We start from the raw sequence: 57671 nt of genomic DNA, 5'->3' as shown, positions 1-57671 counted from the left end.
AAATGCAGATTTTGAAAACTCGCCAGGGTTTCGCGGGTCTTCATAATACTGATTGGATCATCGTCTAAAATGATGAATGAATGCTTCATTAATTGCTTTTCCTAAATACTATTTAGCAAAGCACAAAGAGGTAAATGATTTAAAAGTAGGTTTGGGGTTTGTGATCATACCATTATTGAAAAAAATCATTAAAACGTACAAATCAGACGGCTAATTTACAGCATTTGTTGGTTATTGTTAATTATTGTTAATAGAATCATGTTGATTGTTAATAATAAAATGCGATCGGCAAAAAAATTCGTTAAACTGCATTTCTAATTAACTAGAATATTGAATTTGTTGGTATCATTAAAGATTTATATATTAAAATACACAATTTTTATTATTTTTGTGTAAATTAAATTAAAACCAACTTTGTAATGATTAATACCGATTTTAAAAGTATTTCAGAAATTATAAAAGCTTTTCCTAACGAGCAAGCGTGTCTCAATCATTTAGAAACATTAAAATGGAATGGAATTGTTGTCAGTCCTTTTGATGCCAATTCTAAAGTTTATGTTTGTAAAAAAAACCGATACCGTTGCAGAACTACAGGCAAATACTTTAATGCAAAAAACGACACTATTTTTTACAATTCTAAAATTGAATTACAGAAATGGTTTATAGCAATTTGGCTCATATCAGTCAAACAAAAATCAATTACTTCTATTGAATTAGGAAAAACCTTAGAAATTACTCAAAAATCAGCTTGGTATATGATTAAAAATATCAAAGCATATCTTGAATTAGATTCTATTAATAAAAAAATGACAAGCGTTGAGCAAAATACTAAAAAAGAGAGGGTACAAAAGCTAAATGCTATTGAAACCGTTGTTGAGGAAAAAAAACTCCCTTTAGCAGAATGGCTTGAACAATTTAAAAAATAATCGGTTATGTTGAAAATACAGTTTGGTTCGCAAGAAAAAATAAAAAAAAACAAGGTAACGAACATACTAAACTTAAAAAACACATCATTGCATTAGAATCGTTATTAACTGCTTCAGATAATCACTGGAGCATTTTTATACAATTATTGAATAAAACTTTTCCAAAACATAAAAACAGACCACTTATTGAATTTGAAAAACAAGAAAATGTAATTAATAAAAGTTTTTCTGATTTTAATGAAAAAATAATTAAAAGCGCCAGAAAAAGATAACTTTAAATTGTTTGAAATATAAAAAAAAGTAAAAAGTTATTCGTTATATTTGATAAAAAAATGAAAAAAATATTCTTAATATATAGTTTGGTTTTCTGGTCTTTAGCTTTTAGTCAAGATGCTTCTAAAGAAAAGAAACTAATAAGTAGAAAACACGAAATAAAAATTGGCGGTATTAAACTTTTAGCGGGTCCAATATTCGAAGGTACATATGAATATATTTATTCTAAAGATTTTACGTTTGGAAGTTCTGTTTTATTGAATTTAAATACTGATAGCGATTATTCAGAAGACTTGTCTTTGACTCCTTTTGCTCGTTTCTATTTTCAAGAATCGAAAGAATATGGCGCATATGGATTTTTTGTTGAGGGATTTGCAAAATATTATTCTGGAAAATATGTTTCAATATATATTTATAATGAAGAAGACGAGAAAAAATTTAGTGCAGCCGCTTTAGGATTATCTTTAGGGAAGAAATGGGTAAATAATTCAGGTTTTGTTTTAGAATTACTTGTGGGTGTAGGGAGAACTATTGGAAACTCAAATAATGCTCCAGAAGCAGTTTTTAGAGGAGATTTGAATATTGGCTATCGATTTTAAACCAAAAATGCCTCTCTATAAGAAGCATTTTTGATGTATATTGTTTCAAATTTATGATTTAGTTTTCATCAACCAATTTTTCATAGATACTTCATTTTCAATAATCGATTTCAAATCAGCTATTGCAACTCGATCTTGTTTCATCGTATCTCGATGACGAATTGTTACTGTATTGTCTTCTAAAGTTTGGTGATCTACAGTAATACAAAATGGAGTTCCCAACGCATCCTGTCTTCTATAACGGCGGCCTACAGCATCTTTTTCATCGTAAGTTACATTAAAATCCCATTTCAATTCTTCAATAATGGTTCTAGCTACTTCTGGCAAACCATCTTTTTTAACCAAAGGTAAAACGGCAGCTTTTGTTGGTGCTAAAACACTAGGCAATTTTAAAACCGTTCTAGATGATCCATCTTCAAGCGTTTCTTCTTTTAATGAATTAGAAAAAACGGCTAAAAACATTCTATCTAATCCAACAGAAGTTTCTACTACATAAGGCGTATAATTGGCATTGGTTTCAGTGTCAAAATACTGCATCTTTTTTCCAGAATACTGCTCATGTGCTTTTAGATCAAAGTCAGTTCTAGAGTGAATTCCTTCTAATTCTTTAAATCCAAAAGGAAAATTAAATTCAATATCGGCAGCAGCATTGGCATAATGAGCTAGCTTTTCATGGTTATGAAAACGGTAATTTGTAGCTCCCAAACCAAGCGATAAATGCCAGTTTAATCGAGTGTTTTTCCAGTATTCATACCATTTCATTTCTTCTCCCGGTTTCACGAAAAATTGCATTTCCATTTGTTCAAACTCACGCATACGGAAAATAAATTGTCTTGCAACAATTTCATTTCTAAAGGCTTTACCAGTTTGAGCAATTCCGAAAGGAATTTTCATACGTCCTGATTTTTGAACGTTTAAGAAATTTACAAAAATTCCTTGAGCTGTTTCTGGTCGTAAATATAAATCCATTGCTGAATCGGCAGAAGCTCCTAATTTTGTTCCGAACATCAAATTAAATTGACGCACTTCTGTCCAATTTTTTGAACCCGTTTCAGGATCAGCAATTTCTAATTCTTCAATTAAGGCTTTTACATCATCAAGGTTTTCATCACCAAGTGATTTTGCCATACGGGCTAGAATTCCATTCTTTTTAGATAGATACTCTACAACACGAGTATTAGTAGTAACAAATTCTTCTCTATTGAAAGCTTCTCCAAAACGAGCACTCGCTTTTTCGATTTCCTTTTCGGCTTTTTGATTCAATTTCTCTGCATAATCTTCAATCAAAACATCGGCTCTGTATCGTTTTTTGGAATCTTTGTTATCAATTAAAGGATCGTTAAAGGCGTCAACGTGACCAGAAGCCTTCCAAGTAGTTGGATGCATCAAAATTGCAGCATCTAAACCTACAATGTTTTCATGCATCTGAACCATGGCTTTCCACCAATATTCTCTAATATTTTTTTTTAACTCTACTCCGTTTTGTGCATAATCATAAACCGCACTCAAACCATCGTAAATTTCGCTTGACGGAAATATATATCCGTACTCCTTTGCATGCGAAACTACATTCTTAAATAAATCTTCTTGTTTTGCCATAGTGATGCAAAAATATAAAAAGTGTGATTAAATTAACATTGTAAAGACTGATTTTCTTATTTTTATCCATAAAAAAGTAATGCAGCTAATAGAAAACTTGATAAACGTGCTTTTTCCAAAGGTTTGCGCAGGTTGCAATGCCTTTTTATTATCCAATGAAGATGTGATTTGTACGGTTTGCCGACATGAAATTCCGCTTACGAACCATTATTTAAATCCCGAAAACGAAGCTTTTAAGAAATTTTATGGTAAAGTTCCTATAGAATTTGCTTCGACATTAGTTTATTATCATAAAAAAGGAATCGTTCAGGAAATGATTCACAGTCTTAAATATCGTGGTCATGAAGAAATTGGAACAGTTTTAGGACAATGGCATGCTGATGATTTAAATAAATTACCTATAACTAGCACATTCGACACAATTATTCCTGTTCCACTTCACAAAAAAAGACTAAGGGAAAGAGGTTACAATCAAGTGACTCGCTTTGGTCAGGCTTTATCTGAAAATTTAAAAATAGAATACAATCCATCTATATTAAAGAGAAACGTGTATTCAAAGACACAGGTAAAAAAGAACTTATTAAATCGTACAGAAATAATTGAAAGTCTATTTGAAGCCGATTTTACCGAAAAAGACCATAACAAACATTTTTTGTTGATTGATGATGTTATTACTACTGGATCGACTCTTGAAGCTTGTAGCCGAGCATTATTGAAAATTCCTGGTTCGAAAATTAGTATTGTTTGTATGGCAATGTCACATTCTTAAATTGGTGTAAATAACTACTAATTATATTTTAAACAATTGATTTTCAACAATTAAATATTATAAATGAATAAATTAAAGCTTAATTTATAAAATAACAATACCTTAAATAGATTGCTAAAATATTTCATTTCTATAAAATATAATTGTTATTTTGTGGCGTTTAATCTTTGATTTATTATGTTGAAAAACAAATTAAAATATATTCTGATATTAGTTCTCATTCTTATTGCCAGTTGTGCCAAAAGAGGCTCAATAGATGGTGGTATAAAAGATACTATTGCGCCAGTGTTAAAAATGAGTTTACCGAAAAACTATTCTACTAATTTTAAAGGAAATACTATTAAACTTACTTTTAATGAATATGTAGAAGTTAAAGATGCTAACAAACAATTAATTATTTCTCCTCCGGTAGAAAAAGCCCCACAAATTTCTCCGCAAACAGCAAGTAAAACCATTACGATTACATTTAACGATTCGTTACAAGCAAATACTACCTACAGTCTTAATTTTGGTAAAAGCATTAAAGATTTCAATGAAGGGAATCCGTATCAACAATTCAAATATGTTTTCTCTACTGGTTCCTATATCGATTCTTTATCGCTTAGTGGCATAATAAAAGATTCTTATGAAAAAAAAACAGATGCGTTTGTTTCTGTGATGCTGTATGAAATGAATTCGAAATATACTGATTCTACCGTTTATAAAGAAAACCCAAGATATATAACCAATACGCTTGATAGTGCTACCACTTTTAAACTGGAAAATTTAAAAGCTGGTAAATACCAATTAATAGCTTTAAAAGACGAAAACAACAACAATAAATACAATTCAATAACGGAGAAAATAGCTTTTCACAAAGAAATAATAACCATTCCTAATGATACTCTATTTGAATTGGCTTTATTTAAAGAGCAACCTACATTTAAAGCTAGTAAACCTTCACAAGGTTCCGGAAATAGAGCTATAATGGGTTATGAAGGCGATGTAAAAGATTTAAAATTGACATTGAAAAAACAGGAAGAACTTATTCCTCTAATTATTACAAAATTTCAGGAAAAAGATTCGGTGCAACTATGGTATAAAAACAATACAGTAGATTCGTTAAGGCTAAATGTAACAAAGGGAAAATATGCAAAAGATTTTGTTTTTAACTTAAAAAAACAAAAAAACGATACACTTGTAATTAGTCCGAAGCAGAGTAAAATTCTTTCATTACGGGAAAATTTTATTTTAAAAAGCACTATTCCTCTTGTAAAGTTTGATACTTCTAAAATGCAATTGATCAATAAAGACTCAACTGCAATTGCTTTTAAAATCAAATATAATGAATGGGATCAGGAATTAGCATTCGATTTTAAAAAGGAGCCCTTAGAAAAATATAAAATAAAGCTATTTCCAGGTGCTTTAGAAGATTATTTAGAACACCAAAACGATACTCTTATTGTAGATTTTGAGACTAAAAATGTTTCCGATTATGGCAACCTCCGATTAAAATTAGAAAATATAAAGCAATTTCCGATTATAATAGAACTTACGAATGCAAAAGGCGATGTTTTAGCATCAGAATATTCAGAATCTAGCACAAACATTGAATTTAACTTAATTGAACCTAACTTATTTACTCTTCGTGTTATTTACGATGAAAATAAAAATAAAGTAAGGGATGCAGGTAATTTTTTAGAAAAAAAGCAATCAGAAGAAGTTATTTATTTCCCAAAAGAAATAGATGTAAGAGCCAATTGGGATGTAGAGCAAACCTTTAATCTGAAACCGTAAAGGAATCTCTATCATTTAAAAACCCGAATTTTTCTCTAAAATCCAACAAATCATTTTTGTGTAATATTGTATAATAAATGCCGTCATTTTCTTGAGGTTCAAGGAGATAGTTTCCTGAAAAATCAATTATTTGCGAATGTCCGTTGTATTCTAATTTGTTATTATCAATACCAACTCTATTAACGCCAATTGTATAAGAAATGTTTTCTATAGCACGTGCTTTTAGTAATGCATCCCAGGCATTAATTCTTACTTTTGGCCAATTGGCAACATAAAGTAACACATCATATTCTTCAGTATTTCGAGAAAAAACTGGAAATCGTAAATCGTAACAGATTAATGGACAAATTTTGAATCCTAAATAATCGATGATTAATTTTTTTATTCCGGAAGTATAAACTTTTTCTTCGCCTGCAAGAGTAAACAAGTGTCGCTTATCATAAAATTGAATTTCCCCTGAAGGAAAAACAAATACTAATCTATTGTAGTAATTATTATTTTCCTTAATTATTAAACTTCCGGTAATAGCGCTTTTTTTTGCTTTAGCAATCAATTTAAGCCACAAAACAGTTTCTCCGTCCATAGCTTCACAAACGTCTTTAGGATTCATTGTGAAACCACTGGTAAACATTTCTGGAAGTACGATTAAATCTACTTTTTCAGAAATAGCATTGATTTTTTCTTCGAAATTGTTTCGATTGGCTTTTGGATTTTCCCAAACTAATGAAGATTGAATAAGTGCGATTTTCATTTTATAAAATTACTGAAAAATGGCACACAGATAACAAGGATCAATCAGATTTATTAGGATTTTAAATTTAAATAAAAACAAAAACGCATCCAAATAAATGGATGCGCTTGAGATTCTTCCTTTGTCAGTTCCGAGAGCAAAGCTCGAATAAGCGAAGCAATGACAAAATGGCTTATCCTTTTAAACTTGCTGATAAATATTCTCTATTCATACGAGCAATTGTCTCAAGAGAAATTCCTTTAGGACATTCAACCTCGCATGCACCTGTGTTAGTGCAGTTTCCAAACCCTTCTGCGTCCATTTGAGCCACCATGTTTAATACACGATCAGTTGCTTCTACTCTTCCTTGTGGAAGTAATGCATATTGAGAGACTTTTGCAGCAACAAACAACATAGCTGATGAGTTTTTACAAGTAGCCACACAAGCGCCACAACCAATACAAGTAGCTGCATCAAAAGCTCTATCAGCATCATGTTTAGGAATTGGAATAGTATTGGCATCAACTGGATTTCCTGAAGTGTTTATTGAAACAAAACCTCCAGCTTGTTGAATTCTATCAAAAGAGCTTCTGTCAACCACTAAATCTTTGATTACAGGAAATGCTTTTGCTCTAAACGGCTCAATGATTATTTCATCTCCATCTTTAAACATTCGCATGTGCAACTGACATGTTGGTATTCCTCTATCAGGACCGTGAGCTTCACCATTTATAAATAAAGAACATGAACCACAGATTCCTTCACGGCAATCGTGATCAAAAGAAACTGGCTCATCACCTTTGTTTATAAGTCCTTCATTTAAAACGTCTAACATCTCCAAAAACGACATATCCCCTTCAATGCCATCTAATGGATATTCTACCATTTTACCCTTGTCTTTAGCGTTTCTTTGACGCCATATTTTTAATGTAAGTTTCATATTTTTTAGTTTGAAAGTCGTTTTGTCGAAAGACGAAAGAATTTTGACAAGCGACTTATTGCTATTTATAACTACGTGTGGCTAATTTAAGATTTTCATACACCAATGGTTCTTTATGTAAAACCGCATCGCTAGGTTTTCCTTTGTATTCCCATGCAGCAACATAAGCGAAATTTTCATCATCGCGTTGTGCTTCTCCTTCATCAGTTTGGTATTCTTCGCGAAAGTGACCTCCACAAGATTCGTTACGATGTAAAGCATCTTTAGCAAACAATTCTCCTAATTCAAGGAAGTCGGCTACACGTCCTGCTTTCTCCAATTCTTGATTGAAACTATCTGCAGTACCAGGCACTTTTACATCTTTATAAAATTCTTCACGCAATGCAGCTATTTCTTCGATAGCTTCAGACAATCCTTTTGCATTACGAGCCATACCCACTTTGTTCCACATAATTTTTCCTAGTTTCTTATGGAAATAATCAACAGAATGGGTTCCTTTATTATTTATGAATTTTTCGATTTGATCTTTCACTTTTTTCTCAGCTTCAATAAATTCTGGTAAATCAGTAGATATTGGTCCTGTTTTAATTTCTGGAGCCAAATAATCCCCAATAGTATATGGCAACACAAAGTAACCATCGGCTAAACCTTGCATCAATGCCGAAGCACCTAGTCTGTTAGCACCGTGATCAGAAAAATTTGATTCTCCAATAGAAAAACAACCAGGTATTGTAGTTTGTAAATTATAATCTACCCATGTTCCCCCCATAGTGTAATGCACTGCAGGATAAATCATCATAGGAGTTGTATAAGGATCTTCATCTACAATTTTATCGTACATTTGAAATAAGTTTCCATATTTACTTTCAACTATTGCTTTACCAAGTTTTATAATTAAAGCTTTATCATTTGTATCTAACCCTTTTACAAAAGCTTGTTCTTTTCCGTAACGCTGAATAGCATCTGCAAAATCCAAGTAAACAGCTTCACCTGTTTTGTTTACACCAAAACCAGCATCACAACGTTCTTTTGCGGCTCTAGACGAAATATCACGCGGTGCAAGATTTCCAAAAGAAGGGTATCTTCTTTCTAAGTAATAGTCTCTTTCAGATTCAGATAAATCTGTTGGTTTTTTATTTCCTTCACGAATGGCTTTTGCATCTTCCAATTTTGCAGGAACCCAAATTCGACCGTCATTACGCAAAGACTCTGACATCAAAGTTAATTTCGATTGGTGATCTCCAGAAACAGGAATGCAAGTTGGATGAATTTGTGTGTAACAAGGATTAGCAAAAAACGCACCTTTTTTGTGTATTTTCCAAGCTGCTGTTGCATTACTTCCCATCGCATAAGTAGAAAGGAAAAATACGTTTCCGTAACCTCCAGAGGCTATAACTACAGCGTGAGCGGAGTGTCGTTCGATTTCTCCTGTAACTAAATCTCTTGCAATAATTCCTCTTGCTTTTCCATCAACCACTACTAAATCTAACATTTCGTGACGGTTGTGTGGTTTGATTTTTCCACGACCTATTTGACGATTCATTGCTGAATAGGCTCCTAATAATAACTGTTGTCCCGTTTGACCTTTAGCATAGAATGTTCTAGCAACTAAAGTTCCTCCGAAAGAACGATTGTCTAATAATCCGCCATATTCACGTGCCAAAGGAACACCTTGCATCACACATTGATCAATTATATTGGTCGAAACCTCAGCTAAACGATGAACGTTAGCTTCACGTGAGCGGTAATCTCCTCCTTTTATAGTATCATAAAACAAACGGAAAGTGGAATCTCCATCTCCTTGATAATTTTTTGCTGCATTGATTCCTCCTTGGGCTGCAATAGAGTGCGCACGACGTGGAGAATCTTGAAAACAAAATGTTTTTACGTTATATCCTAATTCTGCTAAAGTTGCTGCTGCAGAACCTCCAGCAAGTCCAGTACCAACAACAATAATGTCAATATTACGTTTGTTTGCAGGATTTACTAAATTAATATGATCTTTATAATTTGTCCACTTGTCCGAAATTGGACCTTTAGGTATTTTAGAATCTAATGCCATTATATTTTTATGAATTAAATTTGATTGAAATGATGAAATATAGCAATGAAAATAAAACCAACAGGAACTACAACTGCAAATGTATATCCCAATTTGTGTAAGCCTTTTGCGAATTTATTATCAAAACCCACTGATTGAAACGAAGAATTGAAACCATGCCACAAGTGTAAAGCTAGTAATACAAAAGAAATGCAATATAAAGCTGTACGAACAGGACTTTCAAATTTATGTACCAATTCTTCAAAATAGCGTGTTTCAACGATTGGATTTGATTCTACGTATTTATAGGTCATTTCGTGTACCCAAAAATCATACATGTGTAATCCTAAAAAAGCCAAAACAACCAAGCCTGAAAGAATCATATTTCTTGAAGCCCATGAAGCATTTGCAGCTCCATTGTAATTTGTATATTTAATAGGTCTTGCGCTTCTATTTTTAAACTCTAATACAAAACCCATTACAAAGTGAAAAATAACTCCAGCAACTAAAACGGGTTGCATTACAAACTGAATTAACGGATTGTAACCCATAAAATGGGACATTTCGTTGAAAACATCGGCACTAAAAACAGACATCAAATTGATAAAAAAATGAAGGGCTAAAAAAGAAATCAGAAAAAGTCCCGAAAGCGCCATAGCAAACTTTTTTGCTATTGAAGACTTCAGTAAAGAATTATTTGCCATAATAAATGAAAATTTTATTTTAAAAGTGATACAAAAATAAATCAAAAAGTATTGCACAACAACCTTTTTACCCTTATTTATAACTATTTTAAAGTGTTCTAAATAATAAATCTTTAAGTCATTAAAAAACAATCGTTAAGCTTTTATGAAATTAAAATTTATTAAACAAAATAAAAAAATAATATAAAATAGCCATTGTTAATTTTACTATAATTCCATTGAATACAATTAAAAGCTTACCGAATACACAACGTTTTGCTAAAATTGATTAAAAATTCGCAAAAATATCAAACTATATTATTTTCCATATCTAAAACAATTGCAATTCGAATTTGTGTTTTACCTTTAATGCCTAAAAGTTTTAATAAAAATGAAAATAGGAATTGATGCCATCGCATTTGATGTAGCCAAAATACATTTACCCATAAAAACATTGGCAAATGCAAGAAATATTGAACCTGAAAAACTCGAAAAAGGATTAGGATTACTAAAAATGACTTTGCCAGATACGCATCAAGACACGGTTGTTTTTGGTGCCAATGCGTTGACTCGTTTAATTATAGATAACAATATTGGTTTAGAAGAAATTTCAAGAATTTATGTGGGAACAGAGAGCGCCATTGATAGTTCAAAACCCATAAGTTCTTTTTTAGTTTCTCTGATGGAACAAAAATTTGGAGAAAATTCATTGTCAGAATGTGATGTAGTCGATTTTACTTTTGCCTGCATTGGCGGTGTAGATGCCATGCAAAACTGCATTGATTTTGTAACTTTAAATCCCAGTAAAAAAGCAATTGTTGTAACTACCGATTTTGCTAAATACGACTTAAACTCTACTGGAGAATACACGCAAGGTGCTGGTGCAATAGCACTATTAATTGCTTCAAATCCTAAAATTATTGCATTCGAAAATTATTGGGCAACCAGTACTAAAGGTGTTTTTGATTTTTTTAAACCTTTCAGAACCATTTCGAAACAAGAAATTTCAGGAAGCGAAATTAACGAGCCTTGGTTTGACAATTTAGAAAGCGAAATTGAAATACACAAAGACCAACCCGTTTTTGACGGTCAGTATTCGAACCAATGTTACATGGATAGAACACGAGAAGCTTACTTTTTATTTAAAAAATTAAAAAACTCCCGAAAAACCATATACAACTCTTGGGAAAGTATCATAATGCACTTGCCTTATGCGTTTCAAGGCAGAAGGATGTTATCTGAAATTTACGCTTTGGATGCAGAAAACTCAATTATTTCTGGAAATGAAACTTCTGAGCAATATCAAAATAAATTAAAAGAAATTAGCAAATCAGAAGCGTACAAAAATTTTGTGACTGAAAAATTACAGCCCGCCGAAATCGCCTCTTCTATAATTGGAAATTTATACACTGGCTCTATTTTTATGGGATTACTATCTACTTTAGCTCATTTTTATGACAATAAAATAGACGTATCATCCAAAAAATTTGGTTTTCTTGCATACGGAAGCGGATCTAAATCGAAAGTGTTTGAAGGAACCATTCAATCGGAATGGAAATCGGCAGTTACAAATATAAATCTATTCGACACCTTAGAAAAGAGTACTGAAATCGATTTTGAAACCTACGAAAAACTTCATAAAAAAGAACAAAAACAAAGTATTCGAGAACCTAAAAGCGAATGGATTTTAGAACGAATAGAAAATCAAATTCCGAATCTAATTGGTGCGCGTTATTACAAATGGATTGATTAGATTTGTATTCTAATTTATTCGTTAGTATGAAATACCATCAAATTGACCGACAATTATTCATAAAAAATCGCGCCAAATTCACGGCTCAAATGAAGCCAGAAAGTGTGGCGGTTTTTAATTCCAACGATATTTATCCCGTGTCTGCCGACAGCACTTTACCGTTTGAGCAGCATCGGGATATTTTTTATTTGTCTGGCATAGACCAGGAAGAAAGTATTTTGTTGCTTTTTCCCGATGCGCCATACGAAAATCAACGTGAAATCCTTTTTTTAAAAGAAACCAGCGAACACATTGCCATTTGGGAAGGGGAAAAACTAACTAAAGAGCGCGCCTTTGAAGTTTCTGGAATAAAAACGGTGTATTGGTTACCCGATTTTGAGAAAATACTCAACGAATTGATGAGCTATTCCGAAATCATGTACATCAACACCAACGAACATTATCGTGCTACTATAGATACAGAAACCCGTGAAGCGCGTTTTGTAAAATGGTGGAAGGACAAATATCCAGCACATCAAGTGGCAAAAAGCAACACTATTTTGCAACGGCTTCGCTCTGTTAAAGAAAGTGAAGAATTGGATTTGATTCAACAAGCTTGCGATATTACTGAAAAAGGATTTAGAAGACTACTCGCTTTTGTAAAACCAAACGTAATGGAATACGAAATCGAAGCCGAACTCATTCACGAATTCATTCGAAATCGTTCTAAAGGATTTGCCTACACGCCTATCATTGCCTCCGGGAACAATGCTAATGTGTTGCATTATATAGAAAACAACCAACAATGCAAAGCGGGCGATTTGATTTTGTTAGATGTTGCTGCAGAATATGCCAATTATTCCAGCGATTTAACCCGAACCATACCCGTTTCTGGTCGTTATACAAAAAGACAAAAAGAAGTCTATAATGCTGTATTACGAGTTAAAAACGAAGCAACCAAAATGCTTACTCCTGGGACGCTTTGGAAACAATATCATGTAGAAGTCGGGAAAATCATGACCTCAGAACTCCTTGGTTTGGGATTAATAGATAAAGCTGATGTGCAAAATGAAAACCCAGATTGGCCAGCCTATAAAAAATATTTTATGCATGGCACCTCGCATCATATGGGCTTAGATACCCACGATTACGGATTGCTTCACGAACCCATGCAAGCCAATATGGTTTTTACCGTTGAGCCTGGAATCTATATTCCTGCGGAAGGTTTTGGTATTCGTCTAGAAGATAATGTTGTCGTTCAAGCTAGCGGCGAACCTTTTAATTTAATGCGAAATATTCCAATAGAAGTGGAAGAAATTGAGAGTTTGATGAACCATTAGGAATCTCTTTTCAAATGAAACAAATGCTCTACAAAAACTCAAAAGTTTCCTATTCCGATATTGGTAAAGGTACCGCTATTGTCTTGCTTCACGGTTTCTTAGAAAACCAAACCATGTGGCAGGATTTTATTCCTGAATTCAGCAAAAAACACCGCGTGATTACCATCGATTTATTAGGTCATGGCGATACAGAATGCTTGGGTTACCTTCATTCTATGGAGGATAATGCCGATATGGTTCACGAAGTTTTGCATGAATTAAAAATCAGAAAAGCAGTTTTTGTAGGTCATTCTATGGGTGGTTATGTAGCATTGGCTTTCGCAGAATTATATCCTGATACTATAAAAGGGTTAGTCTTACTCAACTCCACTTCAAGAGCGGACAGCGAAGAGCGTAAACACAATCGCGACCGAGCCATAAAAGCCGTAAAGAAAGACTACACCACATTTGTTCGGTTATCGATTGCTAATTTGTTTAGCGAAGCCAATAGAGATCGATTGATTGTTGACATAGAAAAAACGCGGTCAGAAGCTCTAAAAACGCCACTACAAGGAATTGTAGCTTCTCTCGAAGGTATGAAAATAAGAAAAGACCGAGAAGTTCTTTTACATTTTGGTCCTTATCCTAAGATGCTCATATTAGGTATAAAAGATCCTGTTCTTAATTATGAAGATAGTTTGGAGCAAATAGAGAATACCAAAGTTCAATTGGTTTCCTTTCCTGACGGGCACATGAGCCATATTGAAAATCATCAAGAATTATTACTTGTTTTATTAAAATTTTTTAAGAAAATTTAAATTATTTTCTCGTTAAAAGGAATACTTCCATCCAATATCTCATTCAGTAATATAACAACTTGTTCTATATAATTTGATAGTAGCAACGAGTCAATTATTGTAATCCCTTCTTTTTCTTCTTTAAAAGTAAAAGGCATAAAACCAGCTCTTAAATTTTTGAAAGAAATAATTCCCACCTCTATTGGTTTGCCATTAGCAATTTCTTCATACATATAAGCATAGGCCAAAACCTGTATGATTTTATCGTTTTTAATGTAGTTAGTAAGGTTATTAAATGATTTAAGAGTTACGTTTGTCTTCTCTACTTTTCCAGTTTTATAATCAATAATTCGAATTCTCGTAGTTCCGTTTTTTGGAGTGCGCTCTTCTATTCTATCAACATTACCTTTTATCAAAACTGGAAATGGCAAACTAGAATGTTTCAATGTACGTTCGTATGTTTGTTCAAGCGCAATAATTTTAATGGTGTCGCCATTCTTGATGCTTTCTAATTCTATTTTCAAGAAATTAAGAACATTGCGTTTGGCCACTTCAAAAGCCAATAAGTTTCGTCCTTTTTTAATTTCTCCTTCTTTATAAACCAACTTAAACTGATTTAATACTTCAGAATCAATTAGTTTAAAGGAATTTATAATATCAACTTCTGAAATGAATTTATTGATAAAAGGCTCATATAAAACTCGTAACGTTTCATGAATAATGGTTCCGAGCGTATTTAAAGCAATATTTTCCTCTACTTCCTCTACATCTCGAATTCGTAAAATTTTCTGGAAATAAAACTGAATCGGATTCCGAATATAACTCGTTAATGCTGATGGCGAAAATCCTTGTTCGGCAATTTCTTTCAATCGCACCAGCACGCTTTCTGATTTTGAGATAACCATTGGTTGATAAGCTATTTCTGGTAAAGAAGGATTGTAAATCTCATGAGTTAATGTATGATTCACTTGTTTTTCGACTTCCAGTTGGGTAATAAAGCGGCTCTTTTCTCCTCCATCTATTCCGTCACTTTCTGTATTATAAAGCAAATAAATATTTTTGGCTCGTTGCAATAAATGATAGAAATGATAGGTATATATAGCGTCCTTTTCCTTGTAAGTAGGTAATCCTAATTCTCTCTTTACATCATAAGGAATAAAAGAGTTCAACGACTTACCAGCAGGAAATTTCCCTTCATTCATTGATGTCACAATTACAGTTTCGAAATCTAACACTCTACTTTCTAAAACCCCCATGATTTGTAAACCATTTAGTGGCTCTCCTTCAAACGAAACTTCTGCAAGGTCGATTACTTGTTTGTAAATAGCATACAAGGTCTCTACTTTATCAATATGCTTGTGTTGTAAATAGTAATTGATGAGTTTATTAATGATTTTGAAAATAGCAAATACAAAAGCTTTTGTGATTTTCTCTTCTTCATTATCGTTGCTTAAATTAGATTTAATAGTTAATAATAGACTAGAAATCGTTTCGAGAACTGCTATAGAACCTTTTTCCCATTTTTGAAACAATAAATGAAACAAGTCGTTTTGTGTTTCATGTAATTCAAATAATTTTTTATGAGAAATAAATGTATAGTTGTTTTGATTGATTTTTTTTACCAAATCGGTTGATTTTGCATACGGCTCAACCAATGGATGCGTCAAAATGTCTAATACATCTTTATAATAAAACACATAACTCGAAGCATTTCTTGTTAGAGCATTGGTATGCATTTTGAATAATTTTGCAATCAAAATCTGTGCTGGATTGTTCTTGCTAGAATACCCCATCGTAATATTCAAAGCGCCAACAGTTGCAGGCAAAGTATATAAAAGCGGTATTAACACATTTTCATCACCTAGTACAATTGCCACTTTATCCAATGTCGCATTGGTTCCGTTGTTTCGGGATTGGGTAATTATGTTTTCAATAATACTGCCAGTGATTTTGGCTTGTCCAATTGTTTTAGGTGTGCCAATAATTTGAATGTTTTTGGTTTGTGAAAAATCGTCTACAATCCATTCAAAGGGATTTGATTTATAATGCTTCCAACTTTCTTTAAATCGACGTACAAATAAACCTGCATCATGATACGGATCGTTTAGGAATGTTTGATCTACATCCCAATAAACTGAAGCATTATTATTAGCAATTAAATGCTGAATTATTTTTTCTTCAGCGGTATTCAAAGCATTAAAACCTGCAAAAACATACTTTTTTGAAGTAACCGATTTAGAAAAATCGGTTAGATTATTTACAGCTTCTCGATAAATGAGTCCTTGATAACCAACTCTCTTTTTTAATAAGTGTTCATAAAGCGATTGGTAATATTTAGGAAGTAATTTCCAAAAATCGATATAATTCTCGAGTAATTGGGTTTTATTTTCGACTTCTATTCCCCATTTTTTGATATCTTCAATATCTTTCAAGTATGACAATACATGTTTTGAATCTAATAAATACCTGTCGATTTCATTAAAATCTTGCAATAGTGTTTTCGCCCAATTGGCAAAAAGCTCAAAGGATTGTTGCTGTGTGATTGCAGTAATAGACAAATAAACTTCATAGAATTCAAACAACAATTCTATTGGGTCTATGGTTCTTGTCTTAGCAATATCTTGAATAAAATCTTCAATACTTGTAATTTCAGGAGAAAATATGTTGTTTGAAACTTGTTTTTTTAGAGCTTCAATAAGGAAAATCTTAGCTCGCTTATTTGGCAACACAACAATAGTATTTACTAATTGATTGGAATATTCATCAATTAAAACAGTTGCTATTTTATCTAAAAAATAAAGATTTGTCATTTTATAAATATAAAAAAACGCCCCGATATATCGAGGCGCTTTGTATAAATATTTTAAATAAAAATTATTTTACTAATTTCACTTCTACTCTTCTGTTATCAGCTTTACCTTTAGCCGTTTTATTAGAACTAACTGGTTTACTTTCTCCAAAACCTGCAGATGTTAATCTACCAGCAGCAATTCCGTTTTCTGTTAAATAGTTTTTAACTGCAGCAGCTCTGTTTTCTGATAATGTTTGATTTGCAGCATCTTTACCATCACTATCTGTATGACCTTCAATACTAAAATTAGAAGCAGGATATTGTTTTAAGATAGCCGTGATAGATTGTAATACAGCGAAAGTCTCTTGTTTAAAAGTATCTTTACCGCTATTAAACAATATAGTTTTAGCATAAGCATTCAATTGACTTACTTGTTCTTCAGAAATTTCAGGACAACCATTATTTGCAACAGTTCCTTTAACATCTATACATTTATCATCTTTATCTAAAACACCATCTTTATCAGTGTCTGGCCATGGACAACCTCCGTTAGCAATTGGACCAACAACTTGAGGACATTTGTCTGACTTATCAGCAACACCATCACCGTCAGCATCTGGGCAACCGTTTAATGCTTTAGGTCCTGCAACTTCTGGACAAGCGTCATCTTTATCCGCAATTCCATCAGCATCCGTATCTGGACAACCTTCAAATTCAGCTAAACCTGCAATTTCAGGACATGAGTCACTAGCATCAACTATTCCATCTCCGTCAGTATCAGGACAACCTTTAAACTGTTTTAATCCTACAACTTCCGGACAAGCATCGTCTTTGTCATAAACACCATCTCCGTCAGTATCTTTTCCTCCAAATTTAAATTTTAAACCTGCAAAATGTTGCATGTGAGTTGGTACGTTATCTGGAGCCCCTCTAAATGCAGAATCTTCGAATGAATATTTGTAAGTAGATTGCAATGTTAAACCAACCATTTCTGAAAACCAAAGTGTTAACCCTAGACCTCCGTTTACAGTTCCGTAACTAGCATCTCCTAACCAAGTATAACCTCCTCCAACATGAGCAGATGGATCAAACCATTTAGTTCCTAAAGCGTTCATGAAGCTGTAGGCAATAATACCGTCAGCAGCATAGTAACTTAAATCTCCTGGGTTTACAACTGGATAATCTCCAGGAACAGTCGGACGAGGTAAAACAAATCTTGTAATTTTGTTAATAGACCCTGTTACTCCAAAAGTGAAATTTCCGCCTACGTTTTTAGAAACGTTTAAGTAAGAAACTGAAGGAAGGATGTTCCAATTGTCAGTTACATTAAAATATTGAGAAAATTGATCCCCAATTTTTGATGCCGCACTTACTCTAGTGTCTACTGCGTTTGCTCCAAAAGATATAGCCCAAGGATTGTTGCTATCTTGTGCTTGTGAACTTAATCCTATAAACAATACCACAACAGCAAATAATTTGTTAAGATGTTTCATACTTAATTTTTGTTTAGTTTAAACTATTTTATCAAGCAAAAGTAATGCGTAATTTCCTAATAACAAAAAAATATGTTAAATAAAAATAGTGAAAAATCAATAAAATGCAAAAAAACCATGAATTATATAACTTTTGTGTTTTTTCTGCCGCTGTAAATTAGGTAAAGAGTATTGCAAAATATGTTTTACATAAACTTCGGAAAAACATGTTTTTATATTCAAATCAGCTTTAAGAAAAATTTATAGTTTAAAAATTTACCACTTCTATTTGTTCTCCTATATAAACTAGTGTTTTTTGTGATACTTTATAACCCATTTTTTCTATTGCGTTTTGGTAATTATTTAATTGCAATTGATATTTTGTGTTATGCTTACCCGTTTTATAGTCTACTAGAAAAACCTCATTTTTAGTATTTAAAACCATTCGGTCTGGCTTAATTGTATTTCCCTCTTTTTGAATAATTGTTTGTTCATTCATCACTTTATTTTCACTTGAAAAACAATTTGAAAGCTCAGAATGGCTCACTATTTCATAAATGGTTTTGTAGACTAACGGCTTTTGATTATGGGTGATTAATCCGTTTTCTATCGATTTTGTGATTGCCAAATCGATATCGTCTCTCGTTTTTACTAATGCTAATATTTCGTGAATTATATTTCCATATTCAATTGCGTCTTGTTGGTGTGTACCCCACATTAAGGACTCTCTTTGGGCAATTTTAATATTTTTTGAATTTAGAACCTCAGTCACTAATGGTATTGTTTTAGTAGTATCAACATGTTTCTCATTTTCTGACAATCTGATTGCGTTTCCGAATTCGTATTTAAATTTATTTTCTTCAAACAGATTCTTGTTTATTAAAAAATTAATAAAAAAAGAACACATATTATTTTTTGGCAGTTCTCTATTTCGGGACAAATTCATATTGGAAATAATGTATAGTTGTTCTTCTGCGCGGGTTAAAGCAACGTATAAAACATTAATATTGTCTAATAACTCTTCCTGTTTCTTCTGATTGTATAACTCATTTGCTTCTTCACCAAAACCTTCTACAGCTTTACTATTATCAATTAATACTTTTTCAAAGCCAAAATCAGCTTCTTCTTTAGTGTTAATCCATAATTTTTGTTTCGGATCTTTATTATAGTCGTTTTCTGCAAAAGGAAAAATTACCACGGGAAACTCTAATCCCTTTGACTTGTGAATGGTCATAATTCGAACTGCGTTAGTTCCTTCTGGTGAAGGAATACTAAATTTTTGTGCGTTTTTATCCCAGTAATTCAAAAAATCTGAAATTCCTGATTGATTACGAATATCACGTTCGAGAACTATATCTAGAAAATACTGAACATAAGCATTCGTTTTCGTTGCATTTAGAAACTTAGAAATAATTATTTCTACTATTTCGTACAATGATTTTTTACGCATGTTTTGAAACGACAAATTAATATTTATCTTTTCAACCCAGTTTTCGAATTCAATTTCATTTGTTAATTCCATTCCTTGAGCTATAAAGTCATGAACTGGCGTTTGATTTTGATTGTTTTGAGCCAAATATTCTAAGAAATAAGCTTTCGCTTCGAGATCTAAGGTGTTTCTTAGATATTTTAATACCTGAATAATGAATCTAACTTCGGTTGCATTTTGAATCATTAGGGTTTCTGATGATAAAAGCGGGATTTTTTGTTCCGTTAAATAATTAGCAATAGCTATTCCTTGACTTTTTTTTCTAGAAAGTATAACAATATCTTTGTATTCAAAGCCTTGCTTTAACACTTTTTGAATTGTATTTAATGTTGCGGTAACATATAAATCGGTTTTCTCTAAAGGTTCTTCTAGTTCATTTAATTCTAGTTCATTTACTTCTGGCAAAAAAGAAATATTTACATACCCTCCTGTTTTACTATTCGTTTTTTGATGGCTATGATTTTGATATAAATCTTTATAATCTAAATTCTCAAATTCGTTGGATAAATGCTGAAAAAAATCGTTATTAAAGTTGATAATTTGAGAATAACTCCGATAATTTTTATCTAAATGTTCTACTTTTTTTTCAGGATTATTAAACGGATTTTCGTTTTTACTTAAAGCTATAAATTGTTCTGCTTTTCCACCTCGCCATCTGTATATAGACTGCTTTGGGTCTCCAACAATCATCAAAGTACCTTTCTCACCATCAATTTCGCTTGAAGTTGCATTATCTATTAACGGAATTAAATTTTGCCATTGCATTTCGGAAGTGTCCTGAAATTCATCAATAAAAAAATGACGATAACGCTCTCCTAATCGTTCGTAAATAAATGGAGCGGGCTGATTTTGAATTTCATTATGAATGATTGCATTAAATTCAGAAATAGACAATACATTTTGCTCTTTTTGAATTTTAGTTAATTCGTTACTCACGGTATTTAAAAGCGTGAGAGGAGTAATATTTTTAAGAAATGCTTTGTAAAAATCTCTCTTTTCAAAAAGAGTGTAAATTTGATTTAGAATTTGTAAAAATTCAGGAATACAATCTTCTATAACATTTATATCTTTTGCGGTTTTATTGATTGAAATATCTTCAAACTCTCTAAACATTTTGTTTTTAGGATTAAATTTACCCTCAACTATACTTTCTAAATGATTGGGAAATGTTCCTCTTGAAAACGATTTTATATCAATTCCTTTTTTTTTAATAATGGATATAACTTGTTTGGCTAATTCAATGTTTTTTGATTCTAACTCAAGACACGTTTGAAGTAACTTTGTTTTAATAGCTATAAAATCGGCAATAGATTTTTCTTTAAAATGTATAATTTCATTCCTGTTATTTTCATTCAATACCAATTTACCTGTTTCTAATATTTCTCTAGAAATATCCCAACTTTTATCATCGTCGGTCTTTTCCATTGTAAAATCGATCAGCAGTTTTGTTAAAACGGCATCCTCTCCAGCTTGAGCAATTAAAGCATCCACAGCCTCATTCAAAAGGTTTTCAGTATCAAGAGTTACTTCAAAAGTCATTGGTAAGTTCAAGTCGTGGGCAAATGCTCGAATTACTTTATGTGTAAATTTATCAATAGTTGAAATATCAAATGCAGCATAATTATGAATAATATGCTTAATGATTTTTTGAGATTTCTCTTTTATTTGTATAGCAGAAAGCTTGGTTTCTAAAATCAAATCGTTAATCAAATCTAAAGCTTTTTTGTTTGGCTCCTCTTTTGCAAATTCAGATAAACTTCCCACAATTCTGCTTTTCATTTCATTAACTGCCTTATTGGTAAAAGTTATGGCAAGAATGTTTCTATAGGCATCATTTTGCTTTGCAGTTAGAATTATTTTAAGATATTCTTTAACCAACGCATAGGTTTTACCTGATCCTGCCGATGCGTCATAAATAGAAAAAGAAGGTCTTTGCATGATGTTGTTTATTAAAAGGTTTTACCTTTTTATCTATAAAAAATGAAATAAATTATTATTGTATAATTTTCATGTTTTAAAAATTATACCGATTTAATATTTAAATTCCAAAGTTAATTGTTTAATTTTGATTTTTATTTTAATTTTTAAAACTAACTTATTATGGCTTTTGAATTACCACAATTACCTTATGCCTATGACGCATTAGAACCTTATATTGATGCTCGAACGATGGAAATTCATCACTCAAAACATCATAATGCCTACACTACTAATCTTAATGCAGCAATTGCAGGAACAGATATGGAGGGTAAGACAATTGAAAATATTTTAATTAATCTTGATAAAAAAAATGCGGCTGTTCGTAACAATGGTGGTGGTTTTTATAATCACAATTTGTATTGGACTGTTATGACTCCGAATGGCGGTGGTCTTCCTACAGGAGATTTACTTGCTGCCATAGAAAGTGCTTTTGATACGTTTGAAGAGTTTAAGGCTAAATTTTCTAAAGCTGGCGCGACTCAATTTGGTTCAGGATGGGCTTGGCTTTGTGTGCACAAAGGAGGAAAACTAGAGGTTTGCGGAACTCCAAATCAAGACAATCCATTGATGCCCGAAGTAGGTTGTGGTGGAACTCCAATTCTAGGAATGGATGTTTGGGAACATGCATATTATTTAAATTATCAAAATAGAAGACCGGATTATATAGAAGCTTTTTTTAATGTAATTAATTGGACTGAAGTATCTAGAAGATATGCTTTAGAAAAATAATTCGTTTTTTTAGCTTATTAGAAAAGACAACAGTATTTAACAACAACGAAAAAGGTGTTTTACAAATTGTAAAACACCTTTTTCGTTGTTTTATATTGCAAAAAAATTGAATTATAAATACCCGTTTTGAAAAATACTGACTTACTTAAAAATAAAAAGGGCGAAATTGCTTTCACCCTTTTTGCCCCAAATCTACCATAAACTTAAACCTACTAAATAAATGGTAGCCCAAAAGTAATAACAATAATATAATTATTAATGCTTTTTTTAAAAATAAATTGGAAATAAGTGAAAATTACCTTTTAATAGCTTTTAAACCACTTTAAACTAAAAAATTTGTCTTAATGTTAATACTATTTGCTTTGGAAAAATTAGCGTTTATAAAGCAGCACCTTTTTAATCTTTGATAAAAAAAATTAGACGCTAAAGTGTTTAAAGATACTATTTCAATAATCAAAAAAAAGGGTGAAATTGCCTTCACCCTTTTTGCCCCAAATCTACCATAAACTTAACCTACTTATGCTATGGTTTATCAAATGTATACTGATATCTTTAACTTAACAAAAAAATTAGACAAAGTACTTTGAAACTCGATAAAATGATGAATTTCAAAATTTTATAAAATAAAAAAGGTGAAATTACTTTCACCCTTTTTGCCCCAAATCTACCATAAACTTAACCTACTTATGCTATGGTTTATCAAATGTATACTGAAATCTTTAACTTAACAAAAAAATTAGATGAAATACACCGAAACTCGATAAAGTGCTAAAATATTGATATTTAATAGGCTCTTATGTCTTTTCCCTCATAAAAATTCATAAACGCACGGTTTACAACTCGATTTCCACCTGGAGTAGGATAATCTCCCGTAAAATACCAATCTCCTAAATTTTTAGGGCAAGATATGTGTAAATTCTCTACGGTTTGAAAAAGAATTTTAACCTCTGCATTGATTTCTGGAGAGCTTAACAAAGCGGCTATTTTATCCGAAACTTCTTGTGGCTGGAATGGCGCATAAATTTTGGTAACATAATTTACTACCGCAGTGTCCTTCATATCTTCTTGAGCTTTGCATTTCAGGTACACTTCATCAACAATATGGTATAAATTTCTTTCTTTTAATAATTCTAAAGCCGCTCTAAAAGCAATTAAACCCTCTAGTTTTGCCATATCTATTCCATAACAATCTGGATATCGAATTTGTGGTGCCGATGAAACAATAATAATAGTTTTAGGTTTTAGCCTGTCCATCATTTTTATAATACTCATTTTAAGAGTTGTTCCTCTTACAATACTATCGTCAATAATTACCAAATTATCTGTTGGCTTTATAACTCCGTATGTTACATCATAGACGTGAGCTACTAAATCATCCCGACTGCTATCTTCTGTAATAAAGGTTCGAAGTTTAGCGTCTTTAATCGCTACTTTTTCAGTTCTTATTTTTACAGCTAGGATTTCCTCCAATTTTTCTTTGGTTAGGGTTTTTCTATTATCGAGAATAAATTTATTTTTTCGTTGATTTAGAAAATCTTGAGCTGCCTCTACCATTCCGTAGAAAGAAGTTTCTGCTGTATTTGGAATATAAGAAAAAACTGTGTTGTCAGTGTCATTACCAATGGCTTCTAAAACTGCTGGAAGAATTAATTTTCCTAAGTTTTTACGTTCTTGATAAATTTCGGCATCGCTCCCTCTTGAAAAATAAATTCTTTCAAAAGAACAGGCTTTTTTAATTGTTGGTGTTAATATATTTTCTTCTGTTACTTTTCCGTTTTTCTTTATGATTAACGCATTTCCTGGTTGCAATTCCTGAACTTTTTCAAAATCTACATTAAAAACAGTTTGTATTACAGGTCTCTCAGAAGCAACAACAACAATTTCATCGTCTTGATAAAAATAAGTTGGCCGAATTCCTGCAGGATCTCTAAATACAAAAGCATCTCCGTGTCCTAAAAGTCCCGCCATTGCATACCCACCGTCTAAATTTTTTGAGGCTTTTTTTAGAATTTTAGCAATATCTAATTTTTCTGCAATAATTGGTGATGCTTCTCTTTTTGAAAAGCCATTGTTTTTACATTCTAAGTACAAATCAGTCACCTCGTCATCAAGAAAATGACCAATCTTTTCCATTACCGTTACTGTATCTGCCATCTCTTTTGGATGCTGACCAATTTCAATTAAACTATTAAAAAGTTCTTTTACATTAGTCATATTAAAATTCCCGGCCAATATCAAGTTTCTGTGCATCCAATTATTCTGACGTAAAAAAGGGTGGACACTTTCAATACTGTTTTTTCCAAAAGTCCCGTAACGCACATGACCTAGGAATAACTCACCTATGTAAGGAATATTTGCTTTTTGAAGTGCTACATTGTCTGAAAATTCGGGATGTAAAGCCATTTCCTCATTGATTCTGTCATTGATTTGAGCAAAAACATCTTGAATGGGTTGTGAGTCATTGGATCGAACTCGACTTATGTATCGTTCTCCGGGATTGACATCTAATTTTATCGATGCTAATCCAGCTCCATCCTGACCTCGATTGTGCTGCTTTTCCATAAGGAGATACATTTTTTGTATTCCGTAAAAAGCAGAACCGTATTTTTCTTTGTAGAATTCTAGTGGTTTTTTTAATCGTAAAAGGGCAATCCCACATTCGTGTTTAATTGCGTCGCTCATTGTAGTAGTTGTTGTGTAGTTAGTAGTTGCGTAAAAAAAATGCCCCGAAAATCGAGGCATAAATTTATGATAATTCTATTTCAAATTGTGTTAAGGCTTTAAATTGTTTCAATCGTTGGCTCACTTCTTCTTTGTTGAGTTCCAACATTCTTTCTGTTCCAAATTTCTCCACACAGAAAGAAGCCAAATTAGAACCTTGAATGATACCTGTTTTCATGGTCTCGAATGAAATATCTCCTTGCTGAGTAATGAATCCCGCAAATCCTCCTGCGAAAGTATCTCCAGCTCCTGTTGGATCAAAAACATCAGCCAAAGGCAAGGCTGGAGCAAAGAAAATATGTTCTCCATGGAAAATTAATGCTCCATGTTCTCCTTTTTTAATCACAACATATTTTGGTCCCAAAGCATGAATTTTAGCCGCAGCTTTTACCAAAGAATATTCTCCTGATAATTGACGAGCTTCTTCATCATTAATGGTAATTACATCAACACGTTTAATTACATCTAATAATTCTGACAATGCACAATCCATCCAAAAGTTCATCGTGTCTAAAACAACTAATTTTGGTTTTTGCTTCATCTGATTCAAAACTCCTGTTTGCACAATTGGGTGCAAGTTTCCAAGCATTACCACATCTGCCTCTTTAAAACTTTCAGGAACAATCGGTTTGAAATCGGCCAATACATTTAACTCTGTAGCCAAAGTATCTCTCGAGTTCATATCGTTGTGGTACCGGCCACTCCAAAAAAAGGTTTTCCCTCCTTTTACTACTTCTAGTCCAGAAATATCTATATTTCTTGATGTTAACAAATCTAAATATTCTTGTGGAAAATCGTCTCCAACAACCGAAACAATAGCGGATTTCAAATTAAAATGAGAAGCTGAAAGCCCTATAAAGGTACCTGCTCCTCCTAAAATTTTGTCTGTTTTTCCAAAAGGAGTTTCAATAGCATCAAAAGCAACAGTTCCAACAATCAATAATTTATTCATATGTAGATTTAATTTTCTTTTTATAAGTAATATGGAATTCGCTTATTAGAATTTGATGTTTACAAAAAAAAATCTAAAATAAGCCCATTTAATTTTTTTAGTTTCGAATTAAGCTACAAAGATAGTTTATAAGTTACAAAGTTGCAAAGGTTGTGAGTTGCAAAGTATTTAAAAAAGTTTCTCCTCCTCTTTTTCATAAAACTCATCAATAGAAAGATTTTTCTGTAAGGAAGCCATTACTGCTAGTTCATCGCATCGCTCATTTTGAGGATGATTATTATGGCCCTTAATCCATTTGAAATCGACTTGGTGTTTTTTATAAATAAGTAGAAATCGTTTCCATAAATCAGGATTTTTTTTTCCTACAAAACCTTTTTTCTCCCAACCAAAAACCCATTTTTTTTGAACTGAATCCACCACATATTTAGAATCAGAAATAACTAATACAGCTGTATTATGATTCTTTAATTTTTCTAAACCAACAATCACCGCCAATAATTCCATTCTATTATTAGTGGTGTGTCTAAATCCCTCATAAAACTCTTTTCGGTATGGTTTTCCTACCCATTCCATAACAACACCATAACCACCGTTTCCGGGATTTCCTTTGGCTGCTCCGTCTGTGTATATGTGTACCTCGTGTTCCAAAATATGAAGTTAGATGTTCGAAGTTATCAATTTTTCAATAACTTCGGGGAAGTATTGTTGCTCTAATTCATGAATTTTTACAGCAATTTCTTCAGCAGTTATACAATCTTTTATGCCTACATTTTTCTGAAAAATTGTTTTACCTTCATCATAATGCTCGTTAACATAATGAATCGTTATTCCGGTTTCTGACTCTTTATTTTCTAATACCGATTGGTGCACATTCATGCCATACATCCCTTTTCCTCCATACTTTGGTAATAAAGCGGGATGAATATTTATTATTTTATTTGAATACGATTGAATAATATTTTCTGGTAACTGTAATAAAAAACCAGCAAGCACTATTAAATCAGGTTGAAATTCATTTAGTTTTTGTAAGAATATTTCTGTTTTTAAATCCTCTTTTGAAAAAACTACTGCTGTAACATGATGCTTTTGGGCACGTTCTAATACTTTGGCTTTAGGGTTATTACAAAAAACTGCAACTACATTTGCTTGCCTAATTTTTTTGAAATGCAATATAATGTTTTCGGCATTTGTGCCCGATCCAGAAGCAAATAGTACAATGTTTTTCATTTATCACCAAATTTAGTATGTACAAAAAAAAGAATAATAAATAAGATTAAGATGTGTTTATTATTATTTTTTTTTAAATTCGTAACTATATTTATTAACTAAAGCGTTGTTTTAAAATAAAGTTTTTTATTTTTGCCAACAAATTAAATTTAAAATTAAAGATTATGTCAGACATTGCATCAAGAGTTAAAGCGATTATCGTAGACAAATTAGGCGTTGACGAGAACGAAGTTGTAACAGAAGCAAGCTTCACAAATGATTTAGGAGCAGATTCATTAGACACTGTTGAGCTTATCATGGAGTTCGAAAAAGAATTTGACATTCAAATTCCAGACGACCAAGCAGAAAACATCGCTACTGTTGGTCAAGCTATCTCTTACATCGAAGAAGCTAAAAAATAATAAATTCACACCCGTATACTTAGTTAAGTTTACGGGTGTTTTTTATTTTTACATTTTTTAATCCCTGATTGTATTTCAATCAATATTATAATTTATTGTAATACCTATGTCTTTTTATGATTTATACATAGAAGAAAGCATAGGTATTATTTTTTAAATTCTTAATTTAAAAACAAAACGTATGGAATTAAGACGAGTTGTTGTTACAGGTTTAGGTGCGCTTACTCCTATTGGGAATAACATTCAAGAATATTGGAACGGTTTAATAAATGGTGTTAGCGGAGCTGCTCCAATTACCTATTTTGACACCACCCATTTTAAAACCAAATTTGCTTGCGAATTAAAAAATTTTAATGTTGAAGATTTTTTAGATCGAAAAGAAGCTCGAAAAATGGATCGTTATGCACAATATGCGATGGTTTCTGCCGAAGAAGCTGTTAACGATGCAAAATTTGATTTCGAAAAATTAGACAAAGACCGAGTTGGAGTTATTTGGGGTTCTGGTATCGGTGGTTTAGAAACCTTTCAACAAGAAGTTACTGATTTTGTAAATGGAAATGGCGTGCCAAAATTTAATCCGTTCTTCATTCCAAAAATGATTGCTGATATTGCTGGTGGTCATATCTCCATAAAATATGGTTTTAGAGGGCCAAACTTTACCACAGTATCGGCATGTGCATCGTCTACAAATGCAATGATTGATGCATTCAATTACATTCGTTTAGGTCATGCCGATGTTATTGTTACTGGCGGTTCTGAAGCTGCGGTAACTATTGCAGGAATGGGTGGGTTTAATGCCATGCATGCTTTATCGACTAGAAATGATGACCCAAAAACAGCTTCTAGACCAATGGATGCTGAACGTGATGGCTTTATTTTAGGTGAGGGTGCTGGTGCATTAATTCTTGAAGAATACCATCATGCCATTGCTCGTGGTGCGACTATATATTGTGAAATTAGCGGTGGCGGAATGTCTGCTGATGCGCACCACATTACAGCTCCTCATCCTGAAGGATTGGGTGCAAAAAATGTAATGATAAATTGTCTAAGAGATGCTGGATTAAAACCAGAAGATGTTGATGGCGTTAATATGCACGGTACTTCAACTCCTTTAGGTGATTTGGCTGAAAGCAAAGCTATTTTACATGTTTTTGGTGATCATGCGTATACAATGAACTTGAATTCAACCAAATCGATGACTGGTCATTTACTTGGAGCTGCTGGTGCTATAGAAACTATTTCATGTATTCTTTCTATTAAACATGGAATTGTTCCTCCAACAATTAATCATTTTACAGATGATGAAAATATCGATCCTAAATTGAATTTTACTTTCAACAAAGCTCAAAAAAGAGATGTAAAAGTTTTAATGAGTAATACTTTTGGTTTTGGCGGACACAATGCTTGTGTTTTAGTTAAAAAATTAGAATCATAAATCTTGAAACGTATTATACAAAAATTATTTAAAAACTCCCGTTCTCCTGAAGACGGGATTTTTTTTAATGAAATTGAAAAAATTATAGGTTTTAAGCCTTTACAATTGGAGAATTATAAGAAAGCATTTACACATCGTTCTTCTAATAGACTAGATGATAACGGAAATGCCATTAGCTACGAAAGATTGGAGTTTTTGGGCGATGCTATGCTCAGTTCTGTTATTGCGGCACATCTTTTTAATAAAGTTCCAACTGGAGACGAAGGGTATTTAACCAAAATGCGTTCTAAAATTGTTAGCAGGGAACATCTAAATGAGTTAGGACGAGATTTGAAACTAATTCGATTTGTAGAAAGTAAAGTTCCTGTTAATCACTTTGGCGAAAATATTCACGGAAATATTTTTGAGGCTTTAGTAGGAGCTATATATTTAGATCAAGGGTACTCCTATTGCGAAAAATTTATTCAGAAAAGAGTTATTGCACCTTATGTAGATATTGCTAGACTAGAAGGAAAAGTAATTAGCTACAAGAGTTTGCTTATTGAGTGGTGTCAGAAAGAAAAAAAATCATTTCATTATGACGTTTTTGAAGATAACAGCATAGGCGGAGAACGCTTATATGGAGTAAAGTTAAGTATTGATTGCAAAGTTATCGCAAAATCTAGAGCCACTTCTAAGAAGAAAGCTGAGGAAATTGCCTCGAAAAGAGCCTATTTTGCATTTCAAGAAAAAATTGACATGAAATAATCTCAAATCAATAAAACTATATCGTTTTCGTTGCTAAGTTCTTTTTTTTGTTGTTAATTCTTATTTAAATTATACTACATTTACCAGATATTTTTTAATAAAAAATGGCTGTACTCAAGTTACATCTTGATGAGTTTGATGAAATAGATTATGACCTTATCGCCATCCATTCTGTTTTGGAAGATTATCGATTAGCCTATCTAATAAATCAGAAACTGCCTATTGTTTTATCAAAAAGCAAGGATGATATTGGCATTACCATTAATGAAGGAGAAGCTTTATTTATAAAATTTATTTGCGAGGATTTTAAAAATGATATTCATTGGAGTTTAATTCAGAACAAAAATGAAATTATCATAAAAAAAAGAAGTCTAGGGCAAAATTTATTTTTAAATACCGATGTAGAAATTGCCACAAAAGTATATTTAGTTCCTGAACTAAAAAAAGTAGATTATTTTTTGAAAATTAAAAATAACAAAGGTATTTTTGACCTTGAAGAAATAATTAAAAAAATCAATACAATAGATAGAATTTCGACAGTATATGCCGTAATTCCTGAAACAATAAAATCAAAAAACAATTTAATTTTTTAAAACAAATGTCGACAAACAAAAAAACGAAAATTGTAGCCACACTTGGACCTGCATGTAGTACTCGAGAAATCATTAAAAACATGATTGATGCAGGTGTAAATGTTTTTAGAATAAACTTTTCGCATGCTGATTATGAGGATGTAAAAACCAGAATTAATATAATAAGAGAACTTAACAAAGAATTTGGTTACACAACAGCTATTCTTGCTGACTTACAAGGTCCTAAACTTCGTGTAGGAGTTATGGAAGACGGCGTTGTCGTAAATGACGGCGATTTAATTAATTTTACAACAGCTGAAGATATTATTGGAACATCCAAAAAAGTCTTTATGAAATATAAAAACTTTCCTAACGATGTAAATCCTGGAGAAAGAATATTATTAGATGATGGAAAACTTATTTTTGAAATTGTTGAAACGGACAAAAAAACCGAGGTAATAGCTAAAGTAATTCAAGGTGGTGAATTAAAATCTAAAAAAGGAGTTAATCTTCCTAATACAAAAATATCTCTACCAGCAATGACAGAAAAAGATATTGCTGATGCGATTTTTGCAATAGGACAAAATGTAGATTGGATAGCACTTTCGTTTGTAAAAACTCCTCGTGATTTACAAGACCTTCAAGAGTTAATTGCAAAACATTCTGAATGTAAGATTCCTATAGTTGCAAAAATAGAGATGCCAGAAGCATTAGAAAATATTGATAGAATTGTTGCTTATTGTGATGCATTAATGGTTGCTCGTGGAGACTTAGGAGTTGAACTTCCTGCTCATGAAGTACCTTTAGTTCAAAAAGAATTGATTAGACGCGCAAAAACAGCTCGTATTCCTGTAATCGTAGCTACACAAATGATGGAAACCATGATTACAAGCTTAACTCCAACTCGTGCCGAAGTTAATGACGTTGCAAACTCTGTAATGGATGGAGCTGATGCGGTTATGCTTTCTGGAGAAACTGCAACTGGAAATTATCCTGTTCAGGTTATTGAAAAAATGACCCAAATTATTGAAGCCGTTGAAGATTCTCCGCTCATACAAGTACCTCAAAATACTCCGCAAGTAAGAACCAACCGATTTATAACTAAAACCATTTGCCATCATGCTGCCTCTATGGCTAATGTCATAAAAGCCAAAGCAATTTGCACTTTAACAAATAGTGGCTATACTGCTTTTCAAATCTCGGCTTGGAGACCATCGGCACATATTTTAGTGTTTACTTCCAATAAAAGAATTCTTACACAGCTTAATTTGTTATGGGGAGTGAAATCATTTTATTATGCAAAAAATGTTAGTACTGATGATACTGTTACTGACGTAAATGAAATTGCAAGACAAAAAGGATTCGTAAAAAAAGGCGATTTCCTTATTAATTTAGCAGCAATGCCAATAACTGATAAAGGAATGGTAAATACTTTAAGGGTTTCTGAAATAGAGTAATTTCTTAAAAAACATATCTTCAATCCGATCTTTATAAAAGGTCGGATTTTTTTATTCCTATTTTACAATTCAAAAAATTAATAATCAAACCCTCCTACTCTTAAAAATATATTTTACTTTTGACCTATAAATACTAAATGATATGAATTCAAAAAATCCATTTTTAAATAATAAAATTTTTAGTTCAACCGCTTTATCTAAAAAAGAGGAAGTGCATACTGCAACTATTATAGACTACAATACTGAGATGACATTGTCAGGAACTATAAATAAAAGTTTTATTTTGTTCCTATTACTAAGCGCTTCAGCAATGGTAATTTGGTGGTTAACCTTCAACGGAATGAATCCATTAGTCCCAGCAATTTCAGGAGCTGTTGTAGGTTTTGTTTTGGTTTTAATATCGATATTTAAGCCTCAATACTCCAGTTATTTGGCTCCCGCTTATGCCTTGTTTGAAGGTTTGTTTATAGGAGGAATATCAGCCATTTTTGAAATCAAATATCCTGGAATTGTAATAGAAGCTGTGGCTGCTACATTAGTTACTTTCGTAGTTTGTTTGCTTTTATACAAATATAAAATTGTACAAGTTACTGAACAGTTCAAATCGGTTGTTGTGGCTGCGACATTAGCCATAGCTACTTATTATTTAATATCGTGGTTGTTTTCTATGTTTACGAGCTTTGTACCTGTACATCATGGAAGTTCCTTAATGAGCATAGGAATTAGTGTTTTTGTTATTGTAATTGCTGCATTAAACCTATTTTTAGATTTTGATGAAATTGAAAATGGTGTGCAAAGAAAACTTCCAAAATATATGGAATGGTTTGGAGCAATGGGATTAATGATCACTTTAGTATGGTTGTATATAGAATTTTTACGATTATTATCTAAACTCTATAGTAGAGATTAATATAGAAGTCGATAAAACTGCTTTATAAAAATAAAAAACCCTTTGAATTTATTTTCAAAGGGTTTTTCGTTTATTAAGAATTATACTTTAAGCTGCTTTTTCAAAAGCAATAAAGTTGCATAGCTCGCCTTTTTCGTCAAAAATTGGAAATCCTTTTATTTTACAAATATATGTTTCGCCATTCTTTTTGTAGTTTAAAACCGTTTTCTCGAATGGGATTTTCTGATTAACCGCTTCTCTAATTTCATTTGACGTTTTTAAACACGTTTCTTTTCCGTGAAACATTTTAGGACTTTTCCCTAAAACATCATCTTCATGATACCCATTCATTTTAGATAAGTTGGAAGAAGCAAAAATTATTGACAACTTGTAATCGGTAACAATAATAACTTCATCTTTTAAAATTGTTGATAAATCCCAATCCTCTTTTACCCACTTTGTTTTTAAAGCTATTGCATTTATTTTATTTACATCTAAAAAACTAGACGTTATATGGTCTAATAAAATATGATTAAACTCCCAAGAAACAACTGGAACTGTCTTTATAGTAAGACTTTCATGATATTTAGCAATTGCTTCGTCATATTGTTTTAATGTTGGCATAATTCTCTAATTTTTTGCAAATATAAATGTTAAATAAAACTTTGCTTAAAAAATCTGCTTTTTAACTCTTGTTCAACCAACATTAAAATCGCTAAAAATCAAATTTTAATTGTACAACTATTTGTTTCTTTATTTCTGTATTTAAATTATTAAGCGAAATTCCCAGTAACCGAACCGAGTTTTTCATGCGCTCTTGATACAATAATTCATTTGCTGTTTCAAACAACAACGCTTTATCTGAAATAAAGTAGGGCAAAGTTTTACTCCTTGTTTGCTGTGAAAAATCGCTGTATTTAATTTTCAAAGTAACTGTTTTACCTGCTATTTTGTGTTTTTTTAATCGCCTTTCAAGCTGCTCTGCAATGCTTCGAAGCGGTTCTTCCATAAATACTTCGGAAGATAAATTTTCATTAAATGTATGCTCAGCAGCAACCGATTTTGTAATTCTATCTGATTTTACCGCACTATTATGTATTCCTCTAACCACGTTAAAGTAAAAATTACCAGATTTAGCACCAAAATGGGTTTCTAAAAATTCAAGTGATTTATTTTTTAAATCCAATCCTGTAAAAACGCCCAATTGATACATTCTTTCAGTTGTAACTTTGCCCACACCATAAAACTTTCGGATAGGCAATTCTTCTAAAAACGAAAAAACATCTTCAGGATTAACTGTTTTTTGACCGTTTGGTTTATTATAATCGCTTGCCACTTTAGCAATAAACTTGTTAATTGAAATTCCAGCAGAGGCAGTCAAACCAATCTCATTAAAGATTCTTTGTCTTATTTCTTTTGCAATAAGTGTTGCACTTGGATTTCCTTTCTTGTTTTCGGTTACATCAAGATAAGCTTCGTCTAATGAAAGCGGTTCTACAAGATCTGTATAGTCATAAAATATATTTCTAATTTTATTCGATATTTCTTTGTAACGATCAAATCTAGGCTTTACGAAAATTAATTCTGGGCAATATTTCTTAGCTAAAACTCCGCTTAAAGCACTTCGGACTCCAAATTTTCTCGCTTCATAACTTGCCGCTGAAACCACGCCTCTTATCTCATTACCGCCTACAGCTATTGGCTTTCCCCTTAATTCAGGACAATCCATTTGTTCAACAGATGCATAAAAAGCATCCATATCAATATGAATAATTTTTCGGCTTTGTTGAACTTCTTGCATAATACAAATTTAGAAACAGATTCTGAAAATAAATTAGATTACAGCAAATAAAAATAATTATAATATCTTTGATACTAACCCAGTATTAAAAAAACTTATGGTCGAAATAGAACGAAAATTCCTAGTCACTTCAGAAGATTTTAAAAAAGAAGCTTTTGCCAAACATCAAATTGCACAGGGTTATTTAAATTCGAATCCTGATAGAACCGTTCGTATTCGTATAAAAGGAGAAAGCGGATTTCTAACGATTAAAGGTATAAACAATGACTCGGGAACAACTCGCTTTGAATGGGAAACCGAAATTGCATTAATGGAAGCTAAACCATTACTAGATCTTTGCGAAAAAGGAATACTATTGAAAACGAGATACGAAATTCAGGTTGGTAAGCATGTTTATGAAGTAGATGTGTTTCATGGTGAAAATGAAGGCTTGATTATTGCTGAAATAGAACTGTCGTCAGAACAAGAAGTTTTTGAAAAACCAAATTGGTTGGGTAAAGAAGTGACTGGTGACAATCGGTATTACAATTCGTATATTAGTCAAAAACCATTTTCAGCATGGTAAATACTAATTGGCTACTTCAATTTTAACTTTAAAAGTGCCACTGCTTTTGTTTGATGTAATCTCCATAAAAGCTTTTTTTGTCAAATCGATTTCTCTACCTCTAGAAAAAGGACCTCTATCAGTAACTTCAACAATAATTGATTTTCCGTTAGCTTCATTGGTTATCCTTAACTTGGTTCCGAAAGGCAATTTTCTATGAGCAGCTGTATATTTTGTATTGTCGAATTTTTTACCGCTAGCCGTTCTTCGTCCGTTAAATTTATTTGCATAATAGGAAGCATAAACATTGCTTTTATAAGGTTTAAAAACACCCTTAACCACTATCATCGAATCGTTAAAAACAATTTCTGGCTCAATAGTCGTTTTGTCTTTTTTTAAAGTATCTTTTTGAACAACTGCTTTCGCTTTGTCTTTGGTTTGAATTTGACTGCTAACCAAACCTATTATAGCTATTAATAAAAATAGTGTTATTGCTTTTTTCATTTGAAACTTTATTAGTTACATTCTGATTTAAAAACAGAATATTGGTAAAAAAAGCCCTTTTCAGGACTCTCTATTTCTAGTTTTTAAACCATAGCGACCATGGAATTCTACTCAATATCAATAAAAAACCTATGCCATAAAAAACTGCTATAGCTTTAAATTTAGCAGAAGATTCAGTAGCTTTTTTATGTTTTGACCATCCTACAGTAATTAAAATAATTCCTATGATATTTATTAATGGATGTTCTAAAGACGTTAATCTTAAGGCACTGTCACTCATTTGACCAAGAGATGCTTTACCTAGTGGTGAAATAAAATATAAAATTAAACCAATCAATAATTGAACATGAACTCCTATTAAAGCAAATAGTGCTATTTTTCTGTCTGTAGAGGTAAACTCTTTTTTTGATGATAAACCAAATATAGTATTTACAATTGCTATAAGTAAAAACAACAAAGCTAAATAAGCCCAGCCAGAATGGAATTTTTGAATGAATGTGTACATATTTTTTATTTTTTTGGAAATCAAATATAAGAAAAAAAGTATAAAAAAACCCCAAATTAATTTGAGGTTTGTAATTAAATTAACATGAATTTATTTATTCTTCAAAAAATGGGACAATAAAAATGTGGTTGAACTGTCGTGATTATTGATTTTCTCAGCTTCAATTTCATTTAAAATAGAAGTTGCCAATTGTTTACCTAACTCTACTCCCCACTGATCATAGCTAAAAATATTCCAGATTATACCTTGAACAAAAATCTTATGTTCATACAAAGCCACTAGTGAACCTAAGTTTTCAGGAGTTAGTTGTTGAATTAACAATGTATTAGTAGGTTTGTTACCTGTAAATACTTTAAAAGGCAGTAAATAGGCTGCTTTTTCAGGAGAAACTCCTTGTTTGTCAAATTCAGCTTGTACTTGAGCAGCAGTTTTACCGTTTAATAATGCCTCAGTTTGGGCGAAAAAGTTTGACATTAATTTATCATGATGATCTTTATCTCCGTATAACGGTTTTACAAACCCAATAAAATCAGTAGGAATTAGTTTTGTACCTTGATGAATCAATTGAAAAAAAGCATGTTGCGAATTAGTTCCTGGTTCTCCCCAAATAATAGTTCCTGTTTGATAGTTAACAGGCTTACCGTCTCGTCCTACACTTTTCCCGTTGCTCTCCATTATTCCTTGTTGCAAATAAGGTGCTAATTTTTGTAAATATTGTGTATAAGGAATAAGCGCTTCGCTTTCTGCTCCAAAAAAATTGTTATACCAAATGCTTAATAACGCCAAAACTACAGGAATGTTTTTATCAAAAGATTCGTTTTTAAAATGGTCATCCATTTGATTGGCTCCTTTTAATAATTTGTCAAAATTATCGAAACCTACCGCTAAACTTATTGATAAACCAACGGCACTCCAAAGTGAAAAACGTCCTCCGACCCAATCCCACATTGGAAAAACATTATTTTCATTAATTCCAAATTCAGTAACCTTTTTAATGTTGGTAGAAACCGCTACAAAATGTTTAGCAACATCTTCTTGACTTGCCGATTGTAAAAACCATTTTCTAATTGTTTCAGAATTGGTTAATGTTTCTTGTGTTGTAAATGTTTTAGAAACAATTACAAAAAGAGTCGTTTCTGGATTCAATTTTTTAATAACTTCATGTACATGATCACCATCTACATTTGAAACAAAATGAATATTTAATTGATTTTTATAAAATTGTAAGGCTTCAACAACCATTGCCGGTCCTAAATCTGAGCCACCAATTCCTATGTTTACCACATCTGTAAAGACTTTTTCAGTATATCCTTTTCTAACCCCGTTTACAACTTCATTCGTGAAGTTTTTTATTTTATTTTTTACTTCAAAAATTTCAGGAATTACATTTTCACCTTCAACTTTTATGTTTGCCGATGCTGGAGAACGTAATGCTGTATGTAAAACAGCTCTGTTTTCGGTTTGATTGATGGTGTCTCCTTCAAAATATTTAGTGATTGCATCTTTCAATTGGGTTTCGTTTGCCAATTCTAGCAACAAATTTATCGTTTCTTGATTGATAATGTTTTTCGAATAATCTACTAAAAAATCATTCCATTGTATATGAAACTGAGAAGCTCTAGTAGCATCGTCTTTAAACATGGTAACCATTGAGGCATTTTGTAATGTTTCAAAATGATTTTGAAGTTTTTTCCAAGATGCTGTATTTGTTGGGTTTGTAGTATTTAGTGCCATTGTTGTTTTTGTTTTTGAGGTGCAAATTTACGCTATTTGTTTGAAAATTTAATAGTACGATTAAATTGCTATGCTTACTTTTTGTTTTTTAATCTAGAAACACTGTCTAATTCACGTTTTAATGGTTTCATAAAAGTCATAAATCGAGGTAAGTTACTTTTATCCATGGGTTCAGAGTTTGGAAGCTTTAATCTCAATGCATCTACTTGAACGCCATTTTTCCAGAAACGATAACAAACATGCGGACCCGTTGCAAGTCCTGTGCTTCCAACTTTTCCAATAATATCTCCTTGATTGACTCTTTGTCCTCTTCGAGCCAAAATTTTAGACATGTGTAAATATTGAGTCGAATACGTTCGGTCGTGTTTTACTTTAACAAAATTGCCATTTCCTGCTGTAAACCCTGTTTGCTCAACCACTCCAGATGCCGTAGTCATAATTGGAGTTCCTGTGGGAGCGGCATAATCGGTTCCTTTATGGGCTTTCCATATTAATTGAACGGGATGAAAACGGTTTTTGGCAAAACGTGAAGTTATGTTTACAAATTTAAGTGGTGCTTTTAGAAAGAAATTCTTTAATGCTTTTCCTTCTTCGTCATAATAATCGAGTTTTCCGGAAGCTTCATTTTGAGCAAAAGGAAAAGCATAAATAGTTTTTCCTTTGTATTCAAAGAAAGCCGCTTTTAAACTGTCAACACCGTCATAAATGGTGTCATCAATATACCGTTCAGTAAATGTAACTGCGAATTTATCGCCTTTTTTAAGTTTAAAAAAATCGATAGACCAGGCGTATACTTTTGTTAATTTATTGGCTAATGAAGCGTCAACACCTTCTTTATTTAAAGCTTCAGATAATGAACCGTCTAAACTTCCAGCGATAGTTCGAGTTTTGATTTTAATTGGTCTAATTTTTTTATAAACAGATATAGAATCTCTTAAATCGACCACGTAATAACTACCTTGATCTGCCTGATAAACAAAAGCTTGAAGTTTTTTATATCGGTCTTTTGTTCTAAAAAGTGTAAATGGTTTGCCAATTCGCATAATTCTGACATCAAAAGTATCTTTTACTTTTGCAACGATATCATAAACTAAATTATCATTTAAATTTTGATTATCGAGTAGGCTACCGAAAGTATCTCCTGATTGAATGGTATCATTTACTACATTAAAATCGTTATATTTAAATCCAAATTTTTCAATAATTGCTTTTGGTTTTTCAACGGTTTCGATTATTTCTTCATTTACATTATTGCAAGAAAGTATAATAAAAAGGAAGGATATGAGTAGGAATACTTTTTTCAAAAGTTGTTTTTTTGAGAATTGACTGAATTTTTAATGCTTTGCTTTTACTTTAAAAGAATATTTAAGCCCTTTAAACGCGTCTAAGTCAGCTTTTATAGAACCGACAGCTAGACTGGCTTTTATACTTAACGGAATTTTATTATCATCGTCTGAAATCCAAACGGTTAAACTTTCTTCTTCTTTAAAAACGCGCCCTGACTGCACTAGTGGTCTAAATATCATAGTTGGAACTATCCCAAATTTAGTTTCTAAATCCTCTTTACCAATAAATTTTAACTTAAATTTTGTAGTTTCATTATCAAAAAACATGTCAACGGTAATTGATTCGCCTACTTTAAGTTTGTCTATCGTAGGATGATTTCTTAGGTAATAAAAAGTCGATACAATGTCCTGGGTGTTTTCTGGAATTAAAAAAGTATTTTCAGATTTGTTTTTATAATCCTTAACAAAAATCTTGTTATCTGATTGATTGAAAAATCCTTCTTGATTTTTTTTATACCCTCCTTCATCTATTTTTCTAACAAACTGATAAGGCTTACCTGTTTCTTTATCAAAATAACTCTCATAATTATCCTCTACTTTAAAGAAAAAACGAGACATTCCGGTCGTGTAGCCTTTCCCAATGGCATGATATACTTTTTTATTGTTTTTGGTTGCTTCTTGTACTTCTAGCGTTGCATAGCCTGCATTGAATAAACCATAATGCACTCTAAATTTAAACCATTCTCCAGAATCAAAAGCTCTTTCTTTTTGAGAACTAAACCCAAGTGTTGAAATAACAAATACTACTATAATTATTTTTTTCATTCTTCTTTTATTTGATATAGCAGCAAAATACAATATTCGTTCCAAATATATTAAAACAAAAAAACCCAGTCAAATAATGACTGAGTTTTTATGCTATTAACCAACCAAAAAAACTATAAATTATGAAAATTTATATAAAATATAAGGAAACCACTCCGTCTATTTTGTTTAGCAAATATAATTACTTTTATTGAATAATTTTCAATGAAAATTCAACTTTAACATTAATTATTCTGTTTTAATGCGACTACAACGTTATATTGTGATAATTATGTAAAAATTTTAACAATTAATTTGCGATGTTGTTGGATTTTCTTGTAGCTTTTTTACAATTAAAAATAGACTTAACGTCTCTTCAATAGGTTTATTTAAAGTATAAAAACAAGAAAGGCATTAAAAAATGAAAATTCAATTTTTAATGCCTTTAAAAGTATTGTGAAATAGATTTTATCTTACTTTTTTAAAACTATACGCATAAATTAGTGTGTGAACGGCCGCAAACAGTAAAGAAAAGTAGAATAAGAAATGGTCGTCAATATTTGGATCGTTGTGGTGAATAAAAGCAATTACAATTAATGCTAATACCATACCTAAACCAGAACCAGCAACGGTTTTGTAACTTTTTAAACTAAACTGCCCTTTGTTTAAAATACTGTTTTTCATACCGTAGAATAAATATAAATCAAATCCTATCATCATCCAAACGATAAGTCTAATCCAAGTGTCTAGTGGTAAAAACACCATCATAAATAAACAGACAAAAATACCCGCAATTGGAACAAAAGGAACTAGTGGCGTTCTAAAAGCTCTTGGTACTTCTGGCATTTTCTTACGCATAATCAATACTCCTACACACACTAAAATAAAGGCAAACAATGTTCCTATACTAGTCATTTCGCCAACTACTCTTGCAGGAACAAATGCTGCAAAAAGACTTACAATAATCATGAATAAAAGATTGTTTTTAGCTGGAGTTCTAAATTTTGAATGGACTTCTGAAAACACTTTTGGCATTAAACCATCCTTACTCATAGAGAAAAACACTCTGCTTTGACCCATTAACATCACTAAAATAACCGAAGCATATCCTCCTAATATTGCTAAAAGAATTGCATTGTTTAACCAAGGATAGGCAGGAGTAATCATTCCGTCAGCACCAGCAGTTCCCATAGCTTCTACAGCAATTGCTACAGGAGCAATTCCGTCTTTACCTGCAAATGCTTGATAATTGACAACGCCCGTCATAACGTGTGCAAAAAGGATGTATAATACTGTACAAATTCCTAATGAAAGTAGTATTCCTATTGGCATATCTCTTTTTGGGTTTTTTGCTTCTTGTGCAGCGGTTGATACGGCATCAAAACCAATGTATGCAAAAAACACGATTGCCGCTGCTCTGATTATTCCTGAGAAACCAAATTCTCCAAATTTACCTGTATTTTCAGGAATATAGGGCGTATAATTTTCTGGTCTAATGTATTGCCAACCAACAGCAATAAAAACCAAAACAACAGTCACTTTTAACAACACTATTATTCCGTTTATAAATGCTGATTCGCGAGTTCCTCGCATTAAAATTAGAGACATTACCATAACAATAAATACTGCCGGAAGATTTATAATCCCACCTTCAAACGGAGATAATGTATAGGATTCATCTAAATGTATGCCATAGCTACCTAAAAATTTTCCTAAATATCTAGACCAACTTATGGAAACAGTAGCGGCTCCGACTGCATATTCTAATACTAAATCCCAACCTATAATCCAGGCTACAAATTCTCCCATAGTAGCAAAAGAATAGGTATATGCGCTACCAGCAACAGGAATCATTGACGAAAATTCAGCATAGCACAATCCTGCAAAGATGCAACCAAAAGCAGCCACGAGAAATGATATTGTTATGGCTGGCCCTGCATTCATTGAAGCTGCTAAACCCGTAATTGAGAATAAACCTGCTCCAATAATTGCTCCTATTCCAAGGGCTACCAATCCTGGTGCGGTTAATGTTTTCTTTAACCCTTTTTCAGATTCTGAAGCTTCATTTAATAATTGTGATAAGGGTTTTCTTTTCCAAATAGACATGTGTTTCCTACTTTAAATTTGTTTTAAAAATCAAATATATTGTTTTTTAAACAATATTTTACAAAAAACATTAAAACCAAAAGCCAACATTAAACCAAGCAAAAGTTCTGTTGGTTTCTGGAGACCAACTGTATTTAATTTCTATAGGACCAATAATAGTCTCTAAACCATAACCTAAAGCATAACCTGAATATTTAGGTTTAGAAATCCAATCTGTAGTATCAAAGAGATTGTCTTGAACATTTGCATAGTTTGCAGTTAAATTCAAATGGTTTTTTTTGTAAAATTCGTAGTCAAAAGTAATTGACGATTTTATATAACTATCTGCTGCAATAGTTAAAAAATCATAGCCATAAAAATGCTTAAAATTATTTATGGTATTAAAACCATAACCTCCAAGAACAAAGTTAAAAAAAGGGATCGTGTTTTCACCAATATCAAATCCTGCTTCGTTACGGAAATTGATGGCTACTTTGTTAGTGATTTTTCTAGCAAAACCTACTTCTCCTTTTGCAATTGAAAATCTATTAAAATTGTTGTTGTAATCTGACGAATACGCATAATATTGAAAATCTCCTGTGAGATACCATCCTGTTTTTGGAAAATATTTATTGTCTAAAGAATCAAATTTCAAATATCCAAAAAGACTTAAATAATTACTGTTTTCGAAAACGGGTTTAATAAAATCAATGGTTTTTGAATCAATTCTAAGATGTTTAAATTCTAATCCAGCTCCAACTATGAATTTTTGAGCAAAAATAGTTTGAGCATATGCTTGATTAGAAAAATCAGAAAAGTCAATATTTATAGTATTAATTCCTTGTTGGTTTAATATGTCACCATTATTAAAATCAAATTTTGTGTTAGAATTAAAAGTGTTTAGATGTGATTTAAATCCAAAACTCCAATAAAACCCATTGTCTATATAATAATCGAAATTGTATCTTATATTATCTCCTAAAATAATATCTAATGACGTAACATCGTTTTTTACAAAAGCTTTCTTTTGGGTCAGATTTACTAAAAATCCGCTTTTGTATAAATCATCATAATGCAACGCAAATTTTAAAAAGGTTTTATTTGAACTCTCTTTTAAATCTAAAACCAAATCATCATTATTTTTGTTATTTTCTAAAGTATAACTAACAGTACTAAAATTCTGAGTCGCTACAATATTATCTATTCCCTTTTTTAAATCTTCGTAAGTAATGTTTGATTTTTGTTTAAACCCAAGTTTTCCAATAATATATGATCTGGTATAGTTTTTTAAACGTTTAATTTGAATCGTATTAATTTGAATGCTATCTGAGCTTTTTGCAAGCCCTTTATTTAAATTCATTTCAGAAAAACTACCTAAAGCCTTTAATTTTTCATAAACTGAGAAAGCAGCTTCTTCGCCACTTTTTATAATTTCGGGTCCGTCTTCAAACGAAATAACTCCATATTTATCGGTGTCTGGTTTTATATAAATATCAGTTTCTTTTATCTTCAACTTCATTTTCTCAATAGATTGAAGATTTATAATTTGTGCCAAAATTTTTGTCGCCTCTTTTAGTTTATTTCTATCCAATAAATCATCCTGAACATCTACCCCTATTATAATATCAGCACCCATTTTTCGTACTTCTTCTATTGGATAATTATTTGTAACTCCTCCATCAACAAGAAGTTTACCATCAATGTCTACTGGAGCAAACAAAGTAGGAAAAGCAGCACTTGCCAGCATTGCTTTCGCTAAATAACCTTTGTTTAAAACTACTTCTTCTCCGTTTTCAATATTTGAGGCAATGCAAGTAAAAGCTATAGGAAGTTTGTTAAAATCGTTAACCTCACGTACGTTTTTAGTAAGCCTATTTAATAAATTATAATTGTAAATTCCTTTTGATAAAGCTGTTGGAATTGCAATTTTAAACTTATTGAACGGTAAAGCAAAAGCATATAACTCATCATTCTTTTTTTCATAAAAATTCTTTGAACTTCGCGGAATAAAATCATTTATTAAATTATCAAAATTAGTTTCCCTGAAAATAGAATCGAGCTGTTTTGCATTATAACCGCAAGCATACAAACCTCCAACTACAGCTCCCATGCTAGTTCCGCCAATATAATCTATTTTTACTCCTGCCTGTTCTAGCACTTTTAAAACACCAATATGTGCAAATCCTTTTGCGCCACCGCCGCTTAAAACCAATCCTATTTTAGGTTTTTTAAGCGTTTGTTCTTGCGAAAAACAATTTGTTAGAGTAATAAACACTATAAAAAATAAAAGAATTTTTTTCATATAGAATTTACAGATTAGTTGTTTTGTAAAAGTCGGTAATTTTTTTGGCTTTCGATGCACCAACAATGTCAGAAATCTCTTTTTCTGATGCTAATTTCAATCTTTTAACACTTTTGAAATGTTGTAGTAACACGAGCATCGTTTTTTCGCCAATTCCTGGAATCGCTTCAATAGAAGAATTTAAAGCGGCTTTGCTTCTTTTATCTCTGTGAAAGGTAATTCCAAAACGGTGTGCTTCGTTTCTAAGTTGTTGTATTACTTTTAAGGTTTCCGATTTTTTATCTAAATACAACGGAACTGAATCGCCTGGATAAAATAATTCTTCTAATCGTTTTGCAATACCTATAATGGCAATTTTTCCTCTTAATCCTAGTTCGTCAATACTTTTTAAAGCTGATGATAATTGTCCTTTTCCCCCATCAATAATTATTAATTGTGGTAATGGTTGTTGTTCGTCAAGCATGCGTTTGTACCTGCGATACACTACTTCTTCCATTGAAGCGAAATCGTTTGGTCCTTCAACAGTCTTAATATTAAAATGCCTATAGTCTTTTTTACTGGGTTTCCCGTCTTTAAAAACAACACAAGCAGCAACAGGATTGGTTCCTTGAATGTTCGAATTATCAAAACATTCGATGTGTCTTGGCTCGACTTGCAATCGTAAATCCTTTTGCATCTGCGCCATAATTCTATTGGTATGCCGGTCTGGGTCTACAATTTGTAATTGTTTGAGTTGCTCTATTCTATAAAACTTAGCATTACGAATAGACAACTCTAAAATTTGTTTTTTGTCTCCCAATTGCGGCACTGTAACCTTTATAGTTGAACCTAATGCAACTTCAAAAGGAACAATAACTTCTTTAGACACTAATTGAAAACGTTCTCTAAGTTCAATAATAGCGAGTTCTAACAGTTCTTCATCCGATTCATCGAGTTTCTTTTTAATTTCTAAAGTATGCGAACGAATTATTGAACCATGAGCAATTTGAAGAAAATTGACATAAGCAGCACTTTCGTCTGAAACAATAGAAAAAACATCAATATTTGTAATTTTAGGATTTACAATTGTAGAACGAGATTGGTATTTTTCTAAAGTTTCTATTTTTTCTTTTACTTTTTGAGCTTCTTCAAAATGCATTTTAGAGGCCAAGTCATTCATCAATTTTTTGAAATCTTTCATACTTTCTTTGAAATTCCCTTTCAAAATTTCGCGTATTGCATCTACTTGATTTTGATAGTTTTCTAGAGATTCATAGCCTTCGCATGGTCCTTTGCAATTGCCAATATGGTACTCGAGACAAACTTTAAATTTATGGTTTTCGATATTAGTTGCACTCAAATCAAAATTACAGGTTCGCAACGGATACAATTCTTTAATCAAATCTAAAATCGTTGAAACTGTTTTAAAACTAGTATAGGGTCCAAAATATTCTGAACCGTCTTTGACCATTTTCCTTGTGGGAAATATTCTAGAAAATGGTTCTTTTTTAATACAAATCCAAGGATAGGATTTGTCATCACGAAGCAAGACATTATAACGGGGTTGCAACGTTTTTATAAGATTGTTTTCCAGTAACAAAGCATCTGACTCTGTAGGAACAACAATGTGTTTTATGGTTACAATTTTCTTAACTAAAACATTCGTTTTAGCGGTGTCGTGAATTTTATTGAAATACGATGAAACTCTTTTCTTTAGATTTTTAGCTTTGCCAACGTAAAGAATTTTTTCTTCTTTATCGTAATACTGATAGACTCCGGGACTATCGGGGAGAGTTTGTATTTGAAGTTCTAGAGAAGGAGTAGTCATGGAAACAAAGTTAAGAGGATAATCATGAATTTCAAATGAGACTTTGCAAATTTAATTTTATAATTTTACTTCATGAATAAAAGCGATTTAAGAGTTACATATAAAGCATTAAGAAAGTCATTTTCTGAAAATGAAATTGAAGAAATGAGTTTGGCAATTGCCAATAAATTACTACGATTACCCACACTTCCTGACGGCAGGCAGGTTTGGGATAAAACCTATTTTCATGTTTTTTTACCCATTACCGAACAAAAAGAGGTAGATACAGAATATATATTGCATGTGTTATCAGGAAAAGACAAGGAAATTATAATTTCGAAATCTGATTTTAAAACATGCTGTATGACTCATTTCTTACTGACTGAAAATACTACAATAAAGAAAAATCAATACCATATTCCTGAACCTGTAGACGGAATTGAAGTTCCATCTCATAAAATTCAAGTAGTTTTTGTACCTCTTTTAGCTTTTGACACAAAAGGAAATCGGGTGGGTTACGGCAAAGGCTTTTATGACAAATTCTTATCGGAATGCAAACCGGAAGCCATTAAAATAGGGTTGTCTTTTTTTGAAGCAGAAGAAACAATTACTGATGTTTTTGAAAACGATGTAAAGCTAGATTATGTGGTAACACCAAATACTATTTACACTTTTAGCAGTAATTATTAGAAATTATTTAAGCGTTTTGATGATGAAATGCTTTTTTATTGAAGACAATTAAAATTCCAACTCCTGTAGAAATAGCCATATCGGCAACATTAAAAATGGCGTTAAAGAATTTAAAATCAGTTCCTCCCCAAAACGGCAACCAGCTAGGGAAAGTTCCGTCAATAATAGGAAAGTACAACATGTCGACCACTTTACCGTGAAAAACTTTTCCATACGGATTTTCAGAAAACAAAGTCGCTAAGTGGTTGTGGCTATCGTCAAAGATAATTCCGTAAAAAACAGAATCAATTATATTACCAAATGCACCAGCTAAAATTAAAGCAATGGCTACTATTAAATAATTGGATGCGTTTTTATGAGAAGCGTCCCAAAGCCAATATCCTATTGCGGTTACTGCTATTAATCTGAAAACCGTGAGAAACAATTTACCATAAGTTCCTGGTATCTCCGTTCCCCATGCCATTCCTTCGTTTTCTATAAAAAGAATTTTAAACCAATTGAAAACGTTGACTTCTTCTCCTAAAACAAAATTAGTTTTGATGTAAATTTTAGAAGCCTGATCTACAAGCAATATGATGAAAATTAGGAAATAAGCGTTTCGTAATGACATTGTATTAAATTTTTTAAGGCGCAAAATTACTGTTTTTTTCTAAAAAAAACGCTCCTACTGGAGCGTTAATTATTGTGTAACGAATTCTTATCGTTGTAAATTCTTAGCTTCAATACTCATCGTAGCGTGAGGAACAATCATCAGTCGTTCTTTGCTAATCAATTTGCCTGTTACTTTACAAACACCGTAAGTTTTGTTTTCTACACGGAAAAGTGCGTTTTTTAAATCGCGAATGAACTTTTCCTGACGAATAGCCAATTGTGAATTTGCCTCTTTAGACATCGTTTCACTTCCTTCTTCAAAAGCTTTAAAGGTAGGCGAAGTATCATCGGTACCGTTATTTAAGTCATTCATGTAAGCACTTTTTATCAAATCTAAATCGGCTTGTGCTTTACTAATTTTTTTTAGGATTAACTCTTTAAACTCAGCCAAATCTCCGTCTGAGTATCTTGCAATTTCATCTACCATGTTCTTGTTATTTTGTAATTAGTATTCTTGTTTTTATTTCGTCAAATTCTATTTCAATTCCATCTTTTACATTATCTTCAAAAAGTAATGTTTCTGTTAATGTTTCTGATTTGATGTAGTCTTCATTAGCTAAAACCGCTTTTTCTAAAACTTCGTTTTTCTGCAAGAGCACTTTAACCTTGTCTGTAACTTCAAATCCAGAATCTTTTCTGATGTTTTGAATTCTGTTTACTAGTTCTCTAGCAATACCCTCTTCTTTTAATTCCGAAGAAATGGTAATGTCTAACGCTACCGTAATTCCGTTAGAATTAGCCACCAGCCAGCCTTCGATATCTTGAGAAGAAATCTCGACATCATCTTGTGATAAAGTTATAGTATTTCCTGAGATTTCAATACTTAAGAACCCTAAAGTGTCTAATTGATTGATTTGTTCTGCAGTAAAGCTTTGTATCTGTTTGGAAATCAAACCCATATCTTTACCGAAACGCGGTCCTAAAGTCTTGAAATTCGGTTTGATTTGTTTTACCAAAATTCCTGATGCATCATCTAAAAGTACGATTTCCTTTACGTTTACTTCTGCTTTTATTAGGTCAGAAATGGCTTCAATTTCAGCACGTTGACTCTCGTCAAGTATCGGAATCATTACCTTTTGCAAAGGTTGACGCACCTTGATCATTTCCTTTTTTCTGAGAGATAAAACTAAGGAAGAAATAGTCTGCGCTTTTTGCATTTTGCTCTCTAAAGATTTATTAACAAAGTTTTCAACGTATTTTGGAAACTCCGCCAAATGTACACTGTCATAATTTTCTTCCCGAAACTTCGGGATTGTTGCTTGGGTTAAGTCTCTGTAAAGTTTGTCCATAAAGAACGGAGCTACAGGAGCACTTAGTTTACTTACAGTTAACAAACAGGTGTATAAGGTTTGATAGGCGGCTATTTTATCCTGCGCATACTCACCTTTCCAGAAACGACGACGACACAAACGAACATACCAATTGCTTAGGTTTTCCTGAACAAAATCAGAAATGGCACGTGTGGCTTTTGTAGGTTCATAATCGGCATAAGCCTCATCAACTACTTTTATCAAAGTATTCAATTCAGAAATAATCCATTGATCTATTTCTGGTCTTTCATTTAATGGAATTTCAGCTTCAGCATATTTAAAATTATCGATGTTTGCATACAATACAAAAAACGAATAGGTATTATACAAAGTCCCAAAAAATTTACGGCGAACCTCAGCTATTCCCTCTAAATCAAATTTTAAATTATCCCAAGGATTAGCGTTCGAAATCATGTACCAACGCGTGGCATCTGGTCCATATTCTAGCAATGTCTCAAAAGGGTCGGCTGCATTTCCTAATCGTTTTGACATTTTCTGCCCATTTTTATCTAAAACTAAACCATTTGAAACTACATTTTTATAGGCAACTCTGTCAAATACTAAAGTTCCAATAGCGTGTAAAGTATAAAACCAACCTCTTGTTTGATCTACTCCTTCTGCAATAAAATTAGCTGGAAAGTCTTTATTTTCGTCAATTTTGTCTTTGTTTTCAAAAGGATAGTGCCATTGTGCGTATGGCATTGCTCCAGAATCAAACCAAACATCAATTAGGTCGCTTTCGCGTTTCATTGGTTTTCCAGAAACAGAAACCAAAGTAATTTCATCGACTACGTTTTTATGCAAATCAATTAAATCATAGTTACTCTCGCTCATGTCTCCAATTTGAAAATTTTGAAAAGGATTTTCTTTTTGGTAACCGGCGGCGATAGATTTTTCGATTTCATTATATAATTCTTCAACAGAGCCAATCAAGATTTCTTCGGTTCCTTCTTCAGTTCTCCAAATTGGCAAAGGAATTCCCCAAAAACGAGAACGGGATAAGTTCCAATCATTGGCATTCTTCAACCAATTCCCGAAACGTCCTTCTCCAGTTGATTTTGGTTTCCAATTAATAGTTTCGTTTAGTTCGAACATTCTATCTCGAACTTCAGTTATTTTTATAAACCAAGAGTCTAAAGGATAATATAAAATTGGTGTGTCAGTTCTCCAACAATGTGGATAGCTGTGTACGTATTTTTCTACTTTAAAGGCTTTGTTTTCTTCTTTTAATCGTATAGCTATTTCAACATCGATAGAGCGTTCTGGTGCTTCGCCTTCAGTATAATATTCATTTTTTACATATTTATCTGAGAATTCTCCTAATTGATTTATAAATTTACCTTGTAAGTTTACCAATGGAACCGGATTTCCATTTTCGTCTAAAACCAACATTGGTGGCACTTCTGGAATGGCTTCTTTAGCTACTTTAGCATCATCGGCTCCAAAAGTTGGGGCGGTATGCACAATTCCTGTTCCGTCTTCAGTAGTAACAAAATCGCCTGATATTACTCGGAAAGCATTTTCTGGATTTTGATATGGCAAAGCCAATTTCATTAATTGTTCGTAACGAATTCCGACTAAATCCACTCCTTTACATTCAGCAATAATTTGATATGGAATTTTTCCTGCCTTGCCGGCAGGCAGGTTGTCGCCTTCTTTGAAGTTTTCGAAATCAGAAGCTTCAGTACTTTCAAAAAATCCTTTTCCGAATTGTTTTCCGACCAAATTCTTAGCCAAAATTACTTTCGTTGGTCTAAAAGTATATTGATTGAACGTTTCAACTAAAACATAATCAATTTTTGGACCAACGGTCAATGCCGTGTTGCTTGGTAAAGTCCAAGGTGTAGTTGTCCAAGCCAAAATGTAAATATCTCCAAATCCCTGAAGGAATTTTGGCAAAGTTTCGTTTAAAGCTTTAAATTGTGCCACAACCGTAGTGTCTGTAACATCTCTGTAACTTCCGGGTTGGTTCACTTCATGAGACGACAATCCTGTTCCCGCTTTTGGAGAATAGGGTTGAATGGTGTACCCTTTGTACATCAAATCCTTATTGTAGATTTGTTTTAACAACCACCAAACCGATTCCATGTATTTGGGTTTGTAGGTAACGTAAGGATCTTCCATATCGACCCAATAGCCCATTTTTTCAGTTAAATCATTCCACACATCGGTATAACGCATGACGGTTTTCTTACAGGCTTCGTTATATTCTTCGATAGAAATGGTTTTACCAATATCTTCTTTTGTAATACCTAATTCTTTTTCAGTACCAAGTTCTACAGGCAATCCGTGGGTATCCCAACCAGCTTTACGCTTCACTTGAAATCCTTTTTGAGTTTTATAACGGCAAAAAATATCTTTAATCGCTCGTGCCATGACGTGATGAATTCCAGGCAATCCATTGGCGGAAGGCGGACCTTCAAAAAACACGAATGGTGCTGCTCCTTCACGAGTAGTTATACTCTTCTCGAATATGTTCTCTTTTTTCCAAAAATCAAGAACTTCTGATGCTACTTTTGGTAAGTCAAGTCCTTTGTATTCAGTAAATTTTGTGCTCATTTTGTACTTTTCTTAATCGAGGTGCGAAAGTAAGGAATTTTGAGGAAAATAGATAAAAGATGATAGAAAAAAGAGAGTAGTCTGGAAATTTATAGTAAATTATGCAAAAACGATAGACTCTTTTAAAAATTTAAGAAAAAACCTCTTTTAAAACTTCCAAAGATTTGGGTCTTTTAAAACCATCGAGATGAAAACTGTAGTAATCGACTAGTATTTTCAGAACAATTTGCCTTTCTATGATGTGAAATGTTTTTTGACTGTTCTCGAATTTTAAATTAATTAGCTTTTTGAATAAATTACTTTCGTGTTCTGTTAATGAACTGATAGCATGAAAAGGGGTAAAAATGCCTTCTGTCATTTCGAAAAAAGGAAAATCTATGTTGGCAATATCTGGATAAAACCCGAGAAATCTTGTCATTTCTAAAAGCAAAATAAGATGAAAATCAGCAATGTCCTCATGGGTATCTAACCAATGTAAAGCCGTTTCTAAAAAGGTAAAAAGCGCCTCATTTTTTTCTTCTTCATGAATGGAGTGATGCAAAATTTCAGAAACAAACATGACAATTGTGCTTTTATAAATATCAGAATGTATCGATTGAAACGGAGATGCAATTTTTATTTCCTTGAAATTCTCTAAAGTGCCTTTGTTTTTATGAATGGCTTCGATTTCTAGAATACTTAACGGCTGGAAATAAGCAATTTTTTGATTGGCCTTTCTAGATGAAAAAGCATCCCGAACAAAATAGGATTTTAAACCATCAGATAAGGTAAAACATTTTACAATCAAGCTTTTTTCTTGATATTTTATAGAGGAAATGACGATGGCTTTGGTTTTTACTAGCAACTTTATAGTTTAATTTAAACTTTGAACTTACCTAATTATCATCACTTTCTTAACCTTAGTTTCTATTCCGTCTTGTGCAGAAATAAAAATCATATAAACGCCCGAAGCTACTTTGTATTTTCCGAAAGCGGTTGTGTCCCATTCTATTGTTCCTCCTTCAGATGTGGTTTCGTAAACTAAATTACCTTCTATATCGGCTATTTTAATGGTTGCTTTGTCTATTAATCCCGTAATCTTTACTGTTCCTGTAAACTCTGGGCGAACTGGATTTGGATATACATAAACATTATTAAGATTTTCATTGGCGTCAGTTGATGTCCCTTTATAAGAAACCATTCCTTTGGTAGTGGCAAAAAAAACTTCTCCTGTTTCTCCATTAATATCAATATCATTAATGGTATTGCTTGGCAAAGGTGAATTGTTAATCGTAAAATGATGAATGGTTTGCTGCCCATCTGATGACACTAGAAATACACCTGAATCTGCTGTCCCAATCCATTTGTTATTAGCTCCATCAACAACAATATCTGTAATTAATTGTTCGAACAATAATTCTTGAGCTAAATTTTCTTCAAGAATTATTATTGGAGCAGTGTTTAATTGATTGGTAGATAGGAAATTATCTACACTCGAAAGTACTCGCAATCCTTTTCGAGTTCCTATCCATAGCTGATTTCTGTTATCTATAGCAATTGCTTTAGCATCATTACTTGGAAGATTCCCAGCATCTAAACCTTCTTTTATTACTTTAAAAGTATTGTTGTAGCTTTCATTAAAACCAACCACCCCATCATTTAAAGTCGACATCCATTTCGTACCGTTTTTATCAATTACCATACTTCCAAAATTTAAAACTCCTGATGGTTTAACACTTTCTAAAGGATAAGATTGCCATTGCCCATTTGCTTTAAAAACTTTTAATCCTTTTTTGACTAAACTTGATGCAAGCCATAAGTTTCCCGCTTTATCAAAAGCAGCCCCATTAACTCTAACATCATCTGGAACTACTCCTACAATAGATGTTAATCCATCCGTTCCCGTGTTTTTAGCATTAAATAGTGTAGTTGGCACATCATTTTCTAATTTTAATAATCCCGAATACATTGAGCTAATAAAAACTTGATTTTCATTATTGGGGTTTATTGTAATTCTTGACAATGCTCTTGCTTCAGAAAGCTCTTCATAAGGAATTTCAAGCCAACTCTGTTTATTAAATTTACTAATACTAAATTTAGTTGGTCCAGAATAAAAATCATATGGATTATAAAATTGATTATAACCCCCATAAACTACCCATAAATTTTTTGTTTTAGCATTTATAGCAAAAACATCATTTCTTACTGGTCCTTCAGGCAAAATGTTTTCAAAAATTGATGTATCTAACTCCTTTCTAAAAATTCCGTTCTCTAAAGTTCCAATATAAATAGAACCGTTGCTTATTGTAGCACAAGTAAATTGAATTTTATCTATTTGTATTTGGCTGCTGTTGATATCGGCTATCTGAATTAAAGACGTATTATAAATATACACGTGATTTAATGTGGTAACAATTAAAAAACCTTCATTTTCTCTAAAGTCTAATGGTGTTTGTGAAAGTGATGTTATTGTTACAAAAGAATTTCCTTGCCATTTTTGCAAATTCCCTTGATTGGTTATAGATAATAAATTCGTTTCAAAAGTTTCAATTCCTGACCATCCAAAATCAGCTACAGTAGCCCATTGATTGTAATCATTTAAATTTGGATTGTTGATATCTGCCTTTCTTATTCCATTAAATTTTGTCGAAGCATAGATACTTCCCTCGTAAATTGTTGTTTGAGCAACTGAAATTTGAGCGCCAAAATCACCAATAAAATAAGTGTCTCCAAATAATAACGTTGATAAATTGTATTGAACGATTCCAAAATCACATGAAATATAAACGATTCCATTATACTCCATAAAATGATTTATTCTTTTAATATTTGATGGCAAAGCCCTATTAATTATGTCTACTACATTCAAAATACTCTTGTCCTTTTCGTTAATTACAATCATCAATCCGTTTTCATAACCTACTAAAGTTTTTTTGAAATTTGGACTATGGTAAATGGAACTTATAGTCTGTGCCGAAAGTCCGTCAACAGTATTTGTTGTGCTAATTTCACCAGAAATAGTGTTTTTATAAAATAAAGCATTCTCAGAAGCGACAAATAGTTTATCACCAGATTGGAATAAATCTTTAATTTCATTGTAAGAAAAATAACCTTTCCATAATGCAGAATTTTGCGAAAAGCTAAATGGCATTGAAAGTAAAAAAAAGAAAAAGAAACTGTATTTTTTCATTATGATTTAAAGATTGTGAGACAAATATACTATAAAACGGAATTATTTTATTTTTAATATAAAAATCAAAAAAAATGCCTCCAATGAATGAAGGCATTTCATAATAATATTTAAACTACATTACACTACTCCCTGCGCTAGCATTGCATCAGCTACTTTAACAAATCCAGCAATATTTGCTCCTTTTACGTAATCTATATAACCTGTTTTGTCTTTACCATATTTAACACAAGATGCATGAATATTTAGCATAATGCTTTTTAATCTTTCATCTACTTCTTCTGCTGTCCAACTTAATCTTAGAGAGTTTTGTGACATTTCTAAACCAGAGGTTGCAACACCGCCTGCGTTTGAAGCTTTGCCTGGAGCAAATAATAATTTTGCTTTTTGAAAAACTATTACTGCTTCTGGAGTTGAAGGCATATTTGCTCCCTCAGTTACACAAATACATCCGTTAGCAACAAGTGCTTTTGCATCATCCTCGTTCAATTCGTTTTGTGTGGCGCAAGGTAAAGCAACGTCACATTTCACTTCCCAGGGCCTTTTACCAGCAACATATTTAGCATTAGGATACTTATTTAAATAATCTCCTATTCTACCTCTAAGTTCATTTTTGATTTCCATAATATGAGACAATTTAATAGCGTCTATACCTTCTGCATCATAAATATATCCTGAGGAATCTGACATAGTAACTACTTTAGCTCCTAATTGAGTTGCTTTTTCGACAGCATATTGCGCGACGTTTCCAGAACCAGAAACGACTATAGTTTTTCCAGCAATATTTTCTTTCTTTGTTGCTAACATACTCTGAGAAAAATAAACAGCGCCATAGCCAGTTGCTTCAGGACGAATTAACGAGCCGCCAAAAGAAATTCCTTTTCCTGTTAATACTCCAGTAAACTCATTTCTTAGTCTTTTATATTGACCAAACATATAACCAACTTCTCTTCCCCCAACTCCAATGTCACCAGCAGGAACATCGGTGTCAGCACCTATATGTCTTGACAATTCTGTCATAAATGCTTGACAAAAACGCATTACTTCATTTTCAGATTTCCCTTTAGGATCAAAATCAGCTCCGCCTTTTCCGCCACCCATAGGTAATGTAGTCAAGCTATTTTTGAAAGTTTGTTCGAAAGCTAAAAACTTTAAAATACTTAAATTTACTGAAGGATGAAAACGAATTCCTCCTTTATATGGACCAATGGCCGAATTCATTTGAATACGATATCCTCTATTTACCTGAGTATTCCCTAAATCATCAATCCATACTACTCTGAACATAATGATGCGTTCAGATTCAACCATTCTTTCCAAAAGCATTTTATTTTGGTATTTTTTATTTTCTTCAATAAACGGAATTACTGTTTCAGCAACTTCGTGAACAGCCTGCATGAATTCTGGCTCATTTGGATTTTTTTTAGCGGCCGACTCAACAAAAAATTGAATATTTTGTGACATGATAAATAGATTAATAACGTTTAAGAAAACGTTTTCGTTAGTACTTACAAATATACATTTTATAAAAATATAGCACTATATTTCTAAACTTTATAAGAAGTTTTATCATTATTTTAACCTATAAGATTAAATACTGTTAGAAAAATATTAATTTTTACGAAATCGTTGTAGTTTTCACAAGTCTTTGATATTTTAATTGCTTATTCTAAAAAAATAAAAAAATAAAAATTAGTGAATGATGTTTTTATATATTTGTCAGTAATTGAATTTTTATAAATGCAAATGCCCAAGTATTTTATCTTAACCTTCTTCTTTATATTTGTTTATTCAAGTAGAACAAATGCTCAGTTTGGGTTTTCTCATGAAGTTGGCGCTATTGCTGGGCCAGTAGCTTTTCAATCTGACTATGGGGAACGCTACGATTTTAAAACAAATGCAGGAAACACAGGTTATGGAATTGGCATCATTCATTATTTAAATTTTTCATACAAAGCAGATTGTAACTGTTATACTCCAGAAACTTATTTTAATGATCACTTTAAATTAAGAAGTGAATTATCTTATAACAAAACCAAATTACAGCACTTTGGAGAATGGGTAGATCCTGATAAAAAAAGACTGTTCAATGAACAATTAAGAGGAATGAAAGGTGAAACTTCAGTAACCAATATAGGAATGCAGTTAGAGTTTTTTCCTTTAAGTATTCGTGATTTTACAGCAACTATTGGCTCTTTGGCTCCTTTTATAAGTTTTGGCGGGCAATTTAGTTTCTATGATCCTAAAGCCTATTCCACGTTAGGAAAATTAAATATACCAGCAACAACTCCTGTAAAATATTATAAAGCAACTCAAAATAGCGGTGGAACTGTTTGGTCTGTAGTTAGTAGTGTTGGAACTCGATACAAAGTATCGCCTTTATCTGATTTGATGCTTGATTTGAGATTTCAATACTATTTTTCTAACTGGGTTGATGGCTTAAATCCTGACCCTAAAATCTATAAAGAAAACAAAGCAAACGATTGGTTGGTTTGGTTTAATTTTGGTTATATCTACTATTTACAATAAACCATTTATTTAAGTTCTATATAAATTAGATTTTTTTATCCTAAGAAGATAATGCTTGTTCTAAATCTGTTATTAAATCTTCTATATCTTCTATTCCGACACTAAGGCGAACCAAATCATCGGTAATTCCTATTTCTTTTCTTTTATCTTCAGGAATAGATGCGTGCGTCATTAATGCTGGGTGATTGGCAAGAGACTCTACACCTCCAAGAGATTCTGCTAATGTAAACACCTTTAATTTTTCTAAAAAAAGTATAGATTCTTCTTTTCTTCCAGAAACAAAAGTAAAAGAAACCATTCCTCCAAATCCAGTCATTTGTTTTTTTGCAATTTTATGAAAAGGATGGCTAGTTAACCCAGGGTAAT

Annotated in this window: 48 protein-coding genes (2 of these 48 only partly in view); 18 read left to right on the top strand and 30 right to left on the bottom strand. The window is 32.1% G+C overall.

What is annotated here, in order from left to right; genetic code table 11:
* Positions 1-89: the start of a LytR/AlgR family response regulator transcription factor gene (locus ACFQ0S_RS01715; protein WP_379752564.1), read on the bottom strand. It extends 892 nt beyond the left edge of the window; only the first 89 of its 981 coding nucleotides appear in the window; it begins with the start codon at positions 87-89; the stop codon falls past the left edge of the window.
* Here ACFQ0S_RS01715 and ACFQ0S_RS01710 point away from each other — a divergent pair.
* From ACFQ0S_RS01710 to ACFQ0S_RS01700, 3 genes are all read left to right on the top strand, one after another.
* The gene (locus tag ACFQ0S_RS01710; protein WP_379752562.1) at positions 77-214 is read left to right on the top strand and encodes a hypothetical protein; all 138 of its coding nucleotides are present in this window, start codon (positions 77-79) and stop codon (positions 212-214) included. The two genes, ACFQ0S_RS01715 and ACFQ0S_RS01710, sit on opposite strands and share 13 nt — an antisense overlap.
* A 205-nt stretch (positions 215-419) precedes the next feature.
* Positions 420-926, top strand: a complete 507-nt coding sequence (locus ACFQ0S_RS01705) for a hypothetical protein (RefSeq protein WP_379752560.1) — start codon at positions 420-422, stop codon at positions 924-926.
* A 332-nt stretch (positions 927-1258) separates the two neighbouring features.
* The gene (locus ACFQ0S_RS01700; RefSeq protein WP_379752558.1) at positions 1259-1798 is read left to right on the top strand and encodes a hypothetical protein; all 540 of its coding nucleotides are present in this window, start codon (positions 1259-1261) and stop codon (positions 1796-1798) included.
* 51 nt (positions 1799-1849) lie between these two features.
* On the opposite strand, the gene ACFQ0S_RS01695 is transcribed toward ACFQ0S_RS01700, so the two are convergent.
* The gene (locus tag ACFQ0S_RS01695) at positions 1850-3397 is read right to left on the bottom strand and encodes a glycine--tRNA ligase (protein WP_379752556.1); all 1548 of its coding nucleotides are present in this window, start codon (positions 3395-3397) and stop codon (positions 1850-1852) included.
* Positions 3398-3476: 79 nt separating this feature from the next.
* Between ACFQ0S_RS01695 and ACFQ0S_RS01690 the strand changes: the two genes are divergently transcribed.
* The gene (locus ACFQ0S_RS01690; RefSeq protein WP_379752554.1) at positions 3477-4166 is read left to right on the top strand and encodes a ComF family protein; all 690 of its coding nucleotides are present in this window, start codon (positions 3477-3479) and stop codon (positions 4164-4166) included.
* A gap of 177 nt (positions 4167-4343) precedes the next feature.
* A complete protein-coding gene (locus ACFQ0S_RS01685; RefSeq protein ID WP_379752552.1) occupies positions 4344-5942 on the top strand; it encodes an Ig-like domain-containing protein in 1599 nt (532 codons plus the stop codon).
* Here the strand turns inward: ACFQ0S_RS01685 and ACFQ0S_RS01680 are convergent.
* The 4 genes from ACFQ0S_RS01680 to ACFQ0S_RS01665 all read right to left on the bottom strand — a co-directional run bounded on the left by ACFQ0S_RS01680 (position 5926) and on the right by ACFQ0S_RS01665 (position 10357).
* Positions 5926-6693 carry an amidohydrolase gene (locus tag ACFQ0S_RS01680; protein ID WP_379752550.1) on the bottom strand — a complete coding sequence of 256 codons (768 nt, stop codon included), beginning with the start codon at positions 6691-6693 and terminating at the stop codon, positions 5926-5928. The genes ACFQ0S_RS01685 and ACFQ0S_RS01680 overlap by 17 nt on opposite strands.
* A gap of 172 nt (positions 6694-6865) precedes the next feature.
* Positions 6866-7612 carry a succinate dehydrogenase/fumarate reductase iron-sulfur subunit gene (locus ACFQ0S_RS01675; protein WP_379752548.1) on the bottom strand — a complete coding sequence of 249 codons (747 nt, stop codon included), beginning with the start codon at positions 7610-7612 and terminating at the stop codon, positions 6866-6868.
* A 61-nt stretch (positions 7613-7673) separates the two neighbouring features.
* Positions 7674-9674, bottom strand: coding sequence for a fumarate reductase/succinate dehydrogenase flavoprotein subunit (locus ACFQ0S_RS01670; RefSeq protein WP_379752546.1), 2001 nt, complete (start codon positions 9672-9674; stop codon positions 7674-7676).
* 14 nt (positions 9675-9688) lie between these two features.
* Complete coding sequence (locus tag ACFQ0S_RS01665) at positions 9689-10357, bottom strand: succinate dehydrogenase cytochrome b subunit (RefSeq protein WP_379752544.1); 669 nt, start codon at positions 10355-10357, stop codon at positions 9689-9691.
* 370 nt (positions 10358-10727) lie between these two features.
* Here ACFQ0S_RS01665 and ACFQ0S_RS01660 point away from each other — a divergent pair, with 370 nt between their 5' ends.
* From ACFQ0S_RS01660 to ACFQ0S_RS01650, 3 genes are read left to right on the top strand one after another with little or no spacing between them, the layout of a single operon-like run.
* Positions 10728-12089, top strand: a complete 1362-nt coding sequence (locus tag ACFQ0S_RS01660; RefSeq protein ID WP_379752542.1) for a hydroxymethylglutaryl-CoA synthase family protein — start codon at positions 10728-10730, stop codon at positions 12087-12089.
* 26 nt (positions 12090-12115) lie between these two features.
* A complete protein-coding gene (locus ACFQ0S_RS01655; RefSeq protein WP_379752540.1) occupies positions 12116-13408 on the top strand; it encodes an aminopeptidase P family protein in 1293 nt (430 codons plus the stop codon).
* Between the two features lie 14 nt (positions 13409-13422).
* Positions 13423-14205, top strand: coding sequence for an alpha/beta fold hydrolase (locus ACFQ0S_RS01650; RefSeq protein ID WP_379752538.1), 783 nt, complete (start codon positions 13423-13425; stop codon positions 14203-14205).
* Here the strand turns inward: ACFQ0S_RS01650 and ACFQ0S_RS01645 are convergent.
* The 3 genes from ACFQ0S_RS01645 to ACFQ0S_RS01635 form a co-directional block, all read right to left on the bottom strand.
* Complete coding sequence (locus tag ACFQ0S_RS01645) at positions 14202-16994, bottom strand: PD-(D/E)XK nuclease family protein (RefSeq protein WP_379752536.1); 2793 nt, start codon at positions 16992-16994, stop codon at positions 14202-14204. The genes ACFQ0S_RS01650 and ACFQ0S_RS01645 overlap by 4 nt on opposite strands.
* A gap of 64 nt (positions 16995-17058) precedes the next feature.
* Entirely contained in the window at positions 17059-18468 is a 1410-nt protein-coding gene (locus ACFQ0S_RS01640; protein ID WP_379752534.1) for an OmpA family protein, read from the bottom strand.
* A 247-nt stretch (positions 18469-18715) separates the two neighbouring features.
* Complete coding sequence (locus tag ACFQ0S_RS01635; RefSeq protein WP_379752532.1) at positions 18716-21874, bottom strand: UvrD-helicase domain-containing protein; 3159 nt, start codon at positions 21872-21874, stop codon at positions 18716-18718.
* 162 nt (positions 21875-22036) lie between these two features.
* On the opposite strand from ACFQ0S_RS01635, the gene ACFQ0S_RS01630 reads away from it, so the two are divergent.
* Positions 22037-22645: a superoxide dismutase gene (locus tag ACFQ0S_RS01630; RefSeq protein ID WP_379752530.1), complete on the top strand. Its 609-nt coding sequence runs from the start codon at positions 22037-22039 to the stop codon at positions 22643-22645.
* Positions 22646-23428: 783 nt separating this feature from the next.
* Here the strand turns inward: ACFQ0S_RS01630 and ACFQ0S_RS01625 are convergent.
* The 4 genes from ACFQ0S_RS01625 to purN all read right to left on the bottom strand — a co-directional run bounded on the left by ACFQ0S_RS01625 (position 23429) and on the right by purN (position 27545).
* Positions 23429-25327 (bottom strand): amidophosphoribosyltransferase, encoded by a 1899-nt coding sequence (locus tag ACFQ0S_RS01625; RefSeq protein ID WP_379752528.1) that lies wholly within the window; start codon positions 25325-25327, stop codon positions 23429-23431.
* 64 nt (positions 25328-25391) lie between these two features.
* Entirely contained in the window at positions 25392-26318 is a 927-nt protein-coding gene (locus ACFQ0S_RS01620; protein WP_379752526.1) for a PfkB family carbohydrate kinase, read from the bottom strand.
* Positions 26319-26486: 168 nt separating this feature from the next.
* Positions 26487-26966: a ribonuclease HI gene (gene rnhA / locus ACFQ0S_RS01615; RefSeq protein WP_379752524.1), complete on the bottom strand. Its 480-nt coding sequence runs from the start codon at positions 26964-26966 to the stop codon at positions 26487-26489.
* 9 nt (positions 26967-26975) lie between these two features.
* Positions 26976-27545, bottom strand: coding sequence for a phosphoribosylglycinamide formyltransferase (gene purN, locus ACFQ0S_RS01610; RefSeq protein ID WP_379752522.1), 570 nt, complete (start codon positions 27543-27545; stop codon positions 26976-26978).
* Between the two features lie 164 nt (positions 27546-27709).
* Here purN and ACFQ0S_RS01605 point away from each other — a divergent pair, with 164 nt between their 5' ends.
* From ACFQ0S_RS01605 to ACFQ0S_RS01580, 6 genes are all read left to right on the top strand, one after another.
* Complete coding sequence (locus ACFQ0S_RS01605; RefSeq protein WP_007137004.1) at positions 27710-27946, top strand: acyl carrier protein; 237 nt, start codon at positions 27710-27712, stop codon at positions 27944-27946.
* Positions 27947-28127: 181 nt separating this feature from the next.
* A complete protein-coding gene (gene fabF / locus ACFQ0S_RS01600) occupies positions 28128-29381 on the top strand; it encodes a beta-ketoacyl-ACP synthase II (RefSeq protein WP_379752520.1) in 1254 nt (417 codons plus the stop codon).
* Between the two features lie 3 nt (positions 29382-29384).
* Positions 29385-30128, top strand: coding sequence for a ribonuclease III family protein (locus tag ACFQ0S_RS01595; protein WP_379752518.1), 744 nt, complete (start codon positions 29385-29387; stop codon positions 30126-30128).
* A gap of 104 nt (positions 30129-30232) precedes the next feature.
* Positions 30233-30721: an IPExxxVDY family protein gene (locus ACFQ0S_RS01590; RefSeq protein WP_379752516.1), complete on the top strand. Its 489-nt coding sequence runs from the start codon at positions 30233-30235 to the stop codon at positions 30719-30721.
* Between the two features lie 5 nt (positions 30722-30726).
* A complete protein-coding gene (gene pyk, locus ACFQ0S_RS01585; protein ID WP_379752514.1) occupies positions 30727-32157 on the top strand; it encodes a pyruvate kinase in 1431 nt (476 codons plus the stop codon).
* Positions 32158-32299: 142 nt separating this feature from the next.
* Positions 32300-33067, top strand: coding sequence for a Bax inhibitor-1/YccA family protein (locus tag ACFQ0S_RS01580; protein WP_379752512.1), 768 nt, complete (start codon positions 32300-32302; stop codon positions 33065-33067).
* Between the two features lie 87 nt (positions 33068-33154).
* On the opposite strand, the gene ACFQ0S_RS01575 is transcribed toward ACFQ0S_RS01580, so the two are convergent.
* Both ACFQ0S_RS01575 and dinB read right to left on the bottom strand, forming a co-directional pair.
* On the bottom strand, positions 33155-33670 hold the full coding sequence (locus tag ACFQ0S_RS01575; RefSeq protein ID WP_379752510.1) for a PAS domain-containing protein: 516 nt from the start codon (positions 33668-33670) through the stop codon (positions 33155-33157).
* Positions 33671-33761: 91 nt separating this feature from the next.
* The gene (gene dinB / locus ACFQ0S_RS01570; protein WP_379752508.1) at positions 33762-34847 is read right to left on the bottom strand and encodes a DNA polymerase IV; all 1086 of its coding nucleotides are present in this window, start codon (positions 34845-34847) and stop codon (positions 33762-33764) included.
* A 97-nt stretch (positions 34848-34944) separates the two neighbouring features.
* Here dinB and ACFQ0S_RS01565 point away from each other — a divergent pair, with 97 nt between their 5' ends.
* A complete protein-coding gene (locus ACFQ0S_RS01565; protein WP_379752506.1) occupies positions 34945-35412 on the top strand; it encodes a CYTH domain-containing protein in 468 nt (155 codons plus the stop codon).
* 3 nt (positions 35413-35415) lie between these two features.
* Here the strand turns inward: ACFQ0S_RS01565 and ACFQ0S_RS01560 are convergent, their stop codons facing one another.
* The 8 genes from ACFQ0S_RS01560 to uvrC all read right to left on the bottom strand — a co-directional run bounded on the left by ACFQ0S_RS01560 (position 35416) and on the right by uvrC (position 46418).
* The gene (locus tag ACFQ0S_RS01560; RefSeq protein ID WP_379752504.1) at positions 35416-35895 is read right to left on the bottom strand and encodes a septal ring lytic transglycosylase RlpA family protein; all 480 of its coding nucleotides are present in this window, start codon (positions 35893-35895) and stop codon (positions 35416-35418) included.
* A 76-nt stretch (positions 35896-35971) separates the two neighbouring features.
* A complete protein-coding gene (locus tag ACFQ0S_RS01555) occupies positions 35972-36400 on the bottom strand; it encodes a hypothetical protein (RefSeq protein ID WP_379752502.1) in 429 nt (142 codons plus the stop codon).
* Between the two features lie 90 nt (positions 36401-36490).
* Positions 36491-38134, bottom strand: coding sequence for a glucose-6-phosphate isomerase (gene pgi, locus ACFQ0S_RS01550; protein ID WP_379752500.1), 1644 nt, complete (start codon positions 38132-38134; stop codon positions 36491-36493).
* 74 nt (positions 38135-38208) lie between these two features.
* The gene (locus ACFQ0S_RS01545; protein WP_379752498.1) at positions 38209-39438 is read right to left on the bottom strand and encodes a M23 family metallopeptidase; all 1230 of its coding nucleotides are present in this window, start codon (positions 39436-39438) and stop codon (positions 38209-38211) included.
* 30 nt (positions 39439-39468) lie between these two features.
* A complete protein-coding gene (locus ACFQ0S_RS01540; RefSeq protein ID WP_379752496.1) occupies positions 39469-40245 on the bottom strand; it encodes a DUF3108 domain-containing protein in 777 nt (258 codons plus the stop codon).
* A gap of 447 nt (positions 40246-40692) precedes the next feature.
* On the bottom strand, positions 40693-42330 hold the full coding sequence (locus tag ACFQ0S_RS01535; RefSeq protein WP_379752494.1) for an amino acid permease: 1638 nt from the start codon (positions 42328-42330) through the stop codon (positions 40693-40695).
* A gap of 70 nt (positions 42331-42400) precedes the next feature.
* Positions 42401-44611: a patatin-like phospholipase family protein gene (locus ACFQ0S_RS01530; protein WP_379752492.1), complete on the bottom strand. Its 2211-nt coding sequence runs from the start codon at positions 44609-44611 to the stop codon at positions 42401-42403.
* A gap of 7 nt (positions 44612-44618) precedes the next feature.
* On the bottom strand, positions 44619-46418 hold the full coding sequence (gene uvrC / locus ACFQ0S_RS01525; protein WP_379752490.1) for an excinuclease ABC subunit UvrC: 1800 nt from the start codon (positions 46416-46418) through the stop codon (positions 44619-44621).
* 72 nt (positions 46419-46490) lie between these two features.
* On the opposite strand from uvrC, the gene ACFQ0S_RS01520 reads away from it, so the two are divergent.
* Entirely contained in the window at positions 46491-47087 is a 597-nt protein-coding gene (locus ACFQ0S_RS01520; RefSeq protein ID WP_379752488.1) for a 5-formyltetrahydrofolate cyclo-ligase, read from the top strand.
* A gap of 7 nt (positions 47088-47094) precedes the next feature.
* Here the strand turns inward: ACFQ0S_RS01520 and ACFQ0S_RS01515 are convergent, their stop codons facing one another.
* The 6 genes from ACFQ0S_RS01515 to gdhA form a co-directional block, all read right to left on the bottom strand.
* A complete protein-coding gene (locus tag ACFQ0S_RS01515; protein ID WP_379752486.1) occupies positions 47095-47697 on the bottom strand; it encodes a lipoprotein signal peptidase in 603 nt (200 codons plus the stop codon).
* 87 nt (positions 47698-47784) lie between these two features.
* The gene (locus ACFQ0S_RS01510) at positions 47785-48165 is read right to left on the bottom strand and encodes a TraR/DksA family transcriptional regulator (protein ID WP_151107181.1); all 381 of its coding nucleotides are present in this window, start codon (positions 48163-48165) and stop codon (positions 47785-47787) included.
* A gap of 7 nt (positions 48166-48172) precedes the next feature.
* The gene (gene ileS, locus ACFQ0S_RS01505; RefSeq protein WP_379752483.1) at positions 48173-51607 is read right to left on the bottom strand and encodes an isoleucine--tRNA ligase; all 3435 of its coding nucleotides are present in this window, start codon (positions 51605-51607) and stop codon (positions 48173-48175) included.
* 130 nt (positions 51608-51737) lie between these two features.
* Positions 51738-52451: a DNA repair protein RecO gene (recO, locus tag ACFQ0S_RS01500; RefSeq protein WP_379752481.1), complete on the bottom strand. Its 714-nt coding sequence runs from the start codon at positions 52449-52451 to the stop codon at positions 51738-51740.
* A 27-nt stretch (positions 52452-52478) separates the two neighbouring features.
* Positions 52479-54776: a type IX secretion system anionic LPS delivery protein PorZ gene (gene porZ / locus ACFQ0S_RS01495; RefSeq protein ID WP_379752479.1), complete on the bottom strand. Its 2298-nt coding sequence runs from the start codon at positions 54774-54776 to the stop codon at positions 52479-52481.
* Between the two features lie 120 nt (positions 54777-54896).
* On the bottom strand, positions 54897-56240 hold the full coding sequence (gene gdhA, locus ACFQ0S_RS01490; protein ID WP_379752477.1) for an NADP-specific glutamate dehydrogenase: 1344 nt from the start codon (positions 56238-56240) through the stop codon (positions 54897-54899).
* A 282-nt stretch (positions 56241-56522) separates the two neighbouring features.
* Between gdhA and ACFQ0S_RS01485 the strand changes: the two genes are divergently transcribed.
* A complete protein-coding gene (locus ACFQ0S_RS01485; protein ID WP_379752475.1) occupies positions 56523-57305 on the top strand; it encodes a THC0290_0291 family protein in 783 nt (260 codons plus the stop codon).
* 40 nt (positions 57306-57345) lie between these two features.
* On the opposite strand, the gene ACFQ0S_RS01480 is transcribed toward ACFQ0S_RS01485, so the two are convergent.
* Positions 57346-57671 carry the 3' portion of a cystathionine gamma-synthase gene (locus ACFQ0S_RS01480; RefSeq protein WP_379752473.1) on the bottom strand. It continues 820 nt past the right edge of the window, so only the last 326 of its 1146 coding nucleotides appear in the window; the start codon falls outside the window, past its right edge; its stop codon occupies positions 57346-57348.

The organism is Flavobacterium myungsuense, from assembly GCF_042677265.1.
GTDB lineage: Bacteria > Bacteroidota > Bacteroidia > Flavobacteriales > Flavobacteriaceae > Flavobacterium > Flavobacterium myungsuense.
This window is presented reverse-complemented; position numbering and strand designations above follow the sequence as displayed.

Bases quoted from the DNA above. Each gene is read 5' to 3' on its own strand.
- ACFQ0S_RS01710 (WP_379752562.1), top strand. From the start codon at position 77: ATGAATGCTTCATTAATTGCTTTTCCTAAATACTATTTAGCAAAGCAC.
- ACFQ0S_RS01705 (WP_379752560.1), top strand. From the start codon at position 420: ATGATTAATACCGATTTTAAAAGTATTTCAGAAATTATAAAAGCTTTT.
- ACFQ0S_RS01700 (WP_379752558.1), top strand. From the start codon at position 1,259: ATGAAAAAAATATTCTTAATATATAGTTTGGTTTTCTGGTCTTTAGCT.
- ACFQ0S_RS01695 (WP_379752556.1), bottom strand. From the start codon at position 3,397: ATGGCAAAACAAGAAGATTTATTTAAGAATGTAGTTTCGCATGCAAAG.
- ACFQ0S_RS01690 (WP_379752554.1), top strand. From the start codon at position 3,477: ATGCAGCTAATAGAAAACTTGATAAACGTGCTTTTTCCAAAGGTTTGC.
- ACFQ0S_RS01685 (WP_379752552.1), top strand. From the start codon at position 4,344: ATGTTGAAAAACAAATTAAAATATATTCTGATATTAGTTCTCATTCTT.
- ACFQ0S_RS01680 (WP_379752550.1), bottom strand. From the start codon at position 6,693: ATGAAAATCGCACTTATTCAATCTTCATTAGTTTGGGAAAATCCAAAA.
- ACFQ0S_RS01675 (WP_379752548.1), bottom strand. From the start codon at position 7,612: ATGAAACTTACATTAAAAATATGGCGTCAAAGAAACGCTAAAGACAAG.
- ACFQ0S_RS01670 (WP_379752546.1), bottom strand. From the start codon at position 9,674: ATGGCATTAGATTCTAAAATACCTAAAGGTCCAATTTCGGACAAGTGG.
- ACFQ0S_RS01665 (WP_379752544.1), bottom strand. From the start codon at position 10,357: ATGGCAAATAATTCTTTACTGAAGTCTTCAATAGCAAAAAAGTTTGCT.
- ACFQ0S_RS01660 (WP_379752542.1), top strand. From the start codon at position 10,728: ATGAAAATAGGAATTGATGCCATCGCATTTGATGTAGCCAAAATACAT.
- ACFQ0S_RS01655 (WP_379752540.1), top strand. From the start codon at position 12,116: ATGAAATACCATCAAATTGACCGACAATTATTCATAAAAAATCGCGCC.
- ACFQ0S_RS01650 (WP_379752538.1), top strand. From the start codon at position 13,423: ATGAAACAAATGCTCTACAAAAACTCAAAAGTTTCCTATTCCGATATT.
- ACFQ0S_RS01645 (WP_379752536.1), bottom strand. From the start codon at position 16,994: ATGACAAATCTTTATTTTTTAGATAAAATAGCAACTGTTTTAATTGAT.
- ACFQ0S_RS01640 (WP_379752534.1), bottom strand. From the start codon at position 18,468: ATGAAACATCTTAACAAATTATTTGCTGTTGTGGTATTGTTTATAGGA.
- ACFQ0S_RS01635 (WP_379752532.1), bottom strand. From the start codon at position 21,874: ATGCAAAGACCTTCTTTTTCTATTTATGACGCATCGGCAGGATCAGGT.
- ACFQ0S_RS01630 (WP_379752530.1), top strand. From the start codon at position 22,037: ATGGCTTTTGAATTACCACAATTACCTTATGCCTATGACGCATTAGAA.
- ACFQ0S_RS01625 (WP_379752528.1), bottom strand. From the start codon at position 25,327: ATGAGCGACGCAATTAAACACGAATGTGGGATTGCCCTTTTACGATTA.
- ACFQ0S_RS01620 (WP_379752526.1), bottom strand. From the start codon at position 26,318: ATGAATAAATTATTGATTGTTGGAACTGTTGCTTTTGATGCTATTGAA.
- purN (WP_379752522.1), bottom strand. From the start codon at position 27,545: ATGAAAAACATTGTACTATTTGCTTCTGGATCGGGCACAAATGCCGAA.
- ACFQ0S_RS01605 (WP_007137004.1), top strand. From the start codon at position 27,710: ATGTCAGACATTGCATCAAGAGTTAAAGCGATTATCGTAGACAAATTA.
- fabF (WP_379752520.1), top strand. From the start codon at position 28,128: ATGGAATTAAGACGAGTTGTTGTTACAGGTTTAGGTGCGCTTACTCCT.
- ACFQ0S_RS01590 (WP_379752516.1), top strand. From the start codon at position 30,233: ATGGCTGTACTCAAGTTACATCTTGATGAGTTTGATGAAATAGATTAT.
- pyk (WP_379752514.1), top strand. From the start codon at position 30,727: ATGTCGACAAACAAAAAAACGAAAATTGTAGCCACACTTGGACCTGCA.
- ACFQ0S_RS01580 (WP_379752512.1), top strand. From the start codon at position 32,300: ATGAATTCAAAAAATCCATTTTTAAATAATAAAATTTTTAGTTCAACC.
- ACFQ0S_RS01575 (WP_379752510.1), bottom strand. From the start codon at position 33,670: ATGCCAACATTAAAACAATATGACGAAGCAATTGCTAAATATCATGAA.
- dinB (WP_379752508.1), bottom strand. From the start codon at position 34,847: ATGCAAGAAGTTCAACAAAGCCGAAAAATTATTCATATTGATATGGAT.
- ACFQ0S_RS01565 (WP_379752506.1), top strand. From the start codon at position 34,945: ATGGTCGAAATAGAACGAAAATTCCTAGTCACTTCAGAAGATTTTAAA.
- ACFQ0S_RS01560 (WP_379752504.1), bottom strand. From the start codon at position 35,895: ATGAAAAAAGCAATAACACTATTTTTATTAATAGCTATAATAGGTTTG.
- ACFQ0S_RS01555 (WP_379752502.1), bottom strand. From the start codon at position 36,400: ATGTACACATTCATTCAAAAATTCCATTCTGGCTGGGCTTATTTAGCT.
- pgi (WP_379752500.1), bottom strand. From the start codon at position 38,134: ATGGCACTAAATACTACAAACCCAACAAATACAGCATCTTGGAAAAAA.
- ACFQ0S_RS01540 (WP_379752496.1), bottom strand. From the start codon at position 40,245: ATGAAAAAAATAATTATAGTAGTATTTGTTATTTCAACACTTGGGTTT.
- ACFQ0S_RS01535 (WP_379752494.1), bottom strand. From the start codon at position 42,330: ATGTCTATTTGGAAAAGAAAACCCTTATCACAATTATTAAATGAAGCT.
- ACFQ0S_RS01530 (WP_379752492.1), bottom strand. From the start codon at position 44,611: ATGAAAAAAATTCTTTTATTTTTTATAGTGTTTATTACTCTAACAAAT.
- uvrC (WP_379752490.1), bottom strand. From the start codon at position 46,418: ATGACTACTCCTTCTCTAGAACTTCAAATACAAACTCTCCCCGATAGT.
- ACFQ0S_RS01520 (WP_379752488.1), top strand. From the start codon at position 46,491: ATGAATAAAAGCGATTTAAGAGTTACATATAAAGCATTAAGAAAGTCA.
- ACFQ0S_RS01515 (WP_379752486.1), bottom strand. From the start codon at position 47,697: ATGTCATTACGAAACGCTTATTTCCTAATTTTCATCATATTGCTTGTA.
- ACFQ0S_RS01510 (WP_151107181.1), bottom strand. From the start codon at position 48,165: ATGGTAGATGAAATTGCAAGATACTCAGACGGAGATTTGGCTGAGTTT.
- ileS (WP_379752483.1), bottom strand. From the start codon at position 51,607: ATGAGCACAAAATTTACTGAATACAAAGGACTTGACTTACCAAAAGTA.
- porZ (WP_379752479.1), bottom strand. From the start codon at position 54,776: ATGAAAAAATACAGTTTCTTTTTCTTTTTTTTACTTTCAATGCCATTT.
- gdhA (WP_379752477.1), bottom strand. From the start codon at position 56,240: ATGTCACAAAATATTCAATTTTTTGTTGAGTCGGCCGCTAAAAAAAAT.
- ACFQ0S_RS01485 (WP_379752475.1), top strand. From the start codon at position 56,523: ATGCCCAAGTATTTTATCTTAACCTTCTTCTTTATATTTGTTTATTCA.